At 59.0% G+C, this 57,671-nt stretch carries 38 protein-coding genes (2 of these 38 running past the window's edge); 16 read left to right on the top strand and 22 right to left on the bottom strand.

Annotated elements, in window-relative coordinates; genetic code table 11:
• From Mal15_RS21165 to Mal15_RS21145, 5 genes are all read left to right on the top strand, one after another.
• On the top strand, window positions 1-1,724 hold the 3' portion of the coding sequence (locus Mal15_RS21165; protein ID WP_147869590.1) for a DUF1588 domain-containing protein. 892 nt of this gene lie to the left of the window's left edge; the window shows 1,724 of its 2,616 coding nt (coding positions 893-2,616); its start codon lies off the left edge, out of view; it ends in the stop codon at window positions 1,722-1,724.
• Between the two features lie 462 nt (window positions 1,725-2,186).
• Entirely contained in the window at window positions 2,187-3,125 is a 939-nt protein-coding gene (locus Mal15_RS21160) for a DUF4886 domain-containing protein (RefSeq protein WP_147869589.1), read from the top strand.
• A gap of 101 nt (window positions 3,126-3,226) precedes the next feature.
• On the top strand, window positions 3,227-5,635 hold the full coding sequence (locus tag Mal15_RS21155; protein ID WP_233903565.1) for an SUMF1/EgtB/PvdO family nonheme iron enzyme: 2,409 nt from the start codon (window positions 3,227-3,229) through the stop codon (window positions 5,633-5,635).
• 13 nt (window positions 5,636-5,648) lie between these two features.
• Window positions 5,649-8,195 (top strand): DUF1592 domain-containing protein, encoded by a 2,547-nt coding sequence (locus tag Mal15_RS21150; protein ID WP_167546955.1) that lies wholly within the window; start codon window positions 5,649-5,651, stop codon window positions 8,193-8,195.
• A gap of 4 nt (window positions 8,196-8,199) precedes the next feature.
• Window positions 8,200-9,549, top strand: coding sequence for a DUF1552 domain-containing protein (locus Mal15_RS21145; RefSeq protein WP_147869586.1), 1,350 nt, complete (start codon window positions 8,200-8,202; stop codon window positions 9,547-9,549).
• A gap of 623 nt (window positions 9,550-10,172) precedes the next feature.
• Here the strand turns inward: Mal15_RS21145 and Mal15_RS21140 are convergent.
• The 3 genes from Mal15_RS21140 to Mal15_RS21130 all read right to left on the bottom strand — a co-directional run bounded on the left by Mal15_RS21140 (window position 10,173) and on the right by Mal15_RS21130 (window position 15,087).
• Entirely contained in the window at window positions 10,173-11,102 is a 930-nt protein-coding gene (locus Mal15_RS21140; RefSeq protein ID WP_147869585.1) for a sugar phosphate isomerase/epimerase family protein, read from the bottom strand.
• 121 nt (window positions 11,103-11,223) lie between these two features.
• On the bottom strand, window positions 11,224-12,453 hold the full coding sequence (locus Mal15_RS21135) for a sialidase family protein (RefSeq protein ID WP_147869584.1): 1,230 nt from the start codon (window positions 12,451-12,453) through the stop codon (window positions 11,224-11,226).
• Between the two features lie 432 nt (window positions 12,454-12,885).
• Window positions 12,886-15,087 (bottom strand): family 16 glycoside hydrolase, encoded by a 2,202-nt coding sequence (locus tag Mal15_RS21130; RefSeq protein ID WP_233902932.1) that lies wholly within the window; start codon window positions 15,085-15,087, stop codon window positions 12,886-12,888.
• A gap of 144 nt (window positions 15,088-15,231) precedes the next feature.
• Between Mal15_RS21130 and Mal15_RS21120 the strand changes: the two genes are divergently transcribed.
• Window positions 15,232-17,250 carry a hypothetical protein gene (locus Mal15_RS21120; RefSeq protein WP_147869583.1) on the top strand — a complete coding sequence of 673 codons (2,019 nt, stop codon included), beginning with the start codon at window positions 15,232-15,234 and terminating at the stop codon, window positions 17,248-17,250.
• A 122-nt stretch (window positions 17,251-17,372) separates the two neighbouring features.
• Here Mal15_RS21120 and Mal15_RS21115 read toward each other — a convergent pair whose 3' ends face one another.
• The gene (locus Mal15_RS21115) at window positions 17,373-18,701 is read right to left on the bottom strand and encodes a sulfatase-like hydrolase/transferase (protein ID WP_167546954.1); all 1,329 of its coding nucleotides are present in this window, start codon (window positions 18,699-18,701) and stop codon (window positions 17,373-17,375) included.
• 137 nt (window positions 18,702-18,838) lie between these two features.
• Between Mal15_RS21115 and Mal15_RS21110 the strand changes: the two genes are divergently transcribed.
• Window positions 18,839-19,276 (top strand): SRPBCC family protein, encoded by a 438-nt coding sequence (locus Mal15_RS21110; RefSeq protein WP_147869581.1) that lies wholly within the window; start codon window positions 18,839-18,841, stop codon window positions 19,274-19,276.
• A gap of 380 nt (window positions 19,277-19,656) precedes the next feature.
• Complete coding sequence (locus Mal15_RS21105) at window positions 19,657-20,502, top strand: PhzF family phenazine biosynthesis protein (RefSeq protein WP_147869580.1); 846 nt, start codon at window positions 19,657-19,659, stop codon at window positions 20,500-20,502.
• Window positions 20,503-20,577: 75 nt separating this feature from the next.
• Here Mal15_RS21105 and Mal15_RS21100 read toward each other — a convergent pair whose 3' ends face one another.
• The 4 genes from Mal15_RS21100 to Mal15_RS21085 all read right to left on the bottom strand — a co-directional run bounded on the left by Mal15_RS21100 (window position 20,578) and on the right by Mal15_RS21085 (window position 25,561).
• Window positions 20,578-21,999, bottom strand: a complete 1,422-nt coding sequence (locus Mal15_RS21100; RefSeq protein ID WP_147869579.1) for a sulfatase — start codon at window positions 21,997-21,999, stop codon at window positions 20,578-20,580.
• Window positions 22,000-22,107: 108 nt separating this feature from the next.
• Entirely contained in the window at window positions 22,108-22,257 is a 150-nt protein-coding gene (locus Mal15_RS34170; RefSeq protein WP_167546953.1) for a hypothetical protein, read from the bottom strand.
• A gap of 170 nt (window positions 22,258-22,427) precedes the next feature.
• Entirely contained in the window at window positions 22,428-23,600 is a 1,173-nt protein-coding gene (locus tag Mal15_RS21095) for a hypothetical protein (RefSeq protein ID WP_147869578.1), read from the bottom strand.
• Window positions 23,601-24,118: 518 nt separating this feature from the next.
• Window positions 24,119-25,561 (bottom strand): sulfatase family protein, encoded by a 1,443-nt coding sequence (locus tag Mal15_RS21085; protein WP_233903564.1) that lies wholly within the window; start codon window positions 25,559-25,561, stop codon window positions 24,119-24,121.
• A 158-nt stretch (window positions 25,562-25,719) separates the two neighbouring features.
• Between Mal15_RS21085 and Mal15_RS21080 the strand changes: the two genes are divergently transcribed.
• From Mal15_RS21080 to Mal15_RS21065, 4 genes are all read left to right on the top strand, one after another.
• Complete coding sequence (locus tag Mal15_RS21080; RefSeq protein WP_147869575.1) at window positions 25,720-27,669, top strand: RecQ family ATP-dependent DNA helicase; 1,950 nt, start codon at window positions 25,720-25,722, stop codon at window positions 27,667-27,669.
• 371 nt (window positions 27,670-28,040) lie between these two features.
• Window positions 28,041-29,633 carry a sulfatase family protein gene (locus tag Mal15_RS21075; RefSeq protein WP_147869574.1) on the top strand — a complete coding sequence of 531 codons (1,593 nt, stop codon included), beginning with the start codon at window positions 28,041-28,043 and terminating at the stop codon, window positions 29,631-29,633.
• Between the two features lie 84 nt (window positions 29,634-29,717).
• The gene (locus tag Mal15_RS21070) at window positions 29,718-30,221 is read left to right on the top strand and encodes a lactoylglutathione lyase family protein (RefSeq protein ID WP_147869573.1); all 504 of its coding nucleotides are present in this window, start codon (window positions 29,718-29,720) and stop codon (window positions 30,219-30,221) included.
• Window positions 30,222-30,387: 166 nt separating this feature from the next.
• Window positions 30,388-30,630: a hypothetical protein gene (locus Mal15_RS21065; RefSeq protein WP_147869572.1), complete on the top strand. Its 243-nt coding sequence runs from the start codon at window positions 30,388-30,390 to the stop codon at window positions 30,628-30,630.
• Here the strand turns inward: Mal15_RS21065 and Mal15_RS21060 are convergent.
• Window positions 30,625-35,058 carry an ELWxxDGT repeat protein gene (locus Mal15_RS21060; RefSeq protein WP_167546952.1) on the bottom strand — a complete coding sequence of 1,478 codons (4,434 nt, stop codon included), beginning with the start codon at window positions 35,056-35,058 and terminating at the stop codon, window positions 30,625-30,627. The two genes, Mal15_RS21065 and Mal15_RS21060, sit on opposite strands and share 6 nt — an antisense overlap.
• Before the next feature lie 402 nt (window positions 35,059-35,460).
• Entirely contained in the window at window positions 35,461-36,822 is a 1,362-nt protein-coding gene (locus Mal15_RS21055; protein ID WP_147869570.1) for a right-handed parallel beta-helix repeat-containing protein, read from the bottom strand.
• Between the two features lie 250 nt (window positions 36,823-37,072).
• Between Mal15_RS21055 and Mal15_RS21050 the strand changes: the two genes are divergently transcribed.
• Together Mal15_RS21050 and Mal15_RS21045 are read left to right on the top strand one after the other, a co-directional pair.
• Window positions 37,073-37,624, top strand: coding sequence for a hypothetical protein (locus Mal15_RS21050; protein ID WP_147869569.1), 552 nt, complete (start codon window positions 37,073-37,075; stop codon window positions 37,622-37,624).
• A gap of 179 nt (window positions 37,625-37,803) precedes the next feature.
• On the top strand, window positions 37,804-39,114 hold the full coding sequence (locus Mal15_RS21045) for an outer membrane protein assembly factor BamB family protein (protein WP_147869568.1): 1,311 nt from the start codon (window positions 37,804-37,806) through the stop codon (window positions 39,112-39,114).
• Between the two features lie 105 nt (window positions 39,115-39,219).
• Here the strand turns inward: Mal15_RS21045 and Mal15_RS21040 are convergent, their stop codons facing one another.
• The 7 genes from Mal15_RS21040 to Mal15_RS21010 all read right to left on the bottom strand — a co-directional run bounded on the left by Mal15_RS21040 (window position 39,220) and on the right by Mal15_RS21010 (window position 51,182).
• Entirely contained in the window at window positions 39,220-42,375 is a 3,156-nt protein-coding gene (locus Mal15_RS21040; RefSeq protein ID WP_167546951.1) for a DUF6797 domain-containing protein, read from the bottom strand.
• 366 nt (window positions 42,376-42,741) lie between these two features.
• Entirely contained in the window at window positions 42,742-44,274 is a 1,533-nt protein-coding gene (locus Mal15_RS21035) for a SpoVR family protein (RefSeq protein WP_147869566.1), read from the bottom strand.
• A gap of 6 nt (window positions 44,275-44,280) precedes the next feature.
• Window positions 44,281-45,561: a YeaH/YhbH family protein gene (locus Mal15_RS21030; RefSeq protein WP_147869565.1), complete on the bottom strand. Its 1,281-nt coding sequence runs from the start codon at window positions 45,559-45,561 to the stop codon at window positions 44,281-44,283.
• Between the two features lie 13 nt (window positions 45,562-45,574).
• Window positions 45,575-47,521, bottom strand: a complete 1,947-nt coding sequence (locus Mal15_RS21025; protein ID WP_147869564.1) for a PrkA family serine protein kinase — start codon at window positions 47,519-47,521, stop codon at window positions 45,575-45,577.
• Window positions 47,522-48,156: 635 nt separating this feature from the next.
• Complete coding sequence (locus Mal15_RS21020; protein ID WP_147869563.1) at window positions 48,157-49,152, bottom strand: prenyltransferase/squalene oxidase repeat-containing protein; 996 nt, start codon at window positions 49,150-49,152, stop codon at window positions 48,157-48,159.
• A 26-nt stretch (window positions 49,153-49,178) separates the two neighbouring features.
• The gene (locus Mal15_RS21015) at window positions 49,179-50,468 is read right to left on the bottom strand and encodes a class II aldolase/adducin family protein (protein ID WP_147869562.1); all 1,290 of its coding nucleotides are present in this window, start codon (window positions 50,466-50,468) and stop codon (window positions 49,179-49,181) included.
• Window positions 50,469-50,564: 96 nt separating this feature from the next.
• On the bottom strand, window positions 50,565-51,182 hold the full coding sequence (locus Mal15_RS21010) for an HD domain-containing protein (protein WP_147869561.1): 618 nt from the start codon (window positions 51,180-51,182) through the stop codon (window positions 50,565-50,567).
• A 176-nt stretch (window positions 51,183-51,358) separates the two neighbouring features.
• Between Mal15_RS21010 and Mal15_RS21005 the strand changes: the two genes are divergently transcribed.
• On the top strand, window positions 51,359-52,153 hold the full coding sequence (locus Mal15_RS21005; protein ID WP_147869560.1) for a GxxExxY protein: 795 nt from the start codon (window positions 51,359-51,361) through the stop codon (window positions 52,151-52,153).
• A gap of 256 nt (window positions 52,154-52,409) precedes the next feature.
• Here the strand turns inward: Mal15_RS21005 and Mal15_RS21000 are convergent, their stop codons facing one another.
• The 3 genes from Mal15_RS21000 to Mal15_RS20990 form a co-directional block, all read right to left on the bottom strand.
• A complete protein-coding gene (locus Mal15_RS21000; RefSeq protein ID WP_147869559.1) occupies window positions 52,410-52,895 on the bottom strand; it encodes a TadE/TadG family type IV pilus assembly protein in 486 nt (161 codons plus the stop codon).
• Window positions 52,896-52,907: 12 nt separating this feature from the next.
• Window positions 52,908-53,966 carry a VWA domain-containing protein gene (locus Mal15_RS20995; protein ID WP_167546950.1) on the bottom strand — a complete coding sequence of 353 codons (1,059 nt, stop codon included), beginning with the start codon at window positions 53,964-53,966 and terminating at the stop codon, window positions 52,908-52,910.
• Window positions 53,967-54,032: 66 nt separating this feature from the next.
• The gene (locus Mal15_RS20990) at window positions 54,033-54,455 is read right to left on the bottom strand and encodes a TadE/TadG family type IV pilus assembly protein (RefSeq protein ID WP_233902931.1); all 423 of its coding nucleotides are present in this window, start codon (window positions 54,453-54,455) and stop codon (window positions 54,033-54,035) included.
• A gap of 267 nt (window positions 54,456-54,722) precedes the next feature.
• Between Mal15_RS20990 and Mal15_RS20985 the strand changes: the two genes are divergently transcribed.
• Window positions 54,723-55,379 (top strand): MIP/aquaporin family protein, encoded by a 657-nt coding sequence (locus tag Mal15_RS20985; RefSeq protein ID WP_147869557.1) that lies wholly within the window; start codon window positions 54,723-54,725, stop codon window positions 55,377-55,379.
• 296 nt (window positions 55,380-55,675) lie between these two features.
• Here Mal15_RS20985 and Mal15_RS20980 read toward each other — a convergent pair whose 3' ends face one another.
• A complete protein-coding gene (locus tag Mal15_RS20980) occupies window positions 55,676-57,553 on the bottom strand; it encodes a DUF1549 and DUF1553 domain-containing protein (protein ID WP_147869556.1) in 1,878 nt (625 codons plus the stop codon).
• On the bottom strand, window positions 57,550-57,671 hold the 3' end of the coding sequence (locus Mal15_RS20975) for a DUF1501 domain-containing protein (protein ID WP_147869555.1). It continues 1,309 nt past the right edge of the window; 122 of the gene's 1,431 nt are visible here — the last part of the coding sequence; its start codon lies beyond the right edge, outside the window — the gene reads right to left on this strand; its stop codon occupies window positions 57,550-57,552. The genes Mal15_RS20980 and Mal15_RS20975 overlap by 4 nt, the downstream gene beginning before the upstream one ends.

Genomic DNA, 57,671 nt, shown 5'->3' with positions numbered 1-57,671 from the left:
ACCTGCGTGGATTACCCACCAGTTTGGTCTACAGCACCAAGGTCGTTCGTCCGCTGACTCCCGTCCATGACCTGATGAAAGACGACGGCGTCTCGGACCAGCGAGTGCGCGCCGCGGTGGACTTTCTGTTCCAGGCGTTGACCTACCGTCCGCCGACCGATCAGGAATCGAACCAGTACCTGCAGATCGTCAACGAATCGATCCAGAAGCTGGGCAAGGAAGACGGTGCCATCCTGGGATTGTCGGCGATCTTCCTGGATCGTGATGCGCTGTTCCGGCCGGAACTGGTCCAGTACGGCACCCCGGATCCGCACGGGCGGGTCATGCTGCAAGACTGGGAACTCGGCTTGGCCGTCAATCACGCGCTGCGTTACATCCGCCCCGACCAAGAGCTGCGCACGGCGATCCTCGACGGACGCATGCGAACCCGCGACGATGTCCGCCGCGAAGTCCAGCGGATGCTCGGCGACGACAGCATCCGCAAGCCTCGCGTGTTGAAGTTCTTTCGCGATTACTTTGACTATGATCTGGCCGGCTACATCTGCAAGGACAACAAGGCGCTGACAGAAACCGGCGTGACGGCGCGAGGCGAATCACACTACCGCGCAATGTTCGATGCGACGGCCAGCACCGATCGCCTGGTCGAATTGATCCTGCAAGAAGACAAGGACGTACTGAAACAATTGCTGACCACCGACAAAGTGGTCGCGACCGACAAAGACGCGTACTACTTCGGCAGAAAACGCACCAAAGAAGAACATGATGCGGCGGTGGCGGCGGTTGAAGAGGAAGAGGCCGAAGCAAAGAAAAAGGACAACGCCGCACTGAAACAGGCCCGACAGGAACTGGATGATCTGGAAAAGTGGCTCAAGGAAAACCCCGAGGGCGACACGCCAAAGAAACAAGAGGAGTTAGCGGCGAAAAAGAAAACGGTCGAGGCGGCCGAAAAGGCGAGAGCCGCAACCGTCCGGCAGTATCGGCTGGACAAAGAAAAGCTTGGCATCGCCGCCGCCGACCTGTCCGGACCGGAGATTTTTGCCCGTGTCAGTCGTCGCAGTTTCGGCAGGGGGTCCATGAAGCCCGAACGGATTCTCGCCACCGCCCCCGAAGGCCAACGCCTGGGCATCCTGACCCATCCCAGTTGGCTCGTTTCGCACAGCGACGCGATGGACAATCACGCCATCCTGCGCGGCCGATGGATTCGCGAACGATTGCTCGGCGGAGGCATCCCCGATGTGCCGATCACCGTCGATGCAATGCTGCCCGACGAGCCCCACAACACGCTGCGCCAGCGCATGCGAGTCACCCGCGAAACGTATTGCTGGACGTGCCACGAAAAGATGGATCCGCTGGGGCTGCCGTTTGAAATGTACAACCATGCGGGCGTGTATCGCACGCTTGAACTGGACCAACCGGTCGACAGCAGCGGAGAGATCATCGATTCGGGCGACCCCGCGCTTGACGGCGAAGTCTCCGACGCCATCGAGATGATTGAGAAATTGGCCGAAAGCGAGCGGGTCGAACAGGTGTTCGTGCGTCACGCGTTCCGTTTCTGGATGGGACGCAACGAAACCCTGCACGATGCGCCGGTGTTGCAAGACGCCCATCGCGCGTACAAAGAATCCGGCGGCAGCATGAACGCGCTGATCACCTCGCTGCTGACCTCCGATGCGTTTCTGTATCGCACGCGAACCGGCCCCGAGTTATCGACGACCGCCAAATAGCAGTCGCCCACAACCTGATTCTTCCGTAGCGGAACTCACCAACGGCCTGTTGATTTAATCCCATCCTACGTGGGATCAGCCGTTTCGCGCGAGCGTACGGGCATTGAAACAGCAAGAGATTGCACCGGGGCCCGTAGGCTCGCGCCCAACGCCACCTACTTTCGATTCCAAACTGAGCCGCAGGCGCTAGCCTCGGGCCTTACGATTACAAGCTGAGCCGCAGGCGCTAGCCTCGGGCCTTCCAGGTCTCGAAGGGCAATCCAAGGCCCGCGGCTAGCGCCGTCGGCTCATAGAGTCGTTAGCATTGGGCGCGCGCCATGCGGCTGATTCATTGAATAGGTCGCGTGGTTTCGTGCTTGAATTGATCCCGAAGTGGCGCGGTCCAGTTAGAATACGCCCCAATGAAGAATCGGGCTTGCGCAACCCAATAACGAGACATTGGCGAGGAAACCGGAAGTGGTGATGAAAGCTTTTCATGTAGGGTTCGTGTTTGCAATCTGTCACGCGTTGCTGGTGCCAGGTGCCGGTGCTCAGGAAACCGACGTCCGCACGGTGCGTGTGTTGACGATCGGCAACAGCTTTGCCCAAAACGCGTGCCGGTATCTCGAATCGATCGCCGACTCGGAGGGCTCTTGTCGCATCGTCATCGGCACGGCAAACATCGGCGGATGCACGCTGGAGAAGCATGCCGCCTTGGCAGAAAAGTCCGCGACCGATCCCGACCAGAAACCTTACCGTGGCGACGCCGGCAAGCGATACAGTTTGCAGGAATACTTGGCCGCCGACCAATGGGATTACGTCACGCTGCAGCAGATGAGTGCGCTCAGCTACAAACCGGAATCCTACCATCCGTACGTCGAACAACTCGTCGCGATCATCCGCGAACACGCTCCCCAGGCAGAGATTCTTGTTCACCAGACGTGGGCCTATCGCCCCGATTCTCCGCTGCTGAAATCGGACGGGATCACGCAACAGGAAATGTACCGGCGACTGGCTGCGGCGTACGACAGTGTCGCAGAGCAGTTAAACAGTCGTATCATTCCCGTCGGACGTGCGTTTCAATCGGCTCGCAATACCCCAGGACGCGAGGTACTGGTGATCGATCCAGAGTTTGACTACGACAACCCGGTCCATCCGGCACTGCCGAAGCAGACCAACTCGTTGGTGACCGGTTGGTCTTGGCGGACCGACGGCGACAAAAAAACGCTTCGCCTGGATTTCAAACACGGAAACAACCAAGGCTGTTTTCTGGCGGGACTGGTTTGGTACGAAGTGCTAACCGGAAACGATGCGACCGAAACGTCCTACCGCCCGCAAGGTGTCAGCGAAGAAGACGCCGCGTTCTTCCGTCGTGTGGCCCATCAGGCCGTTGCAAGTCGCAAGCCGGGAATCGCAAAATGATAAGCAGCATCGTGAGTCGCGGCGTGAAGGTAGCTACCTTCGCCAGAAGGTGGATCCCCAAGATTCCCCACGCTCTGGCGAGCGTAGCTACGTCAGCGTTGGTGATCGCCGTAGGTGTTTGCTGTGGATCAGCCTTTCTGGTCGCCCAAGATTCAAACGCCCCCCACGACACAGCCTTTCGATTCATCGAAGGTGGCCGCTTCGTTCAAGGAACCGACGGCGGGGAACGTGCGTTACAGCAAGCATTCCCACTGTCGACGACCGGGCAAAGTTACGGAAACGCCGAAGGCCCGGCCCATGTGACATGGGTGACCAACCCGTTCTACATTGCCGAAACGGAAGTCACCGTCGGCCAGTTCCGCCGCTTCGTCGACGCCACCGGCTATCAAACGACCGCCGAACGCGGCATGACCGAAATGGTCGGCTGGGAACCGACGCCGGACGATAAACCGCTGTATCAATCGCACGATTTCCTGCGCGATCAGAAATTCAGCTGGAAAAACCCAGGCTTCCCGCAAGGTGACGATCACCCGATCGTCGGCGTCAGCTTGACCGACGCAAGGGCGTATTGCCAATGGCTGAGCCAACGTGACGGCGTGCGATATCGGTTGCCGACCGAAGCGGAATGGGAACTCGTCTGCCGTGCCGGAACCACGACCTGGTTTTCGTTCGGCGACGTTGCCAAGGGCGTGGTGCACGAGCACGCAAATCTGGGCAACGTCGAACTGGAACGACATCGCAAGCATGCCGCCGAGCGACAGTGGCTGCTCGATTGGGAACACGACCCGAGCGACGGCCATGTCTTTACCGCCCCGGTCGGCAGCTATGCCCGCAACCCGTGGGGCATCGCCGACATGCACGGCAACGTCTGGGAATGGTGCGAGGACCTGTGGCTGGACACGGTTTACAAAGACTATACCCGGCCACGTTATGACCAGCCCTGCGGCGTTGCAGTGGATCCGGTCAATCGCGACCGACCGCAAACGACAAACAACGACTTCCATGTCATTCGCGGAGGTTGCTGGTACAACGGCGATCTGATTTGTCGATCCTCCGCACGCACCGCGTGGGATGCCGACGACGCCGCCTGCTATGTCGGATTCCGCATCGTCCGTGAAGCCGATCCGGCGACATCGACCACGGTCCGCGATGCCTACGAAGCGGAACAAGCGGCAATTGCGGCGATCGAAGCCGCCGGGGGAAAACTCTTTTCGTCCCACGGGATCGACCTCGAAGTGCGGTTGGAAGGCTCAAGCGTCGACGAAACTGTCTTTGAACAACTGGCCAAACTGCCGGATCTGCAGCGGCTAAGAATCGGCTGGCGCGGCCGCGATGCCCGACTCTCGCAACAGGGGCTCGACGCGATCGCCCGCTTGCATCCACTGCGGACGTTGGAATTCAACAGCGGATTGGGCCTCGAAACACTGGATTTGTCCGTGCTGACACGATTGACGCAATTGAACACATTGCGTTTTCCACGCGATGGCCGACTCGATGACGACCACCTGAAGTCGCTTTCCGGTTTCAAATCGCTGACGGAATTTGAATGCTACGGTGCAACCGAAGCGGACTCGCGTTTGACCGATGTCGGGATCGGCTGCCTGAGCGGCAACGGCGACCTGGAAACCTTGTTGGTCTGGGAGAATCAAGCCACCGGGGCCTACCTGAAGTCGCTGGCAAACTGCCCGTTGAGCAGCTTGGCCAGTACCGCTCCGGATCGGCATCCCGGTGCGATGAATGACGCCGGTGCGACGAATCTGTCGCTGTTTCCGGGGCTCCAGGCACTCACACTGGATGGACAAACACTGCTCGGCAAACAGGCCATGCTGCAGATCGCTGAACTCCGGGGGCTGCAAAGGCTGAGCCTGCAGCGTTGCACGGGCATCCCGGACGCGGAGATGTCTGCCTTGGAAAAACTTCAACAGCTTCGCAACGTGAACCTGAGTGAAAGCACCGCCGGTGACATCGCGGCGACAGCACTCGGGACAATCCCACGTTTAGAATCGCTGCGACTTGGCAGCGAGGCGTCCGCCGACCAGGCCGGGTTATCCGACGCCGGAGTCGCCGCGTTATCTGCCGCGTTCTCGATCCGAGACTTGCAACTGGCATCAAATGCGTTGACCGATCGAGGGCTAAAGCAACTCGGGCGAATCAATCGATTAGAACGGTTGACGATCAGCTCGGATCAGATCACCGGATCGGGATTGGGGCCGCTGACCGAACTACCGGATCTGCGTGACCTGTCGTTGAGAACGCCGGGATTGCGGGACGCCGCGTTTGAGTACCTGGCGAGGGCAAAAAGCGTTCGCAAGTTGTGGCTGGCCAATCGTGGCATCCGACCCGCCGCCGCATTGACCAACGATGGCATGATTAAGCTGGCCAAGGCGACGTGGTTGCAAGAGCTGTGGTTGCCGCGCAACGGCACCGGTATCACGGAAGATCAGATCAACGCACTCAATGACCAGATGCCAAAAACCAACGTTATCGCCTACACCGTTTCTTGGGACTAACACCCGATCTTACATGATCAAGTCTCCCTCTTTCCGATCCTTGGTTCTGTTCTGCGTGATCTCCGTGATCGCATGTTGCAACACGCAGTCCGCCGAACCGCACGACGCGGCGGCCTACCGAGGTTCCGTCACGAAACTGATCCAAACGTACTGCGTCGATTGCCACGGAACGGACACCCAGGAAGCCGAATTGCGGCTGGACACGCTGGCTGCCGATTTCAGCGATTCACAAACCGCGTCGAAGTGGATCGAGGTGATGGACAACTTGAATTTAGGCGAGATGCCACCGGAAGACCAGCCACAGCCGCCCGCGGCGCTGGCGTCTGCGGTCGCCGACTGGATCGCCGGCGAGCTGAAACATGCGGCGATGTTGTCGGGCAGCACCGGCGGCCGCGAGCTGATGCGGCGACTGAACCGCAGAGAATACGCGAACATCGTCGCCGACCTGTTGGCGGTCGAGTTCTTGCCGGGCGAAGGTCCACTCGATTTGCTACCGCCCGACGGAACCATGAACGGGTTTGACACCGTTAGCAAGGCATTGTTGCTAGACCCCTCCTTGATGGAAAAGTACTTTGACGTCGCCGCCCTGGTTGCCCAAAAAGCGATCGTCACCGGGCCGCCACCGGTCCCGACCCGCCGCAATCGAATGGAGTACGAAGACAGCAGCGGGGGGATCGCGTACATCAAACAATCACGCGAGACGATTCTGACCGATCAGGGCATCATCACGATGAACCAGGGGATGCGCAGCGACGACGCAATGCGGCACCCTTGGAACGATCAGCTGATCCCGATTCGCGGAAGGTACCGCTTGCGTGTCCGCTTGGGCGCCGACCCTCGGGATCGCGACGCACTCTACATCCGTATCAAACGCAGCGGCGATGGTGACCTGTACTTCGGCAAAGTCCCCGGAACACTGGAACAACCCGAAGTGATCGAAATCGAACGCGCCTTCGACGTCGCCGGGGGCAATGAGATCGGGATCGAGTTTGTCGACGCACCGGGCTTTGGTCGCGTCAACTATCACTTCAGCGATCTGCGTCGGCGCGCCGAAGAAGCGACCAAGAATGGAAACGCAAGCCTGGCGGGGCGTCTGCAAGCTCAGTTGGGCGCACAGGGTTTTCCGAATCAAGGACGCATCGAACCCGACACCCGAACGACCGACCACCTGCCACGGATCCTGTTCGATTGGATCGAGCTGGAAGGTCCGTTGTATGACCAGTGGCCGCCCAAAAGCACCGAAATCATTTTCCATCGCGGCCTGGGCCAGTCGGAGTTCGGCGAAGCGTACGCGCGCGAGATTTTCGCGCGTTTGTTGCCGCGTGCCTTTCGCCGCAACGTCACCGAGACCGAGATTGATCGCATCGTCGGCGTCGTTCTCAGTGAAATGGAACACGGTGAATCGTTTCCCGATGCCGTCGGTTCGGGGATCGTCGCGATGTTGTGCAGCCCCGCCTTTCTGCTGGTCAGTGAAGGCGTCCGCGCCGGCGCGGTCGACGACCAGACCGACAACGCTGAACTGAACAGTAACGAGCTTGCCTTCCGGTTGAGTCGGTTTTTGTGGAGCACGATTCCCGATGCGCCGCTACGAGAATCCGCCGCAACGGAGAACCTGGCCGATCCGCAGGTGCTGCTGGGGCAGGTCCGGCGGATGCTGGCCGACCAGAAAGCAGACGCGTTGGTCGATGGCTTTGCACGCCAGTGGTTAAAGGCAGACGAATTCGATCGCTTCGCCATCGACCAAAGGCTTTATCGTGACTTTTATCGATCCGAAAATGCCGGATTGAACGAGGCGATCAACGCAGAGCCGATCGAATTCTTTCGCGAGATCCTGCGCAACGAAGGCAGCTTGCTCGATTTCCTGGATAGCGACTGGACGATGGCCAACGAAACACTGGCTCGCTACTACGGGATCCCGGGTGTGACGGGAGACGCACCCGTTCGCGTCCAGTTTCCCCAGCCGTCGGTCCGCGGCGGATTGTCAACGATGGCCGCGGTCCACAAATGGGGTAGCGACGGCAATCGAACCAAGCCCGTCGAGCGTGGAAAATACATTTTGGATGTCCTGTTCAACGACCCGCCGAAACCACCGCCGCCGAATGTCGGTGAAGTCGAACCCAACGTCGATGGTGAACTGTTGACCGTGCGGCAACGCTTGGACAAACACCGGACCATCGCCGCGTGCGCCAACTGCCATCGCACGATCGACCCGTACGGCCTGGGGCTGGAGAATTTCAGCGTCACCGGACAATGGCGAACCAAGCAGGACGGCGAACGCCCCTGGTGGCCCGACGATGCCGTGATCGACGCCAGCGGCACGTTGCCCGACGGCACGCAGTTCACAACGATCCGGCAATACCGCGCCGCGTTGCGATCCCAGAGCGATCGGTTCCTGCGTGGATTTGCCGAGAAGATGTTCACCTATGCACTCGGCCGCATCGTCGAGCCGAGTGATCGCGTTACAATCGACGCCTTGGTCGATCGAATGAAATCCAACGGACACAGTCTGCACAGCCTGGTCGAAGGGATCGTGTTATCCGACGCCTTTTTAGCGAAATAGAATCATGAGCAAAATCAACGCACCGCGGTTGAAACGCCGAACGCTGCTTCGAGGCACCGGGGGCGCGATGGCGCTGCCGCTATTGGAAGCGATGCTGCCCAAAACCTCTGCCGCCGCTGAAGAGGACGCCGCATCGGTCATTCCCAAACGCATCGGCATCTTTTACTTCGGCACGGGCATGAACATGCGTCAGCTGGAGCCGGTCGATGAAGGCCGCGACTACACGCTGTCGCCGACGCTGCAGGTGCTCGCCGAACAAAAAGACGACTTCACCGTGATCTCGGGGACCTACTTGGAACACGGCGGCGGTCACCAAGGTGATTACACGTTTTCCACCGGGGTGAAGGCCAAAGACGGCAGCTCGATCAACAACTCCGTCTCCATGGATCAAATCGCCGCCGAACAACTCGGACGCGAAACCCGGTTTCCGTCGCTGCAGCTGTGCGTGCAACGCGGCACGGGATTCGGCGGCAACCTGCGCACGCTGTCCTGGAACCGCGACGGCGTCCCCTTGGCGTCGGAAAACGACCCGCACGTTCTGTTCAATCGGTTGTTCAAAGTCGACGGCCCGGAGGAAACCGAATTGCGGCAAAAGGGGTTTCGGCAACGCCGCAGCATCCTGGACCTGGTCATGGAGGATGCCAAGCAGATGGAGCGGACGGTCGGCCGACAAGACCGAGTCAAACTGGACGAATACTTCAGCAGCGTCCGTGAAGTCGAAAAGCAACTCGAGCGTGACATCGATTGGAACGTCAAACCCAAACCGAATGTCGACACCAGCGGCATCAGCGACTTTTCCGAGAGCTATACCGTCAACATGCCGGCCGGGCAGTTTGTTTATGAGAAATACGCGCGGATGATGTATGACCTGATCGCACTGGCCTACGAAACCGATTCGTCGCGCGTGGTCAGCTATGTCGTCCGCCAAGAAAGCTCTGGTGGGACGTTTCCCGAATTCGGTGTTTCAAAGGGATTCCATGAATTGACACACCACGGCAACGACCCCAAAAACCTTGCCGAGCTGGCGCAAGTCGACCGCATCTATTTCTCGCACTGGAACTACTTTATCAATCGGATGAAATCGTTCCGTCAGCCCGATGGTTCCAATTTGTTGGACCACACCTTGTTGGGTTTTTCCAGCGGGATGGGGATCGGGCACTCCAAGGATCGGTTGCCGACGTGTTTGTTCGGCGGCAAAGCGGCTGGCGTTGCGCACCAAGGACACCTGCGTCTGCCAGAACAGACGCCGCTGTCTCGCGTCTGGCACACGATGCTCGATCGCGCCGGCGTCGACCCCGGCGATCCCTTCCAAGACTCCAGCGGTGTGATCGGGGAATTGGTCGATCTGGCGTGAGGTTTTCGCCTCGTGACACGTGCCGCTCGCTGACGCGTCCCGCTGGCATCCGATGCCAGCACGTGGCGTCAGCCAGTGGCCCCCACCCACTTGTTCCCGGGCTCCGCCTGGGAACACGGTGCGTTCGGAGGCTCCGCCTCGCGGCGCACTGGAAACATGTGGCGGAGCCACACGGACATTGCGTTCCAAGGCGGGAGCCTTGGAACGAGGGATGCCAGCACGTGGCGTGAGCCAGTGGCCCCCACCCACTTGTTCCCGGGCTCCGCCTGGGAACACGGTGCGTTCGGAGGCTCCGCCTCGCGGCGCACTGGAAACGTGTGGCGGAGCCACACGGACATTGCGTTCCAAGGCGGGAGCCTTGGAACGAGGGATGCCAGCACGCGGCGTGAGCCAGTGGCCCCCACCCACTTGTTCCCGGGCTCCGCCTGGGAACACGGTGCGTTCGGAGGCTCCGCCTCGCGGCGCACTGGAAACGTGTGGCGGAGCCACACGGACATTGCGTTCCAAGGCGGGAGCCTTGGAACGAGGGATGCCAGCACGTGGCGTGAGCCAGTGGCGGGCGGTTGCACTGCGTCCAAGCCCGCGCGCGGGTCGTGACACGTGCCGCTCGCTGACGCGTCCCGCTAGCATCTCCCTCCCGCCGATTCAAACAACGGTGCGAGCCGGTCGTAGCACAGGTTGGCCGTGCCGACGGGATCGTAGCCGGGCTTGCGATGGACATGTGAACTGACCTCGACGTTGACGAAACCGTCATAGCCGGAGTCTTTCAAAATGCTCAACAACTCGCCATAGTCGGTGTCACCGTCGCCGGGCAGCAGGTACTCGTGCTTGGCCGGTGTACCGCGGCTGTCTTTGATCTGGACATAGGCCGTGATCGGCAGTAGTTGCTTCAGGCTTTCAGCCAGCGAAAGGCCTTCCAGCGAGAAGTGGCTGTAGTCGTAAACGACTTTCAACCAGGGGCTGGCGACTTGGCCATGAACCCACCATGCCCGCTCGGGCGTGTGCACGGCATGCGCCGCATGCGGCTTAAAACAGACCACCGTTTGGCTCGCACGACCGACCTCGGCCCAATCAGACAATTGATCGACCAGCCGCTGCTTTGACGGCTCCCACTGGTCCGTCTTTCCGGCGACGATGGACTGGACCACCGGAGGCTTCTCCGGGGCCAGATCGTGTGCCAATTCGACCGCTCGCTTGAGTCGCTCCAAGTTCTCGGTGTGCTGTTGATCCGAACGCAAACAGGGCAAACTGTGCAGCAGCGACGGAACGCAAAGCCCCAGGTCGCGCAACTGCCGACGGATCTCCGCTCGTTCCGAATCGCTCAGCAACTCCGGCGCGGTGGGCCAGCCATCCATCAGCGCGAATTCGACCCCGTCGTAACCGATCTCGGCACAGACGCGGATCGCTTCGGCCGTCTTCAGGCTTTTCATGCCGTAGGTGCCGAACCCGAATCCGATCGCTGGTTGCGCGGCAGCATCGGCAGACCGCAACGTTGCTGCAGCCACCTGGACTCCCGCCGCTGCGAGCAGGCATCGTCGGTTCAATGCGATCATTGGGTGTTTCCTATCGAGGGTTGCTGTGGCGAGCGTGGGAGATGCCGGGAAGCCACTTTCTGGCGAAGGCAGCTACATTTTGATGCCGATCCTGCGGCGGTTCGAGATGATTTTTTCGATCCTACTGGTCCCCGCCGGCATGCTGAATCTTCCCGACATCCACACGTGCAAAACTGATGCGTTGGTAAGCGTTCTTGCCGGAGGCATCGCCGTTTTCGAACAGCACGCCAACGGTCTGGTCGCCGACCATCACCAGATCGCTGTAGGCGGCGGGACCGGTGTAGATCAGTGGTCCGTCCAGCCAGGTCTTGCTTTGATCGGCTGAGTAACGCAACCTCAGATCGCTGCGTCCCGAACCGCTGGGGCCGTTCTGATCGGGAGCAGAAAAGACGATCAAGTTGTCCTTCACCGCCAGCAATGCACCTTGTACAACCGGCGGATCGAGCAATTCGGACGCGGGACGAAACGCTTTCCAGCGGGGATCATGTGATTCCAAGGTCTCGCCCCCGTCACCGCTCCAGGCTTCGCCACGCGTACCGGGTTTTCCGCCCAGCTGGTTGCGGGTGTTGATGTACAGCGTCCCGTCGGCAAGTTCGACCACCGTGGTTTCGTTGGCGCCGATCGCGTCGTCGTACGTTTCATCCAGTGCTCCCAACCGCCAGGTTTTCCCGTGGTCGTCACTGAGGATCAAGTGCGCCCCCAGATCACCGCCGTCATGTCCGTCGGGGCCGATCCGATGGTCGGCCGGAACGACCAGACGCCCGCGATGGGGACCACGCTGAATTTGAATCGAATGAACCGGTCCGGTCGCGTACCAACCCCACGCTTTTTTCTTGACGTCAGGGGTGATCTCGTGCCGCGATGACCATGTCGCACCATGGTCGTCGCTGTGAATGACGAACACGCGATCGTTCTCCAGCGTGAACGGCATCCAGATCCGACCGCCATGCTCTGGATCGATCAGGTCGACGACGGGAGCGGGATTGCCGATCGTGATCTCAGTCACCGCATCACTGACGTACTGACGAAAGTCGCTGTTCTTTTGCACGACTTGCAGCGAGCCCCACGAGTTGCCGCCGTCGGTCGAGCGTTTCATCACCAAGTCGATCTCGCTGGCATCACCGCCTTGACGGGCTTCGCAAAACGCGAGCAAGTCATCGTTGGCCGCGCGAACGACGGCGGGAATGCGAAACACGTTGTACCCGTCTTGGCCGGCGGCAAAAACAGGCGTGACCGGAAACCCGGTGTCGGTCCGCGTCGGTTCCTCCGCATCGGTTTTAGGGGCGGCGAAACTGGTTGCGATCAGCAGCAGTGCGCAGATGGAGGAAGCGGGTTCGATAGTTTTTTTCATGAAGGATGACCTATTGAATAAATGATTTTGGAAGGCTCAGGTTGCGCGTCAAGGTTGCGGAGCGGATGCCCGTAGGCTCGCGCCAAACGGCTGATCATCGTATGACATCAGCCGGTTCGCGCCAGCGTCCGGGCGGCCTCAACTTAGCGGTGCTCGGCTAAAGCCTCGCTGGACAGCGCCACTTTGGCGTAGCTACGCTCGCCGGAGCGTGGAAAACCTCGGGGATCCACCTTCTGGCGAAGGTAGCTACGTTCGACCGGCGATTCACGGTGTTTCTTGAGCAAAGTGGCACTGTCCAGCTAGGTTGTCGCGGAGAGTCCTTCGAACGACGGCCCGGAAGGGCCATCGTACCCCAAAAAGCGATCACCCTAGCTTGGATGGTCCCAGTGCCGGAGAATCGGCTAAAGCCTAGACACCATCGCTAGGCGACCGTTACTGGGGCTGGTCCCAAAGACGATAGGGATCGTCCAGGCGGCGCATTTCCTCCAGCAACAGCTTTTCCAGCCTGCTCCGCTGGGCCTTGTATTTGGGGTCGTCGGCCAAATTAACCTGCTCCGGCGCGGGCGTGGTACCGACCAACGCATTGACCGAGGCGTCATGATGTTCCGTCAGAAACTCGTGCGGATTGTCGGCCAGATTGAACAGTTGCGTCTGGCGGACCTTGCCGTCCAGCACGTCGTACTTGATCAGTTTCCAATCGCCCTGTTTGACGCATCGCATTCCCGGTTTCGTGCCGCCGCAATAGACGCCGAACAGGGTCTCGCGGATGACTTGCTGTTTTCCGAACAAAACCGGGGCAAAGCTGGTGCCTTCGTTGGTCGTCGGCGCATCGACGCCGGTCAAGTCACAGATCGTGGCCAGGACATCCATCAAATAGATGTTGCCCGGAGCTCGGGTTCCTTTGGGAATCCCCGGCCCCTTGGCAATGAAGGGCACGCGCCAAGTGTGCTCGTAGAGGTTTTGTTTACCTTGCAAACCATGCCGTCCGATCGCCATACCGTGATCGGCGGTGTAGAAAATGTACGTGTTGTCCAGCTCGCCGAGCTGTTCAAGTTTCTCAAGCACACGTCCGATCTGGTCGTCGATGTTTTCGCTGCACGCGAATTCGCGTCCCAATTCGTTGCGGATCGTCCGTTCGTCGCGGCGTTTCCAGACGCCGCTGACCTTTTCTTCGTCTCGCAATCCGGGATGTCCGTGGTGGAACGGGTGTTCGGGCAAGTAATTGACCGGCAGCTCGGGTTGCTTGGGGTCAGCCGGCGGCAATGAATCCTTGTCGGTGTGATTGACCGCGCCGTATTTTGCGTTCAGATCCGATCGACCGTCGCGGGTGTCGTGTGGATGCGAAAACCCGAAATAGATCAGGAACGGATCCGTGTCTTTGGTGGCTTCACGCTGGCCGAGGTAGTCCAAGACGCGGTCGGCGTGCCAGGCGCTGCCGCTTTCATGAGTCCCGCCGCGTTTGGTGGCTTCGTGAACAATCGTGAACAATTGGTTCGCCGCGTCGTAGCTGTTGCCCCGCTTGCAGGTCCGCATCGTGTCATAGCCGGCGCGATTGAAGACGGCCGCCATGGTGTGATCGGGCAAGTCCGTTGGAACGAGCTGGGGATTGTCGGCGTTGGGATTCTGCTTGGCCCGCCCGCGGTTGGGCAGATGCCAAACGCTGCGTCCGCTCATGATCATGTGCCGCGACGGCGTGCAAACTGCACCCGACCAGGATCCCATGTGGTGAGCCGCATCCAGAACCATCCCTTCGGCCGCCAGTCGATCCAGATTCGGCGTTTCCAACTTTGAGCGTTTGTTGTAGATCTGCAGATCGAACGGTGACTGGTCGTCGGCCAAGATGAACAGGATGTTGGGTCGCTTTTTAGGTTGCTTCGCGGACGCCTTGTTTTGGGCGGCGGTGCGACGGGCGACGATGCCGGCCAGTTTTTCGGCCTCGGCTTTCAGCACGTCCGGCGCGATCGTTGCCGGCGTGACCTCGCTGTGCCCGATGTCTTCGTCGGCGGGAATACTGCGGATGCGGATGTTGCGATACCAGACCGGGTCTCCATGATCTTGCAAACTGAGATGCCCGCCACGACTGGCCAGATTACCACCGCGCTGTTTCAGCATGTCGACGTTGAACGCCCAGTTGGGGTCGTTGTAGTCAAAGTCGATGACCTTGGTGCCATTGAGCCAGTGCTGGACGACGGAGCCCTTGCAGACGATCCGGGCATCGTTCCACTGCCCCACGGGTTTCGTCTTGTCGGCCGACGGTTGCATACAGAAATACAACGACGCCGCGCTGGTTCGTGGGTTCTTGCCGTCCTTGTGTTTGGAATTGTCCAGAATCTGGTACTCGTACTGGCCGGGTCGGTAGTACACACCGCTGTTGCTGCCCGCAGCGACTTTCCATTGAAACTGCAGTTCAAAGTCGTCGGGGACTATGGCGGCCGTGTAGACCAGCGATCCGCCCTTGCCGCTGCGTGTGATCACACCGTTTTTTATTTCCCAGTTACCGCTGTGTTTCCAACCGTCCAGACTGGTGCCGTCAAAGAGCGTTTGAAAGGACGACTCCTGGGCAACGGCGGGGGCGAATCCGCCCAGCAATGGCAGGAGAACGAAGGAGAGGAACAGCATGAAAGGTCGCGTCATGGCGGGGCTCCGAAAAGCGGGCGCGGTGGGAAACATGGGAGAGGTAAGATTCTAATCGTTTCGTCACGGAGCAGTGTGTTTGCCTCGTGAAATCGGGATTTTGTTATCCTGTCGGGGGTACTCCCACCACGGTCCCAATGCTTCATGCACACGTTTCCCGATTTCCGCTGCCCGGCCGAAGCGATGGGCTTGGTCGGGATCCTCTTCAGCCTGCTCGCGATGTGGGTGGCATTGGGACGCGGGCACTGGTGGATACGATCGGCCGTCGGCGTCACCGCGCTCGGGCTGTTGCTTCCGCTGCACGCTTACCAGCCGATCGTGTTTTTCAGTCTCGCCGGCGTCGGTTCCGTACTGTTGTTGAGTCTGCTGCGATGCATCGCCCAGCGTGATCATGTGCATCGACGACATCCGCGCACCGTCCCGCCGCTGTGGCATCGGATCGAGTTTTGGTCGGGGGCGTTGACCGGACTGGTTGTCGCAGCGGCCTGCGTCGGCTGGGCGGTTCGCATCTTTTGGGACTTTGGCTGGCTGGAGACGTTCCTGGTGTTCCTACCGGTCTTCTTCAGCATTGAACTGGTGGCGATGTTGTTTGGCGATGCGTTTCGGCTCGGCCCCCGCAGCTTGAGCCGCAGCCATTCCTTCGACCTGTCGTTCCGCCTGTTCGAAGTGATGTTGGCGATCGTTTTGCTGGCAGTACTTTTTGCAGTCAACATGTTCGCACTGCAACGCGGCTCGAATCCACACTGGCCATCGATGCTCGGGTCCGCCGGATTGATGATGGCGGCCACCGTTTCCATCGCAGCAATCTTCATGGATTTCCGCGCGCGGTGGCGAATCGTGGCGATGACGATTCTTGCGGTCGTCCTCGGCATGGCATTTCAGTTCGGCACGGCCGGCGGCAAGTGGTTGATGCAAGCCAGTTCGCTCTTTTTTTTTCCCGGTGCCCCGTATTCGACAATGATCGGGGCTTATTCGGCCGCACTCTTGATGACGACCTTGTGTGCCGCAACGGCCGGCGCGTTTCGTTCACAACCGATCGACGCGCCCGGACAGCGAGCGACGCGGCAGGTCGCCAGGGTGGCGTCATGTTCCTTGATGGGATTGTATGGCATCTGTGTAATTCCGATCGCTTTGAGGATGGCGTCGCCTTTGGCTCCGCCCGATCCGATCGACCAAGACACGACGGCCTATCAACAGTTGGAAGCGACCATGGCGAAAGCAATGATGCTGAACCCCAAGGAACACACGCTTAAAGACCTCGCCCAAGCCGGTCAGAAAAAGAATGCCGACACGATCAACGCGGCGTATGCCTCCATTCGACGTTCCGCTCGCCAACGGCTTCGCGCGCCCGACCCGCTGGCTGGCAAGACCGATGTTAACAATCTGGGGCAGAAGCTGAACGTTTTCAGATCTTGGGCACGCTGCATGCACAAGGAAGCCAAAGTGATGGTTACCAACGGTCAGTTTTCCGAGGCCAGTGAATCGTGGATCGATTGCATTTACGTCGGGCATGGCCTCGGGCGTGGCAGCGATTTCTCGCATACGTTGACCGGCATTGCGATCGAAGGCATCGGCCATGAAGGTCTGACGCGGATACGCAAAGATTTGCCGATCGAGCAACTCACGGAACTGTTGCCTGCACTGATCATGATTGATCGCCAACGCGAACCACTTGATTCGATCCGCCGCCGTACCGACCTGATGATGGATCAATGGTTGGCCTGGCAGTATCGGCTGGCGATGCACGCCCCGGCACACTTGTCAGCACAAACGGCATCCGAAACGAGGACTTTGGTTTCGCCAACGGTTGAGGCGACCGACGATGCGATTCGTCGTCGTGATGCCGCGATGCGAATGCTGATTGCCGAATTCGCCGGGAGGATCTTTTCGGAGAAGCACGGTCGCATGCCCGGCGAACTTGAAGAATTGGTTCCCGAGTTCCTGCCCTCGATTCCGATTGATCCGTACACCGACCGGCCGCTGATCTATCGACATACCGACCAGGGTTTTGTCGTCTACAGCGCCGGCAGAAATGGCATTGATGACGGCGGACAATTCGGAGACATCACGACACTGCCTCAAGACGGCAGCGACTTCGATCTGGAGACGTTGATAAGACCGATTCGAACAAGCACGGCCGTCGGATTCGGCGGCATGAATTAGCTGCTGCGGGAAGCAGCAGAGGGACGGCAGGTAAGGGGGACGGCAGAATGATACGGGGCAGAATGATGTTGCGCCCGTGGGTTGGCATTAAACGGAGGGGCCTTGGGACAGGTCGACGTCGATCACTTCGCAGCAGGTCTCATCTGGCCCAGACGTTTCGACAACTGCTTGAATTCTTCGGCTGCGTCGCCGCTCAACTGTTCGTTCGAAAGTGGGGACTGTTCTTTCGAATCGACAGCCAAATCGAAAAAACGTCCGTCGTCATAAAGTCGAAACTGAGGCGAACGGATTGCGCGTTTCCCACGGTGCTCCGTGTAGATCCAGTCTCGCTTGAGTTCCCTCGGCTGCCCCAACAACAGCGGCGCGAAACTGATCCCGTCGCGAAAGACATCCTCGTCCCCCAGCCCGGCAATGTCGGCAAGTGTGGGCAGATAGTCGGTCAGATCCACCATCTCATCGGCGTGGCTGCCGGGCTGAATGCGGCCCGGCCAGTTGGCGATCAGCGGAACACGCGTCCCTGTGTCGTCGTGCTTTCCCTTTCCGCCGGGAACAACGTCTCCGTCGCGAATCGAAAACACTTTGGGACGGACCATCTTTCCGTCCGCGTCAACGGTCAAGTAGCTCGCCGCCGGGGTCCCGTTATCGGTCGTGAACAGAATCAGCGTTTCTTCGCGGATCTTCAGTCGCTCGAGCGCCGCAACCAAACGGCCGATCATGTCGTCCATCGACGAGATCATTTCGGCATAGGTCATCCATCGTCCGTCTTTGGAGTACGCCACGTGCCGGCCTTTCAAGTCATCGGTGACGTCGTGGCACAACGCCATCGGGTAATAGGCGAAAAACGGTTTCCCGTCTTGCCGGCTTTGGCGGATGAAGTCGACTAGAAACTCGACGTACAGGTCCGGCCCGTATTTGCCGAGCGTGTCATCGCGAAGCCGACCGTCTTGGTAAATCAGCGGGTCGTGGTAACGTCCGCCTTCATGCCAGCCGAACAGGCACCAGGAATCGAAACCGACGCGTCGCGGATGCTGCAAATCATTTTTCATCATGCAAAGCTGCCACTTGCCGGCCACCGCGGTCGCATAACCGGCCTGCTTGAACCGATCGCCGATCGAGATTCCCTCGGCCGCGTCGGGAAAGTCTCCCCACTTCATCCCTTCGGCACCGAAGCGGAACGGATAACGCCCGGTCATCAAACAAACGCGTGACGGGTGGCAGACCGGCATCGAGTAGGCGTGGTTGAATTTCATCCCGCCCTGGGCGAGTGCATCGATGTGTGGCGTCGGATGACTTTGGCCGCCGTAGCACCCGATGGCGTCACAGCCGACGTCGTCGGCCATGATCAGCAAGAGATTCGGCTTGGCCTGCGCCGCGTTTGTCGCCGCTACGGCATGCGCCCACAGAAGGATTAGCGCAGCCGCATTCAGTTGGCGACGGGTCAGAGATTGCATCTGGAACACCATGGTTGGGCAAGTTCGTTCACCGAGTTCATTAGCTGCCATGCACATTCGTCGCCGGGTATTCTATATGATTGATTCGGCGTTCGCGTCACGAACACGAGAAACACACTATCGAATTGGGATCAACGATGTCCTGTTACAACTCGGTGATCGTACCCGCGACGATCGATGACGTTTGGAAGGAGGTCCGCAATTTTCATCAGATGGAATGGGGGCGTCCGTTCATCACCAGCGTGAAACCGGTCGGCGGTCTGCCGGGCGACTGCGTGGGAGCCAAGCGTGTGCTCAACGGCGCGTTCGAAGAAACGCTGTTGGACTTGGACGACACCAACTACAGCCTGCTGTATTCGATCGACGACGGCCCCGAGCCGGTGTCGCAGTCGTCGGTCTCCAACTACCGCGGCCGTATCCAACTGTTGCCGGTCACGTCCGACAACACGACGTTCGCCCAATGGATGTCCGAGTACACGGCGGACGATCCAAAACTGGTTGCGGATTTCTGCAACCCGATCTACGCGGCTTTGCTGGAAGCGCTGCGAGACCATTTTGCCGGCGAGGCGACTTAGTCGTCTGCCACAACTTGGTTTTCGGGTGGTGGACGAGGCGACGAGTCCATCCGGATTGCGCGCTGCGAGGACTTCTCGCGTCGTCCACTACCGTCTACCCGAATCTTGAAGTGAGATAAGCTTCCAGCCTGTCGGCAACGGCAACGCGATCGCTCGGCACGTTCTATTGCAATGCTCTCCTCCTGACGTTGCTCTCCCTCGTGGAAAAAGTTTAAAAAAGTTCGCGGACGGTGAGATTCTCGGTCACCTTTCGGCCCATCGGCCACTCCTTGCGTTTGGTGAAGGCACGGTCCGTGCTGCGACAGTGTCTTCCGACCGTTGGCCAGAACGCCGACGGACAGCGATAACCGTTCACATTGTCTGACAAAACACATTGCGTTATGACCCCCAGTCACGGAATCCCCATCTGGCAAGTCGACGCATTCGCCGATCGTCCGTTCGCCGGAAACCCGGCGGCGGTGTGTCTGCTGGAAGCCGCTCGTGATGCCGAGTGGATGCAGAACGTTGCCACGGAAATGAATCTTTCCGAAACCGCGTTTGTCGTCCCCACCGGTCGCCCCAATGAATTCCACCTACGCTGGTTCACTCCGGCGGTCGAAGTGGATTTATGCGGACACGCGACGCTGGCAGCCGCGCACGTCTTGATCCAGCAGGGGCATGTGGACGCGTCACAACCGATTTCGTTCCAAACCAGAAGCGGGAGGCTGAACTGCCAGAGTCTGGGGGCGTCGATCACGATGGATTTTCCCGCAACGCCCCCAACGGGCCAGATCGATTCGGCAACGCTTGCCGACCTCCGAGATGCACTGGGCGTTGCCACCGAATTCGTTGCAAAATCGAGAGAAGACATCTTTGTCGTCGTCGATTCCCAGCGGACGGTCCACGCGGTGTCCCCTAACTTCAACAGACTGGGACAGATCGAGACGCGCGGTGTCATCGTCACCGCGGCATCGACCGATCCGGGGATCGACTTCGTGTCCCGCTTCTTCGCCCCGCGTTGCGGGATCAACGAAGACCCCGTGACGGGATCGGCCCACTGTTGTTTGGCACCCTATTGGTCGGAGCAATTTGGGCGGGCGTCGCTGACCGGGTATCAGGCTTCACCGCGCGGCGGTGTGGTTCAAACCCGAGTCGAAGGCGATCGCGTGCGATTGACGGGGAGAGCGGTGACAGTGATGGAAGCGAGGTTCTTGATCGACGAATCGTCATTCGCTGAGCAAGCGTAGCTACCTTCGCCAGAAGGTGGATCCCCGGCATTTTCCACGCTCGCATCGAGCGTAGCTACGGTGATGCGGCGCCGTTCAGTGATCGCGGTATTGCGGATTGGGTCGCATCGGGTCGGCGCCGACTTGGCGACGCCAATCGAGCAGCGATTGAAGCAACTCGGCGGTCTTCTCCGGATGGGACTGCGACAGGTCGTGCTGCTCGCCGATGTCATTATCAAGGTCGTACAGGGCGACGTCGCCGGCTTCAAAGGCTTCGATCAGTTTCCACTTTCCGGCGCGGACCACGCCCGAGGGAAAGCTTTGGGGATGCTGGTTGTAATGCGGGTAATGCCAGTAGATCGCGTCGCGATTCAGGCTTCCTGTTCCACTCAGCACCGGGACCAGGCTGACGCCGTCGACGTGCTGGTGGGGACGCGGCGAAATCCCGACGGCGTCCAGGATCGTCGGATAATAATCCGTGCCGACCACGGGCTGGGCGGACACCGACCCGGGCGTGGTTCGCTTCGGCCATTTGATGATCAGCGGCACACGCAAACCGCCTTCATAGTTGGAACCCTTGTTCGCTCGCAGCGGCGCATTGCTGGTCGCCTTGGCAAAGCCGCCGTTGTCGCTGGTCAACAACACCAGTGTCTCATCCTCGACTCCCACGTCCGCGAGCGTCTGCATCACGCGGCCGACACTGTCGTCGACGCTTTCGACCATCGCTGCATAGGCGGGCTTTCCCTGACGCCTGGACGTTTCGATCGCCTCGTACTTCTTCTGCTTTTCCGGCTTCCCTTGCAGCGGCGTGTGCACCGCATAATGCGACAGCATCAGAAAAAACGGACGATCGGCACTGCTGCGGATGAACCGTTCCGCCTCCTCGGCCAATCGGTCGACCAAGTAGTCGCCGGGTTTCCCAGAAAGCGGAGCCTTTTTCACCAACGTCTGCCCGGTCGAAGGGATCTTCCATTGTCCTTCGAACGGATAAAAATAGCTGCCCGGCGCACCGTAATCCCGCCCGGCAACGTTGACGTCGAACCCCTGGTGCTCCGGGTAATAGTACGTCTCAGTTCCTAAGTGCCACTTGCCGATGAATCCGGTGCGGTACCCCGATTCGCGCAACGTCTCTGCGAGCGTCACTTCCTCCAGCGGCAGATTGGAGAGATAGCGTGCCTCTTTCAGCCGGTTCTTCTCCGCATCCCAACGCCCCGAAGGCAGCCACTGGGTGAGCAAGAGACGCGCGGGATACTTGCCGGTCAGAATCGCCGCGCGGCTTGGCGAACAGACGTTGCACGCGGCATAGGCATCGGTGAATCGCATTCCCTCGGCCGCCAGTCGATCGATGTGCGGCGTTTGGTAGTAATCGCTTCCGTAGCACCCGACGTCTTTCCAACCGAGGTCATCGACAAGAATCAAGACGACGTTGGTCTTGCCGGGCGACTCGGCACCGCGAGCATCCCATGAAGCAGAGGCAAAGCACAGACTGACCGCCAGGGCGATGCACATTCGAGACATGGCACTTCGAAAATTGTTGGGGTGACCGGAGGCAAGAGACGAGTGTTTTGTCGCTACATTCGCGAAACAGCTCTACGGCCAACAGTCTACACGGCCCACGGCTCGCCCTCAGTCCCAGTCGCCGAAATCACCGTCATAGCCGTCATCGGATGACCATCCGCTGGCTCCGCCCAACAGGTGGAACGCGAAGAATGATCCGGCCACCAACGCCAGCACCAAGCCGACAAACAGCTGGTTTTCTTGAATAAATGTTTCCATCGAGAGCGACACCGTTTTTCTGGGCAACGGAAGGATTCGACCAACCGTACGTCACGCAGCACTCGCTCGCCTGATGATGCCTCAAACCCGACAAAATGATCCTTCAGCGGGGGCTGTCGCTGTGCAAACCTAGCGGTTACAGCGGATGGATCAAAAACGCCGCTGGCCGACTAAGCCGCCTTTCGCTTGTTCTGTGTCGGCTGCCCCAACCAGCCGGAGATCGCTTTGAGGTCTTTTTTCCAGTCGTCACCTGTCCGCCGACCGAGGAACGTCTCGTACATCAGGTCCATCGTTTCGCTCAGTTGACGGATCGCGTCGATGCGATCCTCGTCGTCAAACTCCTCGTCGTCTTCCAGATGGATCTTCGCACCGCTGATCCCGAACGACTCGGCTTGCAACGTCAGATCAAATTGACGGTCCTCGCGGACAATCGTCATCCCGGCTTTGCGTGGCAGTTTGCCGCTTTGGATCGCCTGCATCGCTTCGGGCAATTTGACGGGAGACTCCGCCGAGATGCTCTCCTTGCCCGATTCTCCCAGCGGACATTCCAAACTCAACGTCTTGGCCAGCATCACCGTCACTTCCGAATCATCGGCCAGGGTGATCGTGTCGGATTGGGTTTCCAGCGTCCACCAAAGCCACATCAGGAATTCGTTACCCAAGAAGTCCGGCGACTGTGAATGTTCGTTGGACCACTTGTGGCTGCCCATCGTTTGTCCGCTGACAAAACTGACCGGTTGAAGATCGTCGACCTCTCCGTACAGCTTGTTGTCGATCCCCCACTGTTCGGCCAGCGATCCCGCACTCCAATGCCGCAGCTCGACGCCGAAGGCACGCTCGACCAAATCGATACAGTGCCGCCCGGCCGTCCCGACCGAGCCGCCGAAGTAGAGCATCTCGTTGGGGTAATCCCAGAGCATGGGAAAGGACTGCATCTTGCGGTACTTGCCCGTCGCCGCTTCAGCCTCACACCGCTGCTCGACCGCCTCCTTGGCCTCCTTGCGCTGCGCCTTGGTGACCCCGCCGTTCTCACTGTCCTTGGCGATTCCCGCCAACTCCATTTGCAGCCAAGCGGCGCGGTAGGCCGCGGGGATTTGATTGGTGTCAAATCGGGCGGAGAAATGGACGGCATCGTTGATCACATTCTTGCTTTGATCAAAGTCCTGGTCGAACAGGTGTTCGCCGCCCAAGAATCCGACGGACACGTTTTCTTCCGAAGAAGTCTGGAATTTTCCGGCGGCGTGATTGGAGAGGATCTCGATCTGATCGTCGCCGAAGCTATCCGCCTCGAAACCGGTGACACTGAATCTTTGAAATCCGAGGCTACCGCGAAGGAATGGCATAGACGATCCCGTGAGTAATGATTCTGGAGGCAAGCGGATGGAAGCGTCGTGCACTTATCGACGGATCGTCAGCGGGAATTTGCCGTGCGGAAGCTAATCGTCACCATCGGTAAGGTCGGTGTAGTTTCAAGTTTCAAGTTTCAAGTTTCAAGTTTCAAGTTTCAAGTTTCAAGTTTCAGGGAGTTGGGAGTTGGGAGTTGGGAGTTGGGAGTTGGGAGTTGGGAGTTGGGAGTTGGGAGTTGAGAGTTGAGGGGGCAAAACGATGGGGGCAAAACAATTTGGCCCCGCCGATTTCCCCATCATTCTGCCACCCCATCATTCTGCCACCCCATCATTCTGCCACCCCATCGTTTTGCCCCCATCGTTTTGTCCCCATCGTTTTGCCCCCATCGTTTTGCCCCCATCGTTTTGCCCCCATCGTTTTGCCCCCATCGTTTTGCCCTGGTCGCCTGAATCGTTTGAGGTGGACATTCCAGCGGTGATTGAGAACAGTCTGTCCCGTCGCGACGACCGGTCGGCTACCACACCAGGGGCAACTCTTCGTCGCCCGGTTCCAGTTTCCCGGCCGGGCGGATTTCGGAGCCCTTGGTCGTTGTCAATTTGTCGCCCAGCTCGTTGCGATACCGCGCCGCGGCGGCTTCCAACTCGGCCACGACTTCGGGAAACGCCTCGGACACGTCGGTGGTTTCGCCGATGTCGTTGTCCAAATCATAGAGTGCCCGTTTGGCCATCTGTTGTTGGTAAGCGATCGGCAAGCCTGCGGTCCCCCCCGGGTGTCCGTTGAGCGTGCGGTACTTGTGTGGAAAGACCAACTTGAACCGCTCGTTTCGCACCGCTTCGAGTTCGCCTTTGTAGAAACACGCGAACGACTCGTGGGGTGTTTTGGCACCTTGATCGCCGAACATCAACGGGCGGATGTCGTGTCCGTCGATCTTGTGATCGGGCAATTCGGCGTCGGCCAATGCGGCGATGGTCGGCAGCAAGTCGATGGTGCTGGCAAAGGTGTCACAGGTCGTTCCTGCGGGGATTTTTCCTTTCCACCACATCAGTGTCGGCTCGCGATAGCCGCCTTCAAACATCGTGCCTTTGCCCTCACGCAGCGGCGTGGCTTTGCCGGCGTGTGTGCCATAGGAAAGCCAAGGGCCGTTGTCACTGGTAAAAACGACCAGGGTATTGCGTTCGGCACCGATGTCTTCGATCGCGCCGAGGATTTGCCCGACCGACCAGTCCACTTCCATCACCACATCGCCGAACAGTCCGCGGCCGCTTTTGCCGCGAAAGGCGTCGGAGACGAACAGCGGGACGTGCACCATCGGGTGCGGCAGGTACAGGAAAAACGGTTGGTCGCTGTCGCGTCGGATGAATTCAACGGCGCGCTCGGTGAACTGTTTCGTCATTTGCTCCTGGTCCGCCGGCCCCATTCGATCAATGACGATCTTGGTGTCCTCGATCATCGGCAACTCTGCCCAATTGCTCGGTGCGTTGGGGTCGATGCGGCGTTGCGCGACGGTCTGCGGGTGCAGCGGCCACATGTCGTTGCTGTATGGAATCCCGTAATACTCGTCAAAGCCGTGGTTGGTGGGCAGAAACTTGGGATGGTGCCCGAGGTGCCACTTTCCATAAACCGCCGTGCGGTACCCCTTGCTGCGGCACACTTCCGCGATCGTCGTCTCGTTCGCATTCAACCCGATCGTCGATTTGGGGCCGAGAGCGCCCGAGATGCCGATCCGTTTGTGATAGCAACCGGTCATCAACGCCGACCGCGAGGCGCTGCAAACGGCCGATGACACACAGAAATCGGTGAATTTGCGACCTTCGGCTGCCATCCGGTCCAAGTTCGGCGTCGGGTACCCCGTGTCACCGAAAGGGCCGATGTCCGCATAGCCCATGTCGTCGATGAAGATGACCACGACATTGGGCGGTGTTTCCTGCGCCCAGCCCCCGACCTGGCAGCAGCACATCAGCGTCCAGACGACCAGCGGACACAAAAATAAATGAAGCGGGATTGATTTCATGACAGTGTTGGTAAACCTTAGCAACATCGGGGAATTGGGCATCGGTACACGCGGCAAGCCTGCCGGCCAGCAGCCGATCGTCACAGTATAAACAGGGAATCGGGATGGCATTGGCGGAAACGGATTTGGGTCGAGAAGCCGGTCAGGTGTTGCGGGATCGGTTCGGGTTGGACGAATTCCGTGCCGGCCAAGCCGAGGTGATTGAGCGTCTACTGGCCGGCAAGAACGCCGCGGCGGTGTTTCCGACCGGCGGCGGCAAAAGCCTGTGTTACCAATTGCCCAGCCAAATCTTGACCGGAACGACGGTCGTGGTCTCGCCACTGATCGCATTGATGAAAGACCAATGCGACGCGTTGGCCGCCCGCGGGATTCGCGCCGCACGTTTGGATTCCTCGTTGACCGAGCAAGAATTCCGCGACGCCATGCGGGGCATTCGCGACGGATCGATCCGGCTGCTGTATGTGGCTCCGGAGCGTTTTTTCAATGAACGATTTCTGGCATCGGTCGGTTCACTGGACGTCTCGCTGTTTGCGGTCGACGAAGCCCATTGCATCAGTCAATGGGGGCACAATTTTCGCCCCGACTATTTGAAACTGGCTGAACTGGCGGGCAAACTCAACGCCGACCGCATCCTGGCGCTCACCGCGACCGCGACACCGGCGGTGCTGGACGACATTCGCAAGGCCTTTGCCATCGAACCTGACGATGCGATTCGCACACCGTTTCACCGACCCAATCTGCAACTGAAAAGCACCATCGTGTCGGCGGCCGATCACTACCCGACGCTGCGGGAACGCATTGCGTCGCGCGAGCGCGGCGCCACGCTGGTCTATGTCTCCAAACAGAAGACGGCCGAGACGATCGCGGAGCAACTTTGCGACGACGGACTGCCGGCGACCGCCTACCATGCCGGAATGGACGCCGAGACACGCACGGACATTCAACAACAGTTTCTGGCGTCCGGCGATGGGATCATCGTTGCAACGATTGCGTTCGGGATGGGCATCGACAAATCGAACATCCGCTACGTCTATCACTACAACCCGCCAAAATCGCTGGAAGCGTATGCCCAAGAGATCGGCCGGGCGGGACGCGACGGCGAACCATCGGTCTGCGAATTACTGTTGTTGCCCGAAGACCGCGTCGTGCTGGAGAATTTCACGTACGGTGACACGCCCAGTCGTCACAGCGTCGGACGGATGATCGATTTTTGTCACGGCCAACCGAACGAATTTTTTGTTTCGCATTACAAGCTTTCGTTCGAAACCGACATTCGAATCCTGGTCGTCCGCACGTTGCTGACCTACCTGGAATTGGACGGCTACTTGCAAGCGACCTCGCCGCGCTATGACACCTACAAGATCCGCCCCCTGGTAACCTCTCGCGCCATCCTGAACAACTTCGACGGCGAGCGGCGTGAGTTCCTGGCCGCGTTGCTGGGGCAATTGACCAAAGCGCGGAAGTGGTTCTCACTCAATACCGTGACCGCCGCCAAGGCACTCGGGCAGGACAGGCAACGGATCGTCAAAGCCGTCGATTTCATGGCCGCCCAGAATTGGATCGAAGTCAACGTCAGCGATCTGGTTCACGGCTATCGCTGGAAAAGACGACTGGAACAGCCCAAGGTGATCGCCGACCAGTACTTCGACAGAGTGTCGGGCCGCGAACACTCGGAAGTTTCCCGGCTGGAGGACGTGTTCACCATCGCCCGTGCGTCGAGTTGCCAATCACGGTTGCTGGCCGAACATTTCGGCGAGACGATGGATGATCCCTGTGGCATTTGCAGCCACTGCATCGGCGAAGGCCCCTTCACGATTCCCGCCATCGCCAGACGTGAGATCGGTGACGGGGTGCGTCGTTCGCTGCAGGAAGTCTGCAAGCAGTATCCGGACCACTTTTCGACCGCCCGGCAGCGAGCTCGATTCTTGTGTGGTTTGTCGTCACCCAAGATGGTGCGTTCGCGACTTTCACGCCACGCCAGCTTTGGCGTCTGCGAGCAAATCCCGTTCGCCGATGTGCTTCGCCAAGTCGAGGCTGATGCTTTCGACGCCTAGTCAGAACAGAAACTTCTGAGCGGCCAGCACCAGCGCGACCAGCCCGATTCCGTAAACAACGACCGAGCGGACGATAGCGTCAATCTTGTCGGCATCCATTCTAGCTTCATTCCTCATTTGATGGCATTGCTGTCCCCGATCCGCCAGCCGTTGGCGAATCAATCAGCGGCAGAGTCTGATCAGACGCCGGTCGGACGCAACGCGTTCCCGGAAATATGGCTCAAAAAAGAAAGCCGACCAAGGGGGTAAAACGGACCTTCGTTACGAACCACCTGTCCAACCTCTCACACCGGTCTTCCGATCGTCCCTAAACTGGGTAGATCGAACTTTGATTTCACGCACGCCCCACCTTTCGACGCGACCGCCGACTGATGAAACGACCGATTGCACTGCCCCAAGTTTTGCTGACAGTATTCGCCCTATCGTGCATCGCCCCTCACGTCACGGCCCGGCAGCCGAACATCCTGTTCATCTTTTCCGACGACCATGCATTGAACGCGATTTCTGCCTATGGCGGACGACTGGCGGAGGTCGCGCCGACCCCCAACATTGATCGGATCGCAAATGAAGGCGCCCTGTTTCGCAACTCCTTTTGCGCCAACTCCATTTGCGGCCCCTCGCGGGCCTGCATCCTGACCGGCAAACACAGCCACAAGAACGGGTTCCTGCGCAACACCGGCACGGGATTTGATCAATCCCAATGGACGGTCGCCAAATCGCTCAAGCGCGGCGGGTACCAGACCGCCGTGATCGGAAAATGGCACCTGAAAACGGATCCCGTCGCGTTTGACCATTGGGACATCCTGCCAGGACAGGGCAGCTACTACAATCCGGTGTTCATCTCGATGGACGGCAAGCAACGCAAGTTCGAAGGCTATGCGACCGACATCACCACCGACAAAGCCATCGAGTGGCTGGATCAACGGGACGCCGAAAAACCGTTCTTGCTGATGTGCCAGCACAAGGCACCGCACCGGACGTTTTCACCGGCGCTCCGCCACCTGGGCGCACTGGATGGCGTCACGATCCCCGAGCCCGACAACCTGTTCGACGACTACGCGACGCGCAGCAAGACGTTGCCGACCAACGAGATGGAAATCGATCGGCACATGACATGGGCCTACGATCTGAAACTCCGCAAGGAAGAGATGCAGGGGGTGACGCTGCCCGAATTTCGGTCTTACGGAACACCGGAATACAACCGCATGACCCCGGAGCAAAAAGCCCAATGGGACGCGCACTTTGCTCCGAAAAACAAGGCCTTCATCGACGAGTACAAAACCGGGTCGATCGATCATCGCGCGTTGGTCCGTTGGAAATACCAGCGTTACATGCAGAACTATCTGGAAACCGTCAAAGCGGTCGATGAGAGCGTCGGGAGATTGCTCGAGTACTTGGACGACCATCAACTGGCCGACAACACCGTCGTCATCTATTCCTCCGACCAAGGGTTTTACCTTGGCGAACACGGTTGGTTCGACAAACGCTGGATGTTCGAAGAATCCTTCACGATGCCGTTTGTGATCCGCTGGCCCGGCGTGATCGATCCCGGTTCGAAGCCCACCGCGTTGATTCAGAATATCGATTATGCCCCCACGTTTCTGGACATGGCCGGACTGGAAACACCCGACGAAGTTCAAGGCAAGTCCATCGTTCCGGTTTTGCGAGACAGCGAGCAACAGATTCGCGATGCGCTCTACTATGCCTATTACGAACTGGGCGAACACGCCGTTCCGCAGCACTTCGGTGTACGGACACACAGGCACAAACTGTTCTACTTGCCTTGGACCGATGAATGGCAACTGTTCGATTTGGTCAACGACCCCGCAGAAATGCGGAATGTCTATGCGGACCCGGGGTATGCGGATGTGCGGAAAACGCTTCACCAAACCTACGACCACCTGCGGTCACTCTACGACGCCCCGAGCTATGAAAAATACGCCCCGCCGCGGAAACGCCAATGATCTGGACGGCGTCGTCGATCAGCCGGCGTCAGCCTCTCGCCAGGCATCGGTGATCTCGCGGTCCTATTCACTTTTGAGCACACAATGACCTATCCAAGATCGTTTTCCCACATCGGCATCTCCGTCACGGATCTCGACCGCGCCGTTGAGTTCTACACCGAAACGCTGGGATGGTATGTCATCATGCCGCCGACCGAAATCGTCTCCGATGATTCTGCGATCGGCGTGATGTGCGACGACGTTTTCGGCGATGGCTGGGGACGGTTCAGGATTGCCCATTTGGCGACCGGCGACAAAATCGGTGTCGAACTCTTTGAGTTTGCGAATGCAGAAAAGCCGGAAAACAATTTCGAGTACTGGAAGACCGGCGTGTTCCACTTTTGTGTGCAGGACCCCGACGTGGAAGGTCTCGCCAAGCGGATCGTCGAAAACGGCGGCAAGCAACGAATGCCGGTCCGCGAATATTACCCCGGTGAAAAACCCTACCGGATGGTGTACTGCGAAGACCCTTTCGGCAACATCATCGAAATCTATTCTCACAGCTACGAACTGACCTACTCCGCCGGTGCGTATGGCGATTCGGACTGATCGTGCGTTAGACGAGCATTACATTCCGACGGAAAACAAGGATTCCTGCCCCTTTTCGGCAGCCCACGAACGCCGAGCCGGCGTTCAATCAATCGCGGAGCTCCGTTGCCGGATCGACCGGGAACTGCCAACTCCCTAAGCACCTTCCCCACCTTAGGCCCCTGCGATGAAATCGATGCACACAAAAAAACTCGTTAAAGCCAACATGTTCTATTGGGTGGCGGCAATGGCTCTTCCGATCATTTTTGATCTCGGATTGAAAGCATTCGCCAGTGATGCCGCTCGGTTTCCGTGGATCATATTGATCCCGCCGCTGTTTTTGGGTCTGGGGGTCGCATCGAATCAGCTGATCATTGCCGCAGCCGACGCCCCCGGTCACGCGGAGCCGGATCGGCAATCCGATTCATGAATGATCCAGGCGTTTCAGGAACCGCACTCCGAACCGGCCATAGTCTTGACCGTCGACGTCACCATCGCCATCGAAGTCCAAATCGGGATTGTATTCGTCCGGTGACGTGCGCAGAAACGTCGTGCCGAAACGTCCATAGTCTTGCCCGTCCACATCACGGTCTCCGTCACTGTCACCGTAGAAGCGGAAGAAGCGATCGGCCGCCAGTTCACCGTGCACGAAGTCGACGTCGAGATTCAATCCCGTCTGCAGCGACGCGACGGCAGTCGAACGCACCGTCAATTGATAGTTCCCGTCGGCCAACGAATTCAGCAATCCGGTCGTGCCGGCTTGGTCGCGGGTAACGACCGAGGGTCCGGGGCCAAACGTGAGTTCGACGATCGTTTGTCCGTTACGGAACACAGAATTCACGATCAACGACGTCACCTCCGTCCCGGTGTCGCGGTTGACGAGTTCGATGCCGGATTCGGTAATCGAGACTTCTTCCTCAAAGACCAGGCTGACCGATTCGAGCATCGAACGCTGCATTTGCCCGACCGGCGGATACACTCCCGGCGGCGCCGCAATTTCGACCGTCGGCGCGAGCGGGGCATTGATCGTCAATTGGAACAATTCGTTTCCGACCAAGCCATCGTCAGCGACAAAGATGAAGCCGTCGCCGAAACGCTGAAACTGTTCCGGATTGCTTCCGTAACGCAGGTCTTGGTTCAAGTCTGTGATCAAGGCGGTGTTGGCCGCCGCGCCGCCACTGCTCCACGGCTCGCGACCGACCGCTCCGTCATCGGTCACACTCAGCAGCAGCCTCAATCCGGTCGACGCCTGGAGCTGGGGATCGCTGCTTTGGATGCCGGGCTGGAGATCCGCGACCAAGTCCGTCCCGGCGGAGGTTCCGTCGGTGATCCACAACTCCCGTCCGGTGCCCAAGTCGGTGGGGCTGACGCCGAATCGGGTGAGATACTGTCCGTCGATCACGGTCGGACCGGCGATCTCGGGACCGGCCCAGGCGACGGACAAATTGTCACCGCCGCTGCCTTCCTTCATCAACGCTTCGATGTAATAGACTTGGCCGGCGACCAAAGAAACCGCAGCCGATTGCTGATCGGCGGGGTACTTGTCGTATTGGCGCGCGCTGGTCCACACCGGAACCGACGCGATCTGAGTTGCGTTGGCAGGATTCTCGTCGGAACTCAACAGCAACGATCCCTGGTCATCCGACGCGATCCAAAACGTGTAGTCGCCGCTCGTGGGAACCGTCAGGTAGGCGCGGACCCGAGCGCCATAATTGCTGCCCGCATTGGTCGGGATCTCGAAGGCGTCGAGCAGGGCCACCGAATCGGGAGCATCCGGGTAATTTGGCGCGCCGGTCAGGTCGGTCAGCTGGGTGCCGGCGATGCCCGAGAAGACTTCCAACAAGGCGCCACGGTTGGATTGTTCGGCCGCAAAGTAGACCTTGCCACCGACCTCGGTGAATCCGTCGGGATTTGAACTGTTGCTCAGCGGGCCGATGTCGGCGACTTGGCTGGCCACCGTGCCGTCGGATAGGAACGGTTCCGAACCATCGACTCCGTTGTCCGCGGCGAAATAGAGCGTGCCGCCGATGTCGGTCAGTGCGCCGGGGTCGGAGGAACCGCCAGGATTGATGTCAAACATCGTTCCGGTCGACGTGTGCAGCTCGCGACCATTGGTGCCATCGTCGGCAGAAAAGAACAGGCGTCCGCCGCTGGTCGTTAAATCCCAGGGGTCGCTACCGACGGTGCCGGGATTGATGTCCCGTTCGATCTGGATGCCGATCCCGCCGCCGTCGGCGGAAAACAGCTCGCGCCCCGAGACGCCATCGTCGGCGGAAAAGTAGACCCGGCCGTTGAACGCGGTCAGATCCCTCGGATCGCTGCCGACGTTTCCGCCGTTGAGATCCTGGACCATCGCCGTCCCTGCCGACGTTCCATCACTGCTCCAGAGTTCCTCGCCCATCGTTGCATCATTGACGACGAAGTACACACGACCCTCCGCCGGGTTCTCGACGAACATCGTCCCCTCCAAGTCGACGGAGACCGGAGCCCTGGCCAAGAATTCGACGGCGTTCGAACCGTCGTAGTAGTACATCGCGCCACCGGATCCCGCGATCGAATTGTAAAACACCACGCCACTGCCGAATTTCGCCAGCCCCGACACCTTGTCGATCGCCGAAGGTGTCATGTCGGCGATCATCGTGACCGAGCCGCTGTCCGGATCGGCCTGCCACACCGCTTCGCCGTTGATGCCATCTTCGGCGATGAAGTAGATCTGATCGCCGACCGGAGTGACGTTGCGAATGCCGGCCGATTGCGTCCCGGGATTGATGTTGGCAACCGGATGAGTGGTGGGCGCAGCGCCGTTGCTGGTCCACAGTTCGCGGTCATTGAAATCATCCACGGTGGTGAAGAACAATGTCCCGTCAACGTCGGCCAGGTTTTGCGGATCTCCGTCCAGCGGTGCGCCGTATGCATCGTTGCCGGGCCGTGAATCGATCAACCGCAACGTCCCGCCGGACGTTCCGTCGCTGACCCACAACTCGCGTCCGGTACCGACCGGTTCATCGGCGGAAAAATACAGCAGGCCGCCGGATTGCGTCAGATCGCTGGGGTTGGAGCCACTGCCGGGAACCAGATCCTTGACCAGCTCCGTTCCGGCAGCCGTACCGGTGGTCTGGTGCAATTCGCGACCGACGGGAACGCGCGCCGTCGTCTGGGGTGACAGGTCCGCAGTCAGTTGTGCGCCCACCACGATCGCTTCGGAACCTCCGTCGGCAAACGTGGCCGCTCCGTCACGCCCGAGCGTCATGCGAATGGTTGCCGTCGTGACGGTGGCGCCCCCTGGATCGCTGATCGCAATGTTAGCCGCCGCACGTGAGGCGTACCAGTTGTCCAGTTCGTCGCCGGCCAACTCCAACACGGCCGTTCGCGTCGGCGAGTTGTTGAGGAACAATTCAAACACCAAGCCTTCGTGGGCTTCGTCGAATTGATTCCCTGATGCAAATCCGGAGAAGTTAATGTTGGTCAGCCCCGCGGCGTCGGAGATCGTCCATTCCCAGAAGTCATCGACCAAGTCACCCGAATCGATGTCGGCGAGATAAAAGTCGTTCGGCGCCAATGTATCCAGCACCACGCCCGCGTCACCGATCTTGGCTCCGGCGGCGACCCAGCCGGGGCCGTCGTTGGAACCGTTTTGCGGCTTTGCGGTGAAGACGCCGTTGCTGCCGAAAATGGCGAGGTTGCCGCGATCGGGACCGGTGGTGACCTCCGCCACGACGCCTGCATAAGCCGAACCGTTCAAGATGGAATTGTCGGCCGACAGGGTCGGGATCGCAGCACTGACGGTGGTCGCCGGCACGACACCTTCGGCGGCGAAGAACAGGGTCTGCCCGACGACCTCCAAGTCGGTCGGGTTCGAGGCGTCTTGGCCGCCGGCGGTGTTTGCAACCATCATCGTATCACCGGACGTCAGGTGGCTTTTGAACAACTGTCGGCCGGTCACACCGTCATCGGCCGAGAAAAAGACATGCCCATCGAAAGCCGTCAAATCGTCCGGGTATGACGAACCGTTCGGGTTCAGGTCGGCGACTTGCACGGTACCGCCAGACGTCCCATCACTCCGGAACAACTCGACGCCGCTCTCCGGGTCCTCGGCAACAAAAAACAACACGCCGTCGATGTTGGTCAACGAAGTCGGATACGAACTGATCGAAGGATCAGGATTCAACGGATCGCTCGTGTCGATCGCAAGATCCTTGACCATCACGGTCCCAGCCGCAGTCCCATCGCTTTTCCACAACTCGCGGTTTTCATACCCATTCTCATAGGAGGTGAAGAACAGGGTTCCGTTGACATCGGTCAATTCTTGCGGACGGTCAATGATACTTTGGTCGGGATTGATGTCTTTGACCAGCATCGTCCCGCCGGTGACGTTATCGTGAACCCACAGCTCGTACCCGGTCTGGTATTGATAGGCGGTGAAGAACAGTTTTTGCCCCGATGCCGTCAGATCGCGCAAGTAGTAGGCTTCATTGACATCGGCGTCGAACACCAAGGTCGTTCCCGCCGTGGTGCCATCGGTTTTCCAAAGGTCGGTTTCGCCAAATTCATCTAGCGCCGTGAAGAACAGCTCCGACCCCAACACGGTCAATTCTTCGGGCAACGACCCGTCCGGCCCCGGCAGCAGATCGACGACCATTCGGGTCCCCTCGGCCGTACCGTCGCTTTTCCATAACTCACTTCCGCTCCGCCCGTCATCGGCAACGAAATAGGCTTCGTCACGAAACTGAACCAGAGAATCAATCGCCGCAGACACGCCTTGCTGATTGATGTCGGCCAACAGACCGACGTCAAACGCCAACAGTTCGCGACGTTCCAATCGCTCGATCAACGATGCGAGACGTCGACGTCGATTCACACGGTCTGCCCGACGCCGATTTCCAGCGGCCGGGGATGAATGAAGCAGTGGCATTGGGACGATCGAAGAGCGAATCACGAAAAGTAAGATGAGCGAGGGCGCCGACCGGCGAGATCGGCGGACACCAGGGTATCCGATACGATTGCCCCGCGCGCCCAAAATCTCTTTCGCCCCCCTCTTTCAGGCTCAATCCGGACCACCATGCCGATCGCAGCCCGTACTTTCACGGATCGTCAGGCAACGTCAGCGTAGCAGCGGAGGGCATTGGATCTGCCCCTCGGACCGGCAAGGGTGAGGCAGAATGATGCGGGGCACAATGATGGGGGCAGTACGATGGGGGGCCGCATGGATCGGCCGTTTCTTGTCGACTTGTCAGGTTCGATTCGACAAAGACGCCGGGCATTAGTCCAACCGGCGGAAGCGATTGGAGATGGCATCGACGTCGCTGCCGCCGGCCTGTTGGACATCGACCGCATCGCCGGTGATCGCGGTGAACAGACAATTCGCGATCAATCCGAACTGGACGCCGTCGACACGGATGCCGGCTTGCGAGACAGCTGAGAACGAGCATCCGTGAATGTTGACCCCGTCACAGCGGCGCAGTTGCAATGCGGCGGGATGCTCGATCACCTCGCCGCCGTAGTGGTCGCCGTTGATGGTGACGTCGCGACAATCTTCGATGATCACACCCAGTTTGGCCTTTCCGCCATCTCCGTAGTGATAGCGTGGATTGCGGTCGTACAGATTTCCAGTCATGACGACCTGTTTGCAATCCCGCATGATGGCATTTGCTGCGTAGCCTTTCCACATCGTGTTGCCGCTGATCGTGATCCCGCGCACCGCGGTGATGTCCAGGTTGGTTTGGACGTCCGACAGCACGTTGTCGGCGATGGTGATGTTGCCGGTTCGGCGTTCGTCCGTGAACGGGCGCCGGTCGGACCAACCGTTGATGCGAATGTTTGCTGATCCGGGCGCGTCGTGTGTGTGCTGGATGGTGCAGCCGACGATCGCCACTTCGCCGACGGAGGTGTCGGTCGAGTCGAGCAAGACGTTGGCGGTGGGCTGCGAGGACGCATCACCCATGTTGCCTTCGATGTCACAGGTGCCGATTTGCAGATTGCGGATCTCGCTGCCGCGCGAGACGATTCCGCCGCCGGCGTTGTAGCTGATGTGGCAGTTGGCGATGTTGATTTGGTGCAGATTCAACCGATCCAAATACACGCCGATGCCGTTGTTTTCGTAAAGGTGGCACTCCGACAACGTGACGTTGCGATTGCGACCGATCAGGTGAATGGCATGCTTGGCCTTGCGGACGACCACGCGGGTCAGCGTCAATTGCATGGTTCCGTTGGCCTCAATCCCGCATGCGTCTGGATGACCGCCGAGGATCTCGATGCCATCGACCATCGGCGTGCGTTGGCGATCCCAAACGTTCGGCTTGACCGTCCGCGGGCTGGCCGTCCCGTCGTGCGTGCCGATAAACCGAAACGCCGGGCCGGCAGCTTCCATCTTGAACTGAGCCACCCCGTCACCTCGCAAACTGGTCCAGCCGACGCGGTCCAAGTCGATCGTGATCGGTTTGGTCAGCCGGTAAACGCCGCGGCCGAATTCGATCAATCCGGTCTTTGCATCCACGGCTGCTTGGATCGCCGCGGTGTCGTCGGCCACGCCATCGCCAACCAACCCCTTGGGAACGTCTGCGTGAACCGTGAGCGTTGCGAGAGAAACAGCCAAGATGATCGATCCGAATCGGGCAGTGAGCATGATTATCAATGATGGTGGGGGAGTACTTGGGGTGGTTGTGAAGGTTGCCGCGGCATTCACGGCGCAGAAACAGTGCGTTGCAACGCCAGGATCTGGGGAGGGGAGAGGATTCCGTTCTATCGTTTTTTAGCCGCATCGGCGGCGGCGTCCGGGAAAACGCATTGTAGGTTCCAGAAGGCGAACTGTGGCACGCATCCTCGCGCGGCACGAACGGTTGTGCTTTGCCGCGTGCCGGGGAGAAAAGGTTCAAATGATTGACGCGATTCAAATTAGCTCGACCGGTTGGATTCTGATCGCGGGTGCGTTGGCGTTTTTGGTCACGGTTCTTGCGTGCTGGGTCTTTTCCTTGCAACTGTGCATGGCGTACTTCGGCGAAGACGTTCCGAGCTATGCGGGGTGTGCCGTCCTGAAATTAAAAATGATCGTCGCGATCGGGGCGACGCTGCTGGTGGGATACGGCTTCTTGGGTCCCCTGGGCTTTCTGGCGATGCCGGCTTCGTTCGTCGTGGTGTTGATGATGGTCTCGAATTCGGCCAGATGTGATCGCTTCTCCGCTGCCCTGATCGGATTGGCCCACAGTACGATCTGTCTGGCCGCCACGGGTTTCTGCGCACTCGTGTTCTGGCTCGGATTGTCAACGATCGGCTACGAACCCGAACGGGTTGCGGCGGAAGTTCGATCGATCGTCCAGCAAGGGTCGGAACTTGATGCCTTGTCGGTGGAGGCCACCGAGCACTCGGGTCGGCGCCGCAATGTTTCGCATTCCAATCCGTTCGTGGGATCGACGGCAGAAGAGAGATGACAGAAAAATTGGGGGCAGAAAAACAGAGCGTAGGAGAGCAGCTTTAGACAAGAAAACGTCGAGGAAATCTTTCGACTGACGAGGTGGAACTTGAATCCTGCCATCAATTCAGCTCAACTCACCTTTCAGCGAACGCTTCTTATTGGCTGACAGATTTCCTCCTGTTCAATCGCGGTCCTATGACTCAAACTCCGGTCAAACTATTGGTCATTGGTCTTGTCGCATTGGTCGGCTGTCGCAAGCAGACGCCGGTCGACGAAGTCTCACTCAGCCAAAGCGGTGTGGTCGTCTCCGAACGCGACTTCAGCGATTTGGCCGGGCAGTGGCCCCAGTGGCGTGGCCCGAACGGGGACGGAATTTCCGATGCCCAACCGCTGCCGACGACTTGGGACGATGCGACCAATGTGGTGTGGAAGAGCGACGTGCCGGGACGCGGGCACAGCAGCCCGATTGTCGTCGGCGATCTGGTCGTGGTGGGTTCGGCGATCGATTCTAAATCGGAACAGATCGTGGTCGCGTATGATCGCGAAACCGGGGATCAGCGCTGGCAAACGACGGTTCACAAGGGCGGCTTTCCCAGTGATCGTGACGTTCACCACAAGGCAACCAACGCGAATGGCACGTTGGCTTCCGATGGTGACTTGCTGGTGACCGCGCACCTGAACAGCCAGCGAGTGTTTGTGACAGCGTTGGACCTGGAGGGCAACCAAGTTTGGCAACGTGACATCGGTGCGTTTGCGTCAAAGTTCGGCTACGCCCCTTCGCCCGTGTTGTACAAGTCGCTGGTCATCATCGCAGCAGACAACTTCGGCGGCGGCTATCTGGTGGGAATGGATCTTAAAAGCGGCGAGATCGCATGGCGCACCAAACGCGGCAACGCCAGTTCCTATTCCAGTCCCCATGTGGCAACCGTAGGTGGAGTGGATCAAGTGTTGATCAGCGGCGGCGATCGCTTGGCCAGCTACGATCCTGCGACGGGCGAAGAGCTGTGGGAAACCCAGTGCATTGCCGAAGCGACCTGTGGCACGGTCGTAACGACCGACGATCGGATCTTTGCCGCCGGCGGGTACCCGGAGAAGGAAACGGTCTGCTTGTCCGCGAAGGGCGAGCGAATCTGGTCGGACCGAACGAAGGTCTATGAACCCTCGTTGATCACCGACGGGGAACACGTCTTTGCCGTCAACGATGACGGAATCGCACTGTGCTGGTCGGCCGAAGACGGGACGATCCGATGGAAAAAACGCTTGGGCGGCAGCTTCAGCAGCTCACCCGTGCTGTGCAACGGGAATGTCTACGCCGCAGACCTGTCCGGAAACACCTACGTCTTCCAAGCGTCGGGCGACGAGTACCGGCAGGTCGCGAAGAATCGGTTGGGCGACGATTGTTACGCCAGCCCGGCGATCGTTGACGGTTCGATCTACCTTCGCGTCGGAATCGGCGACGGCAATGAACGCCGCGAACAGCTCGTTCGCATCGGAACGGCGGAATGATTGTACGACGTCCTTTCTAGGTCGTCGCTCAACGTCCCACGGACGACGGCCCGGAAGGGCCATCGTACTCAAACCTAACCACCAACGGTCGCCTCGTTCTCCCCATCACTCCGCCAAAGCGTGAATGGTACCCTGCAGCACTCTTCCGAACGATCGTCCCGACTCGCCTCGTAGCTTGTACGCGATTTGAATCGTCCACGTCGGCTCGATCGCGGGGATCTGCAACTGTACGGTTCTGCCGTCCTCGGAAACCTTGACCTCGGTGACGTCAATTGTTCGCTCATTGAATCGGTCGGAACCATAATTGGCCGATCGTCGCAGGTCCCAAGTTTCGGCCAGATAATTGCTCGGATCGGCAGCGGCATCGACCTGGACGGGATCGGAAAACGTCAGCGTGACGCCGCTTCGATGGGCGTGCATCGCGGTGGGCAAGTGCATCGGTTTGCCGGTGGCTCGGATCCGGTACAACCCGCCGGGGTTGGCGGTTTGGTTGCTGCCCCAGGCGCTCATCCCGCACGCGTAGAGGTGTCCGTCGCTGTGGAATCGGCCACGCATGATGCCGGTTTCAAACTCCGGCAGTGGCAACCGGCACATCCCGCCCTGCCACTGACCGCCGATTTGTTCATGCGGCACGACGAAAACTTTACCGTAACCATAGGACAAGCTCAGTAGTCCGCCGTCGAGCGCCCCCCAGCGCCGGCTGTCGACCCACAGCAGTTCCGCGGGCGAGCGATCGAAGGGCTTGTTGGGCCAGCACAGCGGTTGTTGCATCGCCGAATCGCGGGTGTCGTCGGGCGCACCATAGCTGTACATGTTGCCGTAGAAACCACCTTCGACCACGCGATTGATACGGTTCATCGGTGTCCAATGCCCTTCTTGGTCGGTGACGAAAAACGACCCGTCGGGATTGACGCAGACGCCGTTGGCGGCCCGGAATCCGTTGGCCACGATCGTCGTCTGGCGACCATCGGCGCTGACCTTCAGCAGCGTGCCGTGCTGCGGGATCAGCGCGTCCTGGGCGTGTCGTGCGCTTTTGGCATAGTACAGATTCCCTTCGTCGTCGGCTTGCAATCCCATCGCGAATTCGTGGAAGTGCTCGGTGACTTGGTGGTCGTGGTTAAAGCACTGGTAGAAATCGGTTTCCCCGTCGCCGTTGGTGTCGTTCAGGACCACGATCTGGTCGCGGCATCCCACAAAGATCTTGCCGTCGACGATCTTGATGCCCAGCGGATGAAACAGCCCCGACGCGATCCGCCGCCATCGCAGTTCTCCGCCCGGCTGCGAAATCCCCTGGATGATCCAGACATCACCGTCACAGCAACAGGCGACCATCGAATCGCCATCGGGAAAGAAATCCAATCCCGACATTCTCAGCCGGCTCTTCCACGGATTCGTCGTCGGACGCGTCAGTTCATCCACAGCAAAGGCACCGGAATCGCTGCCGATCTGTGGCTGGGTGATCAGCGTTTGCGGCCATTGGGCAGGCCCGCCGCGGGTGAGTGGCCGCAAGTTCTCCGGCACGGCGGAGAACTGGGACGTGGGTTTCAAGCCGCGACGCGTGAGGTGAACTTCCAGATCGACCGGCGTGCGTTCGGCCGGGATTCGCAGTATCGTCAGTCCATCCGCGTCTTCTGCCACCAAACCCTCCGGCCCGTTGATCGCGACGGAAACGGCGTCTTGGGGAGCGATTCGGACCGCCATGTCCCGCGACGACTTTTCAATGTTCAAAACGCGTACCCAGGTGCCCGGAACATCACCGGATTCGGATCCTTGTGTCTCCGCCACCCGGTGCGACTCCAGCACCGCCGCGTCGCCGATCATGTAGGACAGGACGACGCGATCGCCGTTTCGATACAGCCCTTTGTAATCCATCCACGATTTCGGGAAGGGCCCATAGGCCTGTCCGTCACGGGCACGCCGGCGTGTATCATCGAAGGTCCCCGTCAACGGATCCGCCCACCCGGGCCCCAGCAGATTCTGAAAGTGCAATTCACCCACAGTGCGTGGCGAACGCCAGTGTTTCCCGTCCAATAGGATCCCTTCCCAATCGATAAACCCGTCCCCGGTCCAGGCACCGGCGATCCGCATGGTGTCGTGTTCAAAGGCCACGAAATGCGAACCACGGGCAACGCCGCCGGGGCTTCGATCCAGTTGAATTGCGATGCCTTTGTAGGCGAAATTCGTCTCGGCGGGCCAAGTCCGTTCGGCGGGGCGGTTCTCGCGACGACCACGCCGCCGGTCTTCGTCAGTGACTTCCGGCCGCGGCTTTGAATGCTCGCCGACAATCTCAATCGTGCGAGTCAAGAACGGCCCGTAGTCCATCTCGCTCCACGGTCGATTGCGGATCGGGGCGGGACCGCGGAGACGGCCTTGGGGCAGGGAGTCCAGGTACGCCCGGTCGACCTGGGTGTATTGCGAGGCGTTGTGTGGTTTTAAATACGCTTCGCGGATGTAATGTATCACATCGTACTTTTCTCGCGGCACCAATTGACGTTGTGGCAACATCATCTTGAAGCCGTGGGTCAACGTCTTGTACATCGAAAGTGGATCGCCGCCGTTTTTGAACTTCCCACTCGCGAATCGCAGCGCGTTGGGAAGCGAGCCGGCTTGCTCGCGTGTCCCATGGCAATTGATGCACAGCCCCTTATAGATCTGCTCGCCGTTTTCAAAGGATCGGTCATTCCAACGGCCGATCAATCCGCGATGATCAAGGTCGTTTTCATACGCCGGCAGCGGGGGCGGTTGGAGCAGTGACGGATCGGGCTTCATCAATGCCGCCTGCTCAGGGCCAGCCTGTCCCAATTCGACCAAGTAGCAGACCAAGTCATAGAAGTCACTTTCGTCGTCGAGCTGGTTGATCAACCCGCTCGGCATGATGGATCCCGAAGACGCCCGTGCCTCGACGCTGTCCAAGGCGACCGTCAGCGACTCGTCTTCGCCGGGGACCACAACGGTCAGCGTCTGGTCGGTTTCTGCGGCGATCATTCCGCTGACGACACGTCCGTCTTCGAGCAACAAGCGTTCGGCGCGGAAACCGGGCCGGACGACCTTGGACGGATCCAGCAACGACTCGATCACGTGCCGGTACGTGGCCCGCTCGTTCATCTCCGACAGATCCGGGCCGAGCCGGTTTTCGCCGTCATCGGCCACGTGGCACTGAACGCAACTCAGTCCGGTTTGATAGAACCGAATCGCCCCGCGCGTCGCATCGCCAAAGATGTGGGCATGGCGAGCCAGTTCGTCCGCATCCCATTCTTTCAACTCCGCTTCGAGTGTCTCCTGCGCGTGCGCGCGGACTGGGAGGAAGACGAATGCAAGAACCAAACAGGTCAATCGAAGGAGGTACAAACCGGTTCGCGTGGGGGGAGTGGCCGAAGTACGCAAGAGAGTGGACTCGGTTGAAGCGGTGGGCGGGCATCGTGTGCTGCACCAATTTACTCGAAATCCCGGCGGGTGCGTGACCGCCGTGGGATCGTCGCGGTCCTCTCCGAGGTCGGCGCGGGGCAGAACTTCGTTTTTTCGCGCACGCCGAGTTCGGAGAACACAGCGACCCTCGGAACGCATCGTCAGGTTCGCAAATTGAGTTGCGGTGGACTACGGGCCGTCATCAAGCCTCTCCCACATTCCTTATGGCAGGGCGACGGCGTCGTAGTCGTTGAGCGTGCTGCCGGTGTCGGCATCGATTTCGATCAAGCGGACGCGATAGCCCCACAGATTGGCGACGTGCCGGAGCACACGATTGCAATCATCGGAACTCAGGATCTTGCCGTCGCGAACACGATGGGTCAGCACCAATCGTCGGTTGCCCTTCAGATCCGCCTCGGTCACTTCGATCTCCGGATCACGTTTGGACAAATCGTACTGATGCGCCATCCGACGTCGGATCTCACGATAGCCCGCTTCGTCGTGAATGGCTTCGACGGACAAGTGCGGTGATCCGGAGACATCGCTGACGGCGAACAGACGCAGCTTTCGAATCAGGTGCGGGCTGAGAAACTGCAACACAAAACTCTCATCGCGGTAATCCGCCCAAGCGTCGCGCAACACCTGCATGAAGTTGCCTCGACCTGCGATCTCGGGGAACCACTCCAGGTCCTCCGGTTCGGGTGTTTCACAAATTCGTTCGATGTCCTTCATCATCGCGAACCCCAGCGCATAGGGATTGATGCCCCGGAATCGTCGGTCATCAAAATCGGGTTGCGTGACGACGGCGGTGTGCATGTGCAAAAACTCCAGCATCGCCGCTTCATCCACCTGTCCGGTTTCGTGCAGCCGATTCATGATCTGGTAGTGCACGAACGTCGCACAGCCCTCGTTCATCAACTGGGTTTGCTGCTGGGGGTAAAAGTACTGTGCGGTCTTTCGAACGATGTCCAGCACCTCACGCTGCCAATCCTTCAACTTGGGGGCGTGCAACGAGAGGAATCGGAGCAAGTTTTCTTCGGGCAGCCGCAGGGTGCTATCATTGTCATCCTGATCGTCGTCCCGATCCGACTTGTGACGCTCCTTTGGTTTCGGCAACGTCCGCCACAAATCGTTGAATGTTGCCTCCTGATGAGACTTTCGCGATTGGGCTTTGACGGCGATGTCTTTGGCGCGGGCGGGATGTTTCGGGGCGTAGCGGCTGACGCCCTGCGACATCAACGCGTGTGCGGCATCGAGCGTCCGTTCGACCGCCTGCAAGCCGTACCGTTCTTCACATTCAGCGATGAACCGTTTCGCATAGGCCAGATCGTCCAACACCCGATTGGCACGGGTCCACTGGCGGAACAGATAATTGTTTTTGAAAAAATGGTTGTGGCCGAAGGACGCGTGCGCGGTGACCAATGTCTGCATCGTCATGCTGTTTTCTTCGATGACGTAGGCGACACAGGGGTCCGAATTGATCACCAATTCGTAGGCCAGTGATTGAGCCCCTTTGCGGTACAGCATTTCTTCGCGGGAATACCGTTTCCCGAACGACCAATGCGAGTACATCAGCGGCATGCCCAGCGACGTGTAGGCGTCCAGCATCTGTTCGCTGGTGATCACTTCGATCTGGTTGCGATAGACGTTCAGCCCCATCTCGCCGATCGCGATCTCCTCGATCGCATCGTGCACGCGTCGCAGGAGTTCGAAATTCCACTCCGAGCCTTGGTACAGTAGCTTTCGATTTTCCATGATCGACTAAGACGCATGCCGGGTGCTGGCAAACAGTTTGTGAAAGACGGGGTAAATCTCGGTGGGATCCAAGACTTTGGCGCGGGCGAATTGGGGATGCGATTCCAGTTGCGAATACCCGTTCCACAGTGCGCTGGTGTACGACGATTCTTCTTCACCGACCTCGATGTAGGCATAGTACTGGCACAGATCCAAGATCTCGCGTTGAAGCAGCGCGATCGTCCGCGGCATGTCGTGGTCAAAGTTGTGGCCGTCGGAGGCCTGTGCCGCATAGATGTTCCAATCCTGGACGGGGTAGCGTTCACGGACGATGCGGAGCATTTCCTCCAGTGCGGAGGAGACCACCGTTCCGCCGGTCTCGCGGCCGTGAAAGAACGTTTCTTCGTCCACTTCGGCGGCCGTGTAGGTGTGTCGGATGAAGACCAGTTCGACGGCCCGGTAATGGCGAGTCAAAAACAGATGCAGCAGGATGTAGAACCGTTTGGCGAGATCCTTCAGTGATTCGGTCATCGACGCCGACGTGTCCATCAGGCAGAACATGACGGCCTGGGTGGTCGGTTTGGGCGTCTGCTCGAAACGGTTGTAGCGCAAGTCGACGGGGTCCAAAAATGGGACCGCCTGCATGCGATATCGGAGCTGTTCGATCCGCCGAACAAGCCGCGTGACCTCCTCGTCGTGCTCGGCTTCTTTGCCTTCGGCCCGGGCGGCTTCGAGCTCTTCCTCCAGCTGATCGAGTTCGTGCAACCGGGGGCGTTTGAGCGCGATGCGCCGCGCCAGGCTGCGTCGCATCGTCTGGGACTTGTTCAGCCGTTGCGGGGAGCCGTCGTTGGCGTAACCGGCCCGATGCCACTTGGTGCTGGTGATCGACTTCAGCTTTCGTTTGGCCAGATTCGGCAGTTCCAGGTCCTCGAAGAACAGGTCCAAAAACTCTTCGCGTGTCAACATGAACACAAAAGCGTCTTCGCCGTCGCCGTCGGGGCTGCCGCCGGAACCGCTGCCCGATCCGCCGCCGCTGGGTTTGCGGATGCGGTCGCCCCGCTGGTAGTCGTGATTGCCCGGGATCACATAGCTGCGATCGCCTTCGGAGGAATCGAATCCGAACGTCGGCTCGCCGATATCGCTGGTGGTGACAGAGACTTTCTCGCCACTGTCCACGTCGGCAACGCTACGGTTCTCGATCGCTTCATTGACAGCCTTGCGGATCTGTGACTTGATGCGACGGAGAAAGCGTTGTCGGTTTCCCAGACTTTTGGCTTTGGGGTTCTGCCGACGGTCAATCACTTGCATGGGGATCGTCTTCCTATCCAGATTTACTGACACGCATGTACCAATCGACCAGCCGACGGACCTGGCGTCGCGTGTAACCACGCTGGGTCATCCGCTCGACGAATTCGCTGTGCTTCTGTTCGGCTTCGCTGTCTTTCTTGGCACCGAAGCTGATCACGGGCAACAGCTCTTCGATTTGCGAGAACATTCGCTTTTCGATCACTTCGCGAATCTTTTCGTACGAGGTCCATTCGGGGTTGCGGCCGTCGTTCTTGGCCCGCGAACGCAGCGCGAATTTGACGATCTCATAGCGGAAGTCCTTGGCATTGGCGATTCCCGCGGGGTGTTCGATCTTTTCCAATTCCTCGTTCAGAACATCGCGATCCATCAGCTGCCCCGTGTCGGGGTCCTTGTAGTCCTGGTCATCGATCCAAGCATCGGCGTAGGCGATGTAACGGTCGAACAGGTTCTGGCCGTAACTGTGATAGGATTCCAGGTACGCCTTGCGGATTTCATTGCCGATGAATTCGGCGTATCGCGACGCCAGATCTTCTTTGACAAACTCCAGATAACGCTGCTCGGTTTCCTCGGGCAACTGTTCGCGGAGGATCGATTTTTCCAGCACGTACAGCAAGTGCACCGGATCGGCAGCGACCTCGTCGGTGTCAAAGTTGTAGGTTTCGGACAAAATCTTGTAGGCAAATCGCGTCGAAACGCCTTCCATCCCCTCGGCCACGCCGGCCGCGTCGCGGTATTCCTGGACGGTCTTCGCGTTGGGGTCGGTGTCCTTGAGCGACTCGCCGTCGTAGACCCGCATCTTGGAATACAGGTTGGAATTCTCGTGTTCCTTCAGCCGCGTCAAGACGGAGAACCGTGCCATCATTTCCAACGTGTCGGGCGCGCAAGGGGCTTCGCCTAGTTTGGAACTCTGGATCAGTTTGTCATAGATCTTGCGTTCTTCGGTCACGCGCAAGCAATAGGGCACCTTGACCACGCAGATCCGATCCAGAAACGCTTCGTTGTTGCGATTGGCCTTGAACGATTCCCACTCGGATTCGTTGCTGTGGGCGACAATGATCCCTTGGTAAGGCATCGCGCCGACGTTTTCGGTTCCCACGTAGGTTCCGTCTTGGGTCGCCGTGAGCAACGGGTGCAGCATTTTCAGCGGCGCCTTGAACATCTCGACGAATTCAAGCAATCCTTGGGTCGTGCGGTTCAATCCGCCGGTGTACGCATACGCATCGGCATCGTCTTGGGAGAAGTGTTCCAGTTTACGGATATCGACCTTTCCGACCAACGAAGAGATGTCTTGGTTGTTTTCATCACCCGGTTCGGTCTTCGTCACACAGCAACGTCGCTGCTCGGACGGCATGACACGCACGACCGAGAATTTCGAAATGTCGCCACCGAATTCATCCAAGCGTTTGATCGCCCAGGGTGACATGTAACCGTTCAGGCGTCGCCGCGGGATGCCGTATTCTTCTTCCAGCAAGAAGCCCATCGAATTCGGATCGAACAGCCCCAACGGACTCTCGAAGATCGGACTCATCTCGTCGCCGGCGCAGAGGACATAAACCGGCTGGCGTTGGACCAAACGCTTTAAGGCATCAGCCAGTGAACTCTTTCCGCCGCCGACCGGACCGAGCAGATAAAGGATCTGTTTGCGTTCCTCGAGTCCCTGGGCGGCATGCCGGAAGTAACCCACGATCCGTTCGATGGTCTCTTCTAAACCGTAAAACTGATCAAAGGCGGGATACACTTTGATCGTGCGGTTCATGAAGATCCGTCCGAGACGCGAATCGCCGGACGTGTCGATCTGTTTGGGTGGTCCGATCGCTTGTACCATCCGTTCGGCGACACTGCTGTAGAGCGACGGGTCGTCGCGCGCCGCTTCCAGATATTCCTTCAGCGTGTAACGAACCTGTTTTTCGCGTTCGTAGGTTTCCGAATATAGCTGCAGAAGATTGGGCGTGTTCGTCATTGCAATGGGCCTGCCGACTCAGCCGAAAAATGGACGCACAAGATAAATCCCCAGGAATCGATCGGAGTCGCATGCGATCGCGTTTCTTCGAGTGCTGGGGGGCCCGTAAGCGGACATCCCCGAGAAAGAAAGAGGATTGCGCGTGTGTGCTCTATTGTATCGTCACGTCGTTAAAAACTACGATTTTCCGCCGGATTTGCCCGGACATCCAATGCATGCAAGCCATTGAAAAAACGTGACTTACGGCCGTTCTGCGGCTGAAACGGCTTGTGACGGCGGATCTAGGCGGTTCGGAGGCGTTTTCCAGCGAAATCGCCGCCCCAAACGATGCGGAAATCACCCCCAGCGGTTTTTTTCGATCCGTCGATCGCGACAGTGGACATCTGAGAAGCCGGCCGCGCGGGAGACGGATGACGATCTGTTGTTGTGGTTCGCGAAAAAGGGGGGCAGGCACCCAAAAAAACGCAGCACCCTGCGAGCCATTTGGTTGTTGGGACATGCCCCCTTTTCGCTTGGCAACGAGAGTCGCCGTGTTCTCCGAACTCGGCGTGCGCGAAACAGCGACGCGTTGCCCTGCGCCGACCTCGGAGAGGACGGCGACTGTCCAGCCCAATCGAAAATGAAGCTGCGGCAGACTACGAGCGGGTGCTGAGCAACCCAACCAACGCCCAGGCGGTTCCCCAATAGGTGGACGTCGGTGTCGGCTTTCCCTTAGCCGACGCCTTGGTTCCAGGGACCTGCCACTCCCCCAATGGACCTTGGGAATCACGCAGGAATCGGCGGGCATGTGTGATTTCCCGCGACTCGGTTTCTCCGCTCTCTGCGAGCGCATAGAGCGCGAGCCCCGTCGCCAACGCATCGCTGGACTCACTGGTGATCCACCCCCAGCCACCGTCGCTGCGCTGGCGTGACAGAAGCTTGTCACGGAACCCGTCGGTCGATTCTGGATCCTGCTCCGCGGCGACCATCATCCGCACCGCATACCACTCGGTCGACACCGCCTCGGGGCCGGAGTCGGCGAACCGGATCGCCGACGCGAGATCAAACGCCTCGCTGCCATGTCGCAGCAGTGCCAAAGTGACCCACAGCGTCGTCGCCTGGGCGGTTTCCAACTTCGGCCGCTTCTGAGCGGGCAGCTGACCACAGGCTTTCCATGATCCGTCGTCGGCCTGCTCGCTACAGAGCTTGGCCGCAAACTGATCCCGCCAACTTGTCTCAGCGTCGTCGGGAATCGCCAACATCAACGCCGCCATCGTGTCGATGTTCCCCGCCAACGTCTTCTCGACGTCGACGTCTTTCCTCTGGTGTGGTTTGACGAAGTTGACGGCGTCGGTGGACCACTGTGTCCATCGCTTCAAATCCTGATCGGGCACGCCCGGCCTCTCGGACTCCCCCAGCCCCCGCGATTGGGCCGCATGCAAACTCCACAGCATCGCGGGAATTTGATGGCATGACACACAGCCTTGTTTGTCGATCCACCGCTGGCCTTCTCGCTTCAGGTAATCGATTGCTTTGTCCTGAGCGATCGGCTTGCCTGCGTCGACTGTCGCTGAAGGCGAATCCGCCGCGACAACCGACGTCAGAAGACACGCGACACACAAAAACGCAAAGGAAAGAATCTTGGTGACCATGACGACATTTTACCGACTGGCACCGGTCAGAGGTCAAATTCGCGGCACAGTTCATCAATCACGTCGTCGGACATGGCCTGGACCGAACCGATCGATCGGGCGTTGATCACCGCTTCAGCAGTCGACTCCAGCACTTCCAAACGATCAAACGCGTCCAAGACACTGCGTCCGGTCACGACCACGCCGTCGTTTTCCAGGATCGCGGCCGGCGTTTTCTCATTGACATAGTCGACGATCTGATCGCCGTCGCCGAACTGGACGCCGTACGGGACCCGGCGGACGTCGCGCAGGAACACATAGCTTTCGGGGATCGTCCGAACATCAAAGTCACTGTCGGTGACACTGAACGCCGTCGCGTTGACCGGATGTGCAAACACGATCGCCTGGACGTGCGGATGCTTGCGATAGATCGCTTGATGCGCCTTGGCGGCACGGCTGGCCAGTTTTCCCGCCTCGCGTCGGTCGCCATCGATCAAGACGAAATCGTCGACCCCCAGTTGCTCGCGGTCCTGTTGAGTCGGCGTGATCAAAAACGCCTCGCCATCGACCCGAGCGGAAAAACTGCCTTCGGTGCTGATCAACAGACGCTGGCGGCATCCGCGGCGAACAAAGTCACAGAGTTGTCGCCGCAACTCACACTCGCTGGCGCCCGCAGTCGGTGGATCAAAGCTCTCGAAATCCACACTGCGACCGGCGGCCTGTGCCAATTGACGATCGTCCAGCAAATTGACGTTCCCCAATGCCGCAGCCTTGATCAGCGTCTTGCCGGCAAACTCGAACGCCTCGAATCGCTTGAAGGCGTCGGAGAGCGAATCGCCGGCGACGACGACGCCGTGGTTTTCCAAGATGACACTGTCAGCCCCTTCGGCAAACGAGGCCGCGATGTTCGCGCCCAGCTGCTTGCTGCCGGGGCAGGCATAGGGCGCAAAACCGAGTTTGCCACAGACCGAATACGCTTGATGGAACAGTCGCGTGTCGGGCGTCTGGCGGCAGATGCTGAACGCCACCAGGGCGACCGGATGCGCGTGGACGACCGATCGAACATCCGGACGGGCATCGTAGATCGCTTTGTGAAACGGAAACTCCGAAGACGGCGGATGCGGACCGTCGACGCTGCCATCGCCGCGCACACGAATGATGTCCCGCCGCGTCAAGTTCCCCTTGTCGACGCGTGCCGGTGAAATCCAAATGTCGCCCGACGCATCGCGGATCGAAAGGTTGCCGCCGGACGTGGTCGTCATCCGATACCGATAGATCCGATCCATCGTCTGCATGATCTCGTCACGCGGGTGGATCACGTTTCGCGAATGATTCATGAAAACTCATGGGCGAAGGGTTCGTGGCCGAAAACTACGATCACCACTATGACATCCGTCGGTACGCTTTGCCATCGGTGGGGATTCAGTCGTCGCTCAACCGTCACCCTCGCCCCATTCGTCCAAAAACTGATCGACGAATTGTCTCATGAACGCCTCACGTTGTCGGGCCATGCGGCGAGCCGGTTCGGTGTTGAGCAGGGCGTGCAGTTTAAACAACTTGTCGTCGAAATGGCGCAGGCCGGTTTTTTCCGCCCCGTCGCCATTGCCCGAGACATGAAAGGGTTGACCGAACACCGCGCCATACTCGATCGTCCGTACGATTCCGATCGCCCCCAACGCATCCAGTCGGTCCGCGTCCTGCACGATCTGCCCTTCGATCGACAACGGCGCCGCAGCATCGCCTTTGCGAAAGGACAGGTTGTCGACGATGTGTGCGACATGATCGATGACCGGCGCATCGACGCCGAGTTCACCCAGGATTTCGCGACTCAGCTCCGCGCTCTTTTCGATCCCGTCATGAAACTTCGCGTCGCCGACGTCATGCAACAGCGCGGCGAGATCGACGATCGACCGGTCACCCCCGACTTCCGCCCGGATGTGCCTCGCCGAACGAAGCACACGCCCGACATGATCAAACCCATGCCCCGCCCCCTGACCCTCCATCCGCCCACGGACAATCGTTTCGACACAGACAATCAGCTCGGGTGTCATACAAGGTTTTCCTTTGTCTTTGCTAGCACAATTCAAAGTAGCCGAATGCGTGTAAGAGTGTTGAACCCACGGATAGCAGCGCGAACCCACGGATAACAGTGGAATGTTAGATTCGAGGGTTCGCGCAGCTACCTGCGGGAAGTACCCTCGCTGCTCTCATCTGGGGGTGGCTATTCATGGCAATTCTTTACGAAGACCGCACGCACGCAATTCGTCATTGCTTTTTTGATGTTCAGAATAACGTCGGAGTAGGGCGTGACGAAGAAGATTATCACCAGGCATTAGTCGTCTGCTTTAGAAACAATGACGTCCCGTTTGTTAGCAAACCGATTCACCCATTGTTTTTATACGGTGAACAAGTCTACCGGTTGATCCCAGATTTCGTTGTTTGGGGCAAGATCACGATCGAACTAAAAGCTGTTCCACGTCATCCCTCGCCCGCAGAGTTCGTCCAGCTATTTGACTATTTAAAATGCCGAAGGGATTCGCTGGGGCTATTGGTCAACATGGGACTTGACCGCGTCATTGTCGAACGCGTGGCATACACTCCAACGCCGCCACGACTCGTTGAAGATTGGAAATACTGGAAAGGAAGTGTTTCTGGCGCAACTCGGGACATCGGTCGATCAGTACGCAACGTTTTACGAGATGTTTATCGAGAGCACGGAACCGGCTATGGCGAAGAGGTCTTTGAAAAGCTGTTGCTGTTTGGGCTCAGGCACCAGGGAATGAAAGTAACCGTGAATCCGACTGCCGAAGCACGGTACACGGACACCCAACTGCGGAAGTCTTCATTGCGTTGTTTCTTGATCGAAGACGAAGTCGTCTTGTGTCAAACTGCGCTGTTTGAAGACAACAGCTTCAACATGAATCGCTGTCGGTCGTACATGAAGGCGTTGGGCTCTCGGTGGGGAATTGCAGCCAATTTTGGAAAGTCGCTGGTGGAAATTGTGGGATTGAGACGCCAGTAGGGCTGACTGTCCGCAATCGACGTACACAACTACTCCACTGCCATCCGTGGGTTCGCGCTGCCATCCGTGGGCTTACTTCCGATGACATCTCCGTCGAAGATGCGTCGCGCTGAGCGACCTTGCAATCGAGCGACGTCGCGAAGGGTGGGGTCAAGCGTCCGAGGGGGCGCGGGCGGGTCGATCACAGGGAATCATCGGTGGTTGTTTGCGAGTCGCTTGGTGAAGGGCACGACCACCATCCCCAACAATTGCCCGACTAAAGCCCAGCGGTGTTGTTCTTCATCCGGTCTTTTTTTGCACTCAAGTCTGTCATTGCGGCAAGTTTCACCAATGGCGGTCGCTCGCACATCAACGTCACCTCACTGGAGACCACAAAGTTGGCAAATTGCGAAGGTGCGATCCACGAATTCTCGTTCACCGGAATCGAAACTTCGACCGTTATCAATGCGGTTTCGTCCGTAATGTCGACAGGAGTGACGTGGATGTCTGCGAGTGTCAGCCCCGCGTTGTCGAGCAGTAGTTGTGCGACCTGCTCCGCTTCGGCGGCCGTCGCACCGGGGACCATCGCCGACCGAGCCGCTTCATAGGCGGCGGTATCGGCGGTGTGTTGCAACATCAACACGCGACAGACCTCGAAGGTGAACGTGAAAAACAGAATGATCAGCGGGAAGACGAGTGCGAACTCGACCGTCGTCGCTCCTCGAGCGGCTTTTCTGCGACGGAAAGATCGATCCAGATTCATCGAATACTCGAACTAGAACGTGATGAGTGTGGGAAGCCCGCGGGCGATGTCTTCGAAAACCTGAATGAGCTGCGTACCGTCGGTGGCGTGGTAGTGTTTCCCCGATCCCGCTTCGGCAATCTCGCCCATGGTGACCGTGTCCGCTTCGTCGGAAAAGCTGACGGAGTACACCATGACCTGATCCTCGGCAGCCATCTGTGCCGCAGAAACGGGCTCGGTCCCCGTCGTGGAAAGCCCGTCGCTCATGACGATCAACACTTTCGCCGCCCATGGGCGAGCGTGGTTCTTTTTCTGTACCGCGGCGCTGCCCTTGGTAATCCCTTCCCCTGTATTCGTGCCTCCGCCACCGAACGCCGCGCTGTAACCATCCAGCACGTGGCGGACGGCGTTGTAGTCATTGGTCAGATCAAGATCAACGTGTGCCTTGGATGCATACGTGGTCAGCGTCACTCTCTCGTCATGGTGCGACTGTTCCATCACCTGCAAAAACGTATCCACCGCCGCGACGGTATCGAGCCAGCGTGAATTCGGAGGCACCGGATCCCCCCATTCCCAATCATCATCTGCGGCGTCCGGACCGCTCCCGTCGGCTTCTTCGGACGTCGAATACGCCATCGACCCGGAGCGGTCGATTACAAGCGCGATGTCGAGCTCCACCTTGGTGGCGATGGACGTTTTTATCGGTCGAATCTGAATGGGAACGCCCATGGACGGAAAAAGCGTTGGGACGTGGTTCGTTCCGTTGGATTCTATCTTCACCGCGTTCGGATTATTCCCCATTCCGAAATCATAACGCTCAACTTCAGACAGCCGTGTTGAAACACCGAAAGTGATCTCAGCCTCGCTCAACGCCAATGTTTGGTTCGCATAGGGATTCGCATTGAGCAGCTGCTCGGCAATTTGAACCGCTTGCTGCTGATCGCCGGTGACAGCAAGCACACGGCCCGCCGCACGAGTCGCCACATCCATTGAGATCTGCAACTCGGTACGAGCCATCTCCATGTGCGCGACATTGATTGCAAACGCAGCCACCGCGATCATCACGGGCATCAACACGGCCAGCATCGCCATCGTCGCTCCACGCCGATTCGCCGGAAACGTCTTTTGATTCGCAATCGTCGCCCGACAGACCATTGGCTAATACTCGATCATGATGGATACAGACTCAGACACCGATGCACTGCCGTAGATCCATGTCGAGAGCAGAGCGTTCTCCGACGCCGGTGCGTCAACCGTTGAAACAAACATCTCCCCGTAGTCCAATGACGAAGGGTCCGACGGCGTGCAATTCAATGCGTAATTCTTAATGTTTCGTCCCAGCAAGATCACATCGCACTGATCCTGCAAATCCGCCGGAGTGATCCCCGGCACAACCGCAAGTCGTGCGCACTCGTAAGCGGCGATCTTCAGGGACTGTCGCAAATAAATCATCCGGCAGGTTTCAATCGTCCCCATTGTGATCAGCAAGAACACCGGCAAACAAACGGCGAATTCGATCATCGCCGCGCCCTTTCGAGAACGACTGTTGGCACGGCGATGCGTTCGAAGACAACGATTCACGTCAATGTCGGGTGGGAAAGACAAAAGGGGGGGGATTCAACTTCGATGCAAAGCTAGGTCAGTGGTGGTGTTCCACGCCCCACTGCGATGCCCCGATTGACGGATCTGTCACACGCTTTCGACGGGAATATTCCGGTCGTAGCGATTGAACGGTGTCTCTCGCTGTCGATCGACACGGCCACCCGGCCGCGCATCTCCCCGGGCAGATTGTTATCATCTGCCGAACCCATTACCGAATCCCCTCATGTCAGGTCAGCGTCCAGGAAGATGAAAAAATATATCGCCGAAGTCATCGGCACCTTCGTGTTGGTATTTGTCGGAACCGGATCGGTCGTGGTCAACAATGTCACCGAAGGCGGCGTCTCGCTGGTCGGCATCGCTTTGGCCTGGGGGCTGGTGGTTTCGGCGATGATCTATTCGATCGGGGACATTTCCGGGGCCCACATCAATCCCGCCGTGACCATCGCGTTCTGGGTCGGGCGACGCTTCGAAGGCAAACACGTGATCCCCTACATCGCCAGCCAGTGCATCGGGGCGATTCTGGCCAGTGCGCTGCTGCGAGTTCTGTTTCCCGATCAATCCAGCTTGGGACCGACGCTGCCGGCAGGTCCGTGGTGGCAATCATTCGTCTTTGAAATCATGCTGACGCTGATCTTGCTGTTCGTCGTTCTGAACGTCAGCGTGGGGGCGAAAGAAAAAGGCATCACGGCGGGGCTGGCGATCGGCGGCGTGATCTCGTTCGAAGTGCTGTGCGGGGGACCGATCAGCGGCGCGTCGATGAACCCCGCCCGTTCGATCGCCCCGGCGTTCGTCGGAAACCAGCTGGAATCGTTGTGGATCTACCTGACGGCGCCTGTGATCGGAGCCGTGCTGGCCGTGCCGATTTCGGCCTACTTGCGCGCCGGTGACTCGGACGAGTCGTGAACCGGATCAGCGGTTACGGTCCAGTCGATGCGTCCCATCATGCTGCCATCCCTCCTCTGATTTCCGCCGCATAAACAGTGTACGGTTGGGCGGAGAGGGAGGAAGCGATGCCTCGTTCCCAGGCTCCGCCTGGGAACGCACTGCAGGTGTGGCTCCCGCCACACACTGCGTGCAACCAGAGGCGGAGCCTCTGGAAATCTCCGTTCCCAGGCTCCGCCTGGGAACGAGGCATGATTGGGGAGCGAAAAAGATTTTGGAGGTAAGAAAATTGTGTCAATCAGAAGGGAGGGTGCATTTCAATCCACATACAGAAACTCGTTCGAGTTCAACATTGCCCGGCAAAGGTCTCTCAGCGATGCACCGCCGGCCAAGAAGGCTGTCGCCGCCTTCACTTCCGCCGCGCCTGGGCTGCGCGAATACAGTCGCAGATACAGCGAATCGATCTGTGAGTTGACGTCGGCATCTCCGGCAGAAACCGCACTCGCCAACCGCTCGGACGACTTCACCATTAATTCAGAATTGAGCAGCGTCAGCGACTGAATGGCGGTGGTGGATTGGTTCCTTCGCGCACACGGCTGGTCGGCCGTGGGGCGATCGAAGGTCGCGAAAAACGGGTAACGCAAATTACGCCGGGCGAAGATGTAGATGCTGCGACGGTGATGGTCGTCCACCGAGGGCGTCACTTTCCACTGTCCCGACTTGAGCGTTTTGATCATCTCCGCGGGCAACGTCGGCCGAACCCCAGGGCCACCCATTTCGTGATTCAGTGAACCGCTGACCGCCAACAATCCGTCCCGAATCGCTTCGGCGTCCAATCGGCGGCGAGGAAACCGGCTGAGCCAGCGGTTATCCGGATCGGCCGCCAAGGAGCGATCCCAAAATCCTCGCTCCGGGCCTTCTGTCGGGCGTGAGCCGGAAACCCGATACACGCCGGACATCACGATCATCCGCTGAAGCCGTTTGATGCTCCAATCACTGCGCATCAATTCGTCCGACAGATAATCGAGCAACTGCGGATGCGTCGGGCTATCCCCCATCACACCGAAGTCGCTGGGCGTTGCGACCAGCCCCGTTCCGAAGTGTTGTTGCCAGATCCGATTGACAAACACGCGTGCCGTCAGCGGGTTGGATCGATCGGTGATCCAATCGGCCAGTTCACCGCGCGGTGATGCGTCCGACGAGGGCGTCGCGTCGGGCTCGTTCACAATCCGCGGAAACGCCGGGTTTAATGCCGAGCCCTTGCGCCGCCAATCGCCGCGGATCATCAAGTGGGTTCGCGGCGAATCGTCATAGCTGGCCAAGACACTGACTGACTGGTTTTGACGCAACCGGATCGACGAATCGAAGAACGCCCGCAAGCGGTAAAAGTCAGCCTGGCTGATCGCATCATACTTATGGTCATGGCATTGGGCACAGCCGAATTGCAGCCCCAGAATCACCGACCCGACGGTCGACGTGATTTCGTTCAGCAGCACATGGCGGCGCTGGTCCATCGAATTGATGTCGGGCATGTCGGGCCCCGACAAACAAAACGCCGTGGCCGTCGTGGCGTCTTCGCCGCCGGATGAATCCAGATCACCGGCAAGCTGCCAACGAAGAAAGGTGTCGTAAGGCAAGTCACGATTGATCGCATCGATCACCCAGTCGCGGTACCTCCACGCCTGTTCACGAATCTTGTCGTGTTCAAATCCATCGGTGTCCGCATAACGTGCCAGATCCAACCAGAACTGTCCCCAATGCTTTCCGTATTCTGGAGACGCCAATAGCGAATCGACGAGCCGCGCGTAGGCACCGGGCCGCGGGTCGGATACGAAACGTTGCACCTGGTCCACCGTCGGCGGTAAACCGGTCAAGTCCCAGCAGAGTCGGCGGATCAAGGTGGCGCGATCGGCCATCGGAGCCGGGTCAAGCGATTCTTTTTCCAAGCGAGCCAGAATGAATCGATCGATCGCCGTCTGCGGCCAATCGATCTGTTTGACCGCAGGCAACGCGGGACGCACGATCGGTTGGAACGCCCAATGATTGCGATCAAAGTCCGAGATTTCTTCCTCTTCGACCTCGGTGACTGCATCGTGACCGGGATCGTCCGCGACGGCGCCCGTCAGCGTCGTGGCGAACCAGCCGAGCACCAGCAGCCGCGCGGTCCACGGGAATCTCGCAAGAAAACACATCATGTCAGCAGCCCCTCGACGATGTCGACTTCGCTGGGTCCGGTCAAACGTTCGTCCAGCCCGTTGTGAAAGTACGTCAGGTCCCGGTGGTCGAGCCCCATCAGATGCAACAGCGTCGCGT

The sequence above is a fragment of the Stieleria maiorica genome (assembly GCF_008035925.1).
GTDB lineage: Bacteria > Planctomycetota > Planctomycetia > Pirellulales > Pirellulaceae > Stieleria > Stieleria maiorica.
This window is presented reverse-complemented; position numbering and strand designations above follow the sequence as displayed.

Excerpts from the sequence above, each read along its gene's own strand:
- Mal15_RS21160 (WP_147869589.1), top strand. The coding sequence starts at position 2,187 with ATGAAAGCTTTTCATGTAGGGTTCGTGTTTGCAATCTGTCACGCGTTG.
- Mal15_RS21150 (WP_167546955.1), top strand. The coding sequence starts at position 5,649 with ATGATCAAGTCTCCCTCTTTCCGATCCTTGGTTCTGTTCTGCGTGATC.
- Mal15_RS21145 (WP_147869586.1), top strand. The coding sequence starts at position 8,200 with ATGAGCAAAATCAACGCACCGCGGTTGAAACGCCGAACGCTGCTTCGA.
- Mal15_RS21140 (WP_147869585.1), bottom strand. The coding sequence starts at position 11,102 with ATGATCGCATTGAACCGACGATGCCTGCTCGCAGCGGCGGGAGTCCAG.
- Mal15_RS21135 (WP_147869584.1), bottom strand. The coding sequence starts at position 12,453 with ATGAAAAAAACTATCGAACCCGCTTCCTCCATCTGCGCACTGCTGCTG.
- Mal15_RS21130 (WP_233902932.1), bottom strand. The coding sequence starts at position 15,087 with ATGACGCGACCTTTCATGCTGTTCCTCTCCTTCGTTCTCCTGCCATTG.
- Mal15_RS21120 (WP_147869583.1), top strand. The coding sequence starts at position 15,232 with ATGCACACGTTTCCCGATTTCCGCTGCCCGGCCGAAGCGATGGGCTTG.
- Mal15_RS21115 (WP_167546954.1), bottom strand. The coding sequence starts at position 18,701 with ATGCAATCTCTGACCCGTCGCCAACTGAATGCGGCTGCGCTAATCCTT.
- Mal15_RS21110 (WP_147869581.1), top strand. The coding sequence starts at position 18,839 with ATGTCCTGTTACAACTCGGTGATCGTACCCGCGACGATCGATGACGTT.
- Mal15_RS21105 (WP_147869580.1), top strand. The coding sequence starts at position 19,657 with ATGACCCCCAGTCACGGAATCCCCATCTGGCAAGTCGACGCATTCGCC.
- Mal15_RS21100 (WP_147869579.1), bottom strand. The coding sequence starts at position 21,999 with ATGTCTCGAATGTGCATCGCCCTGGCGGTCAGTCTGTGCTTTGCCTCT.
- Mal15_RS34170 (WP_167546953.1), bottom strand. The coding sequence starts at position 22,257 with ATGGAAACATTTATTCAAGAAAACCAGCTGTTTGTCGGCTTGGTGCTG.
- Mal15_RS21095 (WP_147869578.1), bottom strand. The coding sequence starts at position 23,600 with ATGCCATTCCTTCGCGGTAGCCTCGGATTTCAAAGATTCAGTGTCACC.
- Mal15_RS21085 (WP_233903564.1), bottom strand. The coding sequence starts at position 25,561 with ATGTGCTGCTGCCAGGTCGGGGGCTGGGCGCAGGAAACACCGCCCAAT.
- Mal15_RS21080 (WP_147869575.1), top strand. The coding sequence starts at position 25,720 with ATGGCATTGGCGGAAACGGATTTGGGTCGAGAAGCCGGTCAGGTGTTG.
- Mal15_RS21075 (WP_147869574.1), top strand. The coding sequence starts at position 28,041 with ATGAAACGACCGATTGCACTGCCCCAAGTTTTGCTGACAGTATTCGCC.
- Mal15_RS21070 (WP_147869573.1), top strand. The coding sequence starts at position 29,718 with ATGACCTATCCAAGATCGTTTTCCCACATCGGCATCTCCGTCACGGAT.
- Mal15_RS21065 (WP_147869572.1), top strand. The coding sequence starts at position 30,388 with ATGAAATCGATGCACACAAAAAAACTCGTTAAAGCCAACATGTTCTAT.
- Mal15_RS21055 (WP_147869570.1), bottom strand. The coding sequence starts at position 36,822 with ATGCTCACTGCCCGATTCGGATCGATCATCTTGGCTGTTTCTCTCGCA.
- Mal15_RS21050 (WP_147869569.1), top strand. The coding sequence starts at position 37,073 with ATGATTGACGCGATTCAAATTAGCTCGACCGGTTGGATTCTGATCGCG.
- Mal15_RS21045 (WP_147869568.1), top strand. The coding sequence starts at position 37,804 with ATGACTCAAACTCCGGTCAAACTATTGGTCATTGGTCTTGTCGCATTG.
- Mal15_RS21035 (WP_147869566.1), bottom strand. The coding sequence starts at position 44,274 with ATGGAAAATCGAAAGCTACTGTACCAAGGCTCGGAGTGGAATTTCGAA.
- Mal15_RS21030 (WP_147869565.1), bottom strand. The coding sequence starts at position 45,561 with ATGCAAGTGATTGACCGTCGGCAGAACCCCAAAGCCAAAAGTCTGGGA.
- Mal15_RS21025 (WP_147869564.1), bottom strand. The coding sequence starts at position 47,521 with ATGACGAACACGCCCAATCTTCTGCAGCTATATTCGGAAACCTACGAA.
- Mal15_RS21020 (WP_147869563.1), bottom strand. The coding sequence starts at position 49,152 with ATGGTCACCAAGATTCTTTCCTTTGCGTTTTTGTGTGTCGCGTGTCTT.
- Mal15_RS21015 (WP_147869562.1), bottom strand. The coding sequence starts at position 50,468 with ATGAATCATTCGCGAAACGTGATCCACCCGCGTGACGAGATCATGCAG.
- Mal15_RS21010 (WP_147869561.1), bottom strand. The coding sequence starts at position 51,182 with ATGACACCCGAGCTGATTGTCTGTGTCGAAACGATTGTCCGTGGGCGG.
- Mal15_RS21005 (WP_147869560.1), top strand. The coding sequence starts at position 51,359 with ATGGCAATTCTTTACGAAGACCGCACGCACGCAATTCGTCATTGCTTT.
- Mal15_RS21000 (WP_147869559.1), bottom strand. The coding sequence starts at position 52,895 with ATGAATCTGGATCGATCTTTCCGTCGCAGAAAAGCCGCTCGAGGAGCG.
- Mal15_RS20995 (WP_167546950.1), bottom strand. The coding sequence starts at position 53,966 with ATGGCGATGCTGGCCGTGTTGATGCCCGTGATGATCGCGGTGGCTGCG.
- Mal15_RS20985 (WP_147869557.1), top strand. The coding sequence starts at position 54,723 with ATGAAAAAATATATCGCCGAAGTCATCGGCACCTTCGTGTTGGTATTT.
- Mal15_RS20980 (WP_147869556.1), bottom strand. The coding sequence starts at position 57,553 with ATGATGTGTTTTCTTGCGAGATTCCCGTGGACCGCGCGGCTGCTGGTG.